We start from the raw sequence: 53,500 nt of genomic DNA, 5'->3' as shown, positions 1-53,500 counted from the left end.
ACGTCACCGGAGCCCACGAGCAGCTGGGTGGACAGGGGGCCCAGTTCGGCCGAGCCGCCGAGCGGCTCGACGCTGAGTGCGGGCAGGGCCGCGGAGCCGCCGAGGAGGTTGGTGGACAGCGGTGCCATCTCGGTGGAGCCGACGTCCCCGGACCCGGTCAGGAGCTGGGTGGACAGCGGTGCCATCTCGGTGGAGCCGACGTCACCGGAGCCCACGAGCAGCTGGGTGGACAGGGGGCCCAGTTCGGCCGAGCCGCCGAGCGGCTCGACGCTGAGGGCGGGCAGGGCCGCGGAGCCGCCGAGGAGGTTGGTGGACAGCGGGGCGAGTTCGGAGGACTCGAAGCCGGCGGAGCCGCCGAGGAGGTTGGTCGACAGCGGCGCCATCTCGTCCGAACCCACGTTGCCGGAGCCGGTGAGCAGGTCGGAGGACAGGGGCATCGTGCCGAGCGAGCCCTGGAGGGTGTCGGGAAGGTCTGCGGAGCCGCCGAGCGGTTCGAGGCTGAGTGCGGGGAGTTCGGAGGAGGCACCGGCGGAACCCGGCACCGTGGATGAACCCTCGAGGAGCGCGGACGAACCGGGCACCGTCGATGAGCCTTCGAGCAGCGCCGAGGAGCCGGGCAGCGTGGAGGAGCCGGGTACGGTCGACGAACCCTCGAGCGGGTTGAGATCAGCCGAACTCGGGATGACACCGGACGATCCTTCGCCCATCTCGCCGGCGGAGCCGATGATCGCGGCGGGCCCCTCGCCGATCGAGCCGGAGATCGGCGACAGGATGGGTCCGAGCACCGCCTCGAGGCTGGCGGCGGGGATCGCCTCGACACTCTGAGCGCTGGCTGTCCCCTGCGCGCCGGCGGTGGCTAACAGGACTGTCGCCGCGACGGCAGCGGTTCTGGTGGACTTGTTCATGGGAGGTCCTTTCGGTGGGAGCGATCCCCTCAGGCCACCGGTAGACCGTGTCTTCCCATGGCGCCGTGTGCTGACACACATAAGATTCCTCTAAGGCTGGCGCTCTGTCAACGGGTTCCTCTCAGGTTGTTACCGATGGGGCGGATGATGAACCAAATCTTAGAATCGCACGTGGAGGCCGCGTCCACCTCGTCAGTGGCGGCGCCATCCGCACTACTCGGTCAGGTTTGTAAAAGAAACGATAGCTAAGGAAACGGCAAGGGCCGGGGCCTCTCTCGTAGAGGCCCCGGCCGATGCGGGTGTGCGTGCGGTGAGTCAGTCGCGTGGTTCGCAGATCACCACCGGGATGACCCGGCTCGTGTTGGATTGATACGACGCGAAGTCCGAGTAGCGCTGGACGAGCTCGGGCCACAGTTCAGCCCGCTCCTGGGGGCTCGCCTCCCTCGCCGTCATCGTGCGGGACCTGCGCCCGACCTGGACCGTGACGTTCGGGTCGGCCAGAACATTTCTGTACCACTGCGGGTGGGACGGGAGCCCACCCTGCGAGGCCACCAGCAGCACGCGGTCACCGTCCGGAAGATGGAGCAACGGCACGGTCCGCGGCTCGCCGGTCTTCCGCCCCGTCGTCGTCACCAAGCAGACCGGAACCGGCGCGCGCAGCGCCGAACCCACCCGCCAGGACCCACCGACCCGTCCGCCGGACACGCGGTAGGTCCAGGTGTTGACCTTGGACATCACCTTGATCACGCCGACGACCCAGGGCTTGGACAGCCGCGGGTCGTCGACGCCCGTCTCCGGACGGGGTTCGGGACCGGTCACTTGTCGCCGGTCAGTGGAGCGCGGACGATCACGTGCTTCCCCGGGAAGAACGCTGCGAGCTCACGCCGGCACTCCTTGAGCGACTCCATGCCGAAGCCCTTCTTGCGCTCCTCGGGGCGGATCCAGATGGCCACGTCCACGTCGCCGTCGCCGGTCTGCTCGCCGAAGACCAGTCCGACCAGGGCGTCCCGGGCGGTGTCGACGGCGACGAACCACATCGCCGACTCGGCCTCCACCCGCTTGAGACCCTCGCTGCGTTCCTGCTCCGTACGTTCCTCATCCCACTCGCCGGCCGTGGCCGACGAGGTGTCGGACGACCGCGCGTGGAAGAGGGCCCGGTGGTCCTCGGAGTCCCGGAACGGCAGCAGCGCGAAGCCTCGTGAGTCGGTTCCGGGGTGGGCGGCGTCGTGGCCGATGAACGTCTCCAGCGGAGCCCTGAGGACCTCGCGGGCCTGGTCGGCGGACACTGCCAGCAGGCCCGCGATCGTCTCCACCGCATCGTCGGCGTCCTTGGCGGACGAGATGGCGGCCAAGACCTCGCGCCGCTTGCCGGACGCCGCCTCGATGACGTTGCTGCTCATGTCAGATCCTCTCGATGATGCTCGCCGAGGCCTGGGCGCCGCCCGCGCACATCGTGATGAGGGCGCGCTCGCCGTCCGTGCGCTCGAGCTCGTGCAGGGCAGTGGTGATGAGCCTAGCGCCGGTGCTGCCGACGGGATGACCGATCGCGATGGCGCCGCCGTTGACGTTGACCTTGTCCATATCCGGCCCGTGGACCTGCGCCCAGCTGAGCAGGACGGAGGCGAAGGCCTCGTTGCACTCGAAGAGGTCGAAGTCGGCGATGGACATCCCGGAGCGGTCGAGCACGCGCTGGGTGGCCTGTACGGGGCCGTCGAGGTGGTACTCGGGCTCGCCGCCGACCAGCGCCTGGTGGACGATCCGCGCGCGCGGCGTGAGCCCGTGTGCCCTGGCCACGTCCTCGTCCATGAGCAGGACGGCGGACGAGCCGTCGGACATCTGGCTGGAGGTTCCGGCGGTGTGGAGGCCGCCCTCGAGGACCGGCTTGAGTCCGGCGAGCGCCTCGGCGGTGGTCGCGCGCAGGCCCTGGTCGCGGGTGACCGTGAGGGTCTCGCCGGTGTAGGTGCCGTCCTTGAGGCGCTCGGGGGCCTCGACGGCAAAGGTCTCGCGATCGAACCGCCCCTCGTCCCACGCCCGCTGGGCGTTGGCCTGCGAGCGGACGCCCAGCTCCTCGAGCTGCTCGCGGGTGATGCCGCGGCGGTTCGCGATGCGGTCGGCCGCCGTGAACTGGTCGGGCAGGTCCACGGTCCAGTCGTCGGGGCGGGGCATGCCGTTGGACCCGTCGCCGACCGCCGCGCGCAGGGCGATCCAGCTCATCGACTCCACTCCGCACGAGATCCCGACGTCCATGGCGCCCGCGTGGATGAGGTTGGCGATGAAGTGAGTGGCCTGCTGGGCGGACGAGCACTGGCAGTCGATGGTCGTGCACGCCGTCTGCCAGGGCAGGCCGGAGGCCAGCCACGCGCCGCGGGTGACGTTGTTGCCCTGGGCCCCGGCCTGCGTGACGCAACCGCCCACCACCTGCTCGACGAGCGAGGCGTCGATCCCGGCGCGGCGGATGACCTCCTTCTGGGAGGCGCCCAACAGGTGTGCGGGATGGAGGCCCGACAGGGCGCCCCGAGCCTTGCCGATCGGCGTCCGTACGGCCTCGACGATGACGGGATTGCCCATGGTGGTCCTTCCAGAAGCCGGGCCTGACATTTCAGGTACCCCGGGGTGAACGTGTTCTAGTATGGTGAGTGGAACGTGTTCTAGATTACCGCTCAGTCGTCGGGTTCGCAGTATCCCGGGGTCGTCGGTCGCCGAGCACGAGTCGCCACCGACGCCGTCAAGGAGTACCAGTGCAGACAGTGACCATCCCCGCCGGTTTTGATTTCACGGACCCGGAACTCTACGAGAAGCGGCTCCCGCATCCCGAATGGGCCGAACTCCGCCGGTCCGAGCCGATCTGGTGGTGCGCCAACGAGCCCGGGGCCGACGGGTTCGACGACGACGGCTACTGGGTCGTCACCAAGCACGAGGACGTCAAGGAGATCTCGCGCCGTACCAACGAGGTGTTCTCCACTTTTGAGAACACGGCGATCCCGCGGTTCGCGCCGGGCACCGAGCGCGAGATCGTCGAGCTGACCCGCCTGCTGTTCATCAACCAGGACGGCGACGAGCACAAGAAGTACCGGCGCACCATCTCCAAGGGCTTCACCCCGCGCAACATCGAGAAGCTGCGCGAGAACCTGGCGGAGAAGGCGCGGAACATCGTGCAGACGGCCGCGGCCAAGGGAAGCGGCGACTTCATCACCGAGGTCGCCTCCGAGCTGCCGCTGCAGGCGATCGCCGAGCTCATCGGGATCCCGATGGAGGACCGCCACCAGATCTTCGAGTGGTCCAACCAGATGACCAGCTACGACGTCCCCGGCAAGGTCGAGGAGTCGCAGATTGCCAACGCGATGGTCCTGGACTACGCCCAGAAACTGGCCGTCAAGCGGGAGACCGACCCCCGCGACGACCTGGTGACCAAGCTGATCCAGGCCGACATCGACGGCGAGAAGCTCACCTCCGACGAGTTCGGCTGGTTTGTGGTCCTGCTGGCCGTCGCGGGCAACGAGACCACCCGCAACGCCACCACCCACGGGATGATCGCCTTCCTCGACAACCCCGAGCAGTGGGAGCTCTTCAAGAAGGATCGGCCCGAGACCGCCTACGACGAGATCCTCCGGTGGGCCTCGCCGATCTCCTCGTTCCAGCGCACCGCCACCGAGGACGTCGAGATCGGGGGCGTGACCATGAAGAAGGGCCAGCGCGCCGCCATCATGTACGGCTCGGCCAACTTCGACGAGGACGTCTTCTCCGACCCCTTCAGTTTCAACATCCTCCGCGACCCCAACCCGCACCTGAGCTTCGGCGGCAACGGCCCGCACTACTGCATCGGCGCCAACCTGGCCCGGCTGCAGATCGAGCTGATCTTCAACGCGATCGCCGACCACCTCCCGAACCTGGAGTCGCTGGGCGACGCCTCGCGCATCCGCTCCGGGTGGCTCAACGGCATCACCGAGTGGAACGTCGACTACAAGTGCCCGGTCATGCGCTGACCTGAGCTCGTCGCTCAGTCCGCTGGCTGTCCGCCCTACGGCCCCGACACCGCCTTCTCGCGAGGGCAGGGTCGGGGCTGTCGGCTTTTTCCTGCGCGACCTCGTCGTCGTCGCCCGTATCCGGCCCCGTCGATTCACCCGAACACCTTCGGCGGACCGAGGGAGCAGGCAAGGTGGAAGGCATGCTCGAGCACCGCTCCGTCGACCGCGACGGCGTCCACCTCCACTACGTCTGCGCAGAGCCCGGAGAGGCCGCGGGGGAGAGTCGTGGCACCGTCGTCCTCCTCCACGGCTTCCCGCACTTCTGGTTCACCTGGCACCGCATGATCCCCGCGCTCGCCGCCGCGGGATGGCGGGTCATCGCGCCCGACCTGCGGGGGATGGGCCGGTCTGACGCCCCTACGGACGTCGAGTCCTACGCTCCGCGGGAGGTCGTCGACGACGTGCTGGCCGTGTGCGACGACGCCGGCGCCGACAAGGTGGTGCTGGTGGGCTTCGACTTCGGAGCCGGCGTCGCCTACGACACCTGCCACCTCGAGCCGGGCCGGGTGCGCGCGGTGATCGGGATGGAGAACCCGTTCATGGGAACCGCCGGGTCGGTCTCGCCGCTGGAGGGTTCGGCGATGATGGCGGAGAAGCACTTCCTGCACCTGAACTACTTCGCGACACCCGGCGTGGCGGAAGCGGATCTGGCCGGCCGCGAGCGCGAATTCCTCACCCGCGTGTTCTGGGCGCTCTCGGCGGACTACCACTACCTCGACGTGTGGCAGCACCCCCCGGGTTCGACCTACCTCGAGGCGCTGCCCGAGGCGCCGCCGCTGCCGTGGGAGTGGCTCTCGGTGGAGGAGATGGACGTCTACGAGACCGAGTACGCGCGCACCGGGTTCGCCGGCCCGCTGCAGTGGTACCGCGCGATGGACGTGTCGTGGCGGGCCCGCAAGGGGTTCGAGCTCCAGACCAACCCCGTGCCCTACTACTTCCTCTACTCCGAGCACGATCCCGACCTCGAGGGCTTCCACGGCCGCGATCCGCTCTCCAAGCTGGGGCGATACCACGACGACGTGCGGATGGTGCGCGCGATCTCGTCGCCCGCGGGGCACTTGATGCACCTCGAGGCCACAGAGGACACGCATCGCGAGATCCTCGCGTGCCTTGCCGACATCGCGGCTCAACTCCCGCGGTAGCTCACCTCGTCGGGGCCCGACCGCCGCTGGCGTTCGCTGGCGTTCGCTGGCGCTCGCGCCCGGCCGCGTCTCCAGCACGCCCGTCGACTGCCCTAGCCTGGTTGGCGGACAGGCGCCCCGGTTTGGCGGACATTTCTCGCGTTTCAGGCTCGGTTCTCGCATATCGGGTCCGCCAGCTGCGAGGGGGTGTCCGCTAGCTGCGAGGACATGGCCGGCAAGCGGGGAGGGGGGCCCGCCAGCTGCCACGCGAGGGCTCGGTCAGGATGAAGTCAGGTGCGGAGATCTCGTCGGGCGCGGGTCAGGGCGCTCGCGATGTGGCCGATGACCTCTTCCGGGCGCATTCCCTTTGTCACACGGACGACCTGCCAGCCGAGGTCGGCCAGCCGAGGTCGGCCAGCCGAGCGGTGATCCGGAGGTCACGGCGCCACTGTTCCGGATCTCCGTGATGCCTGCCGTCGTAGAAGATCGCGACCTTCTCGCGGGCGTACGCCAGGTCGGCAACTGTGAGGAGATGTCCCGACGGTTCGAGTATCTCGAACTGTGAGACGGGCTGAGGCAGTGAAGAGCGCTCGATTCTGAGCCGGAGGAGGCTCTCCTGCGGAGAGTGCGCGTCCGCGTCGCAGGCGTCGAGCAGTCGAACCACCCGCGAGACCCCGTGTTGGCCGGGCATCCGCGTTGCTGCGTCGGCAACCGCGCGAACGCTGGTGTTGGTGGCGAAGCATACGGAGTCCACGATGCAGATCTTCCGATCAGCGCCAGTGGACCACCTTGCCACGTCGACCGCGGTTCGGGCCGGCGCGGTGATTCGTATCCCGCCGATCTCGCACACGTCCGCGGCCGGGATGGGTTGCCGCAACCTGCGCTCCCGAACCCCGGTCGGCACGCGGGGTTCGACTGAAGTGAAGACATCGGCGACGCCGCGGCCCTGCTCTGTCGAGTACCAGTGTTCCCCGTGGAGATACGCGGCGGACCACCCTCCGATCACCGCGTCTGCAGGTGCCCAGATGTCGACCGCGCGGATGAAATCCCACCTGCTCAGCTGTGCCCCCTTCGCGGCGTACACACCAGGGACGATCATTCTGAACGTCGATCGGAGCGCATATCTCGTCACGAGTCCGGTCTCGAGAGCCTGGCTTGCCGCGAATGGCTGCCCGCCTGCAACCGCATCCGCCAACGAGGCGGGGAGCGGGGTGGGAGGCCGGGTGTCTTGGAATCGCCGGTCGCGTCTCATGACGGCAATCCTGACCGGTCATCAAGCGTCGACCGGCCGGTGAAGACGTCCCTGTGGACAGGGATGACGACTATTCACAGGATCACGACGAGGTCAGTCCGCCTGGCTCAAGTGGCGGTCCGGCAGACCGGGCGGACCCGCTCCCCGAGTTGGCGGACATGCTTCCTCAGCTGGCGGGCAGGAGGCGCGAATATCGGCCCGGAATCGCACGAGAAGTCCGCCAACCGCGGGGGCATGTCCGCCAACCGCGGGGGCATGTCCGCCAACCGCGAGGGCGGGAGCAGGCGCGGGAGGGGAGCTATGAGCCCAGGCCGTACTTCTCGCCGAAGCGGGAGATGGCGTCGACCTTCTGCTCGGTGGTGCAGTCGAACCCGTGGCCCTCGATCATCCAGGGCATGACGATGATGTCGGTGACCCCGGCCTCGGCCAGCTCGGTGAAGCCGCGCGTGCCGAAGCGGTCCAAGCACACCACCTGGATGGCGAAGGGTTTGCCGTCGCCGCGGTCGGCGAGCGAGCGGCCGTCGGCTTCGAGCAGCTCGCCCAGGCGCCCCACGGTGGTGACGATCTCGTCGTAGTTCATCATCGCGCTGGTCCAGCCCTGGCCCACGCGCGCGGCCCGTTTGAGCGCGATCTCGGTGTGTCCGCCCACATAGAACGGCACCTGCTCGGTCGGGGCGGGAGTGAAGATCAGCTCGTCGAAGTCGAAGTGCTCGCCGTGGAACTCCATCCACTCGCCGCGCAGGGCCTGGCGCATGATGGCCAGGGACTCGTCGGTGCGCTTGCCGCGGCCCTTGAACGGGGCGCCGCACCACTCGAACTCGTTGGGGTCCCAGCCGATGCCCACGCCCAGGTCCAGCCGGTTGCCGGTCAGCGTGGCCACCGAGGCGACCTGACGGGTGAGCAGGAGCGGGTTACGCGGCCCGACCTTGAGCACCTGTGGGCAGAAGCGGATGGTCGAGGTGGCCCCGCCCATGGCGGCGGAGGCGATGAGCGGCTCGACCCACTGCGTGTCCTCGTTCCACATGCGGGAGCCGTCGGGGGTGTACGGGTAGTCCTTGTCCTGCCGCCGCGGGTGGAACAGCGAGTCGGGCAGCACGATCCGGTCGAAGCCGGCGGCCTCGGCTCCCCGGGCGATGTCGATGATCTGGTCGGCGGGGGAGAAGGAGATGGGGACGGAGAACTCGACGTCCACGACGCGGCTCATGGTCACCGGCCCTTTCCGGCGGCGCCGGCGATGGCGGCCCTGTCGTCGTCGGTGAGCGGACGCAGTCCCGAGGCCATGGCCACGTCCTGCTCCCAGAAGGCGCGGAGGCTGATCAGGCGACCGTCGGCGTCGACGCGGTAGTCCACGGCGATGTCGATCTCCATGATGCTGGAGCCCATGTGGGTGCGCATGGTGCCGATGCAGAGCAGTTCGTCGCCCACGGCGATCCCGCGGTCGAAGCGGAACTCGATGTGATCCGGGGTGGCCACGGCCTTCTCCCAGAATTCCAGGAGCCTCTCCGTGCCGGTGTGGCCGATGCCCTCGGCATCGAACATCGACGGACCCACGGGATCCTCGATGGTGCCCTCGGGATTCCATCCGGCGATCCAGGCGTCGCGGTCGCCGGCGTTGGTGGCGGCCCACGAGCGGCGAGCGGCGGCGAAGGCGGGACTGGCCAGGGCCGCGTCGCTCAGCTCCAGGGGGCGATACTGGCCGGTCTCGTCCAGGTATGGATTGCTCATGACTTGCGCTCCGTTCCCACGACCCACATGGAGAAGTACTGGGACCCGCCGCCGTAGGCGTGGCCGAGGGCCTTGCGCGCGTTCGGGATCTGGTGTTCGTCGGCGCGGCCCATCACCTGGCGGGCGGCCTCGGCGAAGCGCAGCATGCCGGAGGCGCCGATCGGGTTGGAGCACAGGACTCCGCCGGACGGGTTGACGGGCAGTGAGCCGTCGCGGGCGGTGGCGCCGGATTCGACCATCCGCCAGCCCTCGCCCTCGGCGCAGAAGCCCAGGTTCTCCAGCCACATGGGCTCGAACCAGGAGAACGGCACGTAGATCTCGGCCGCGTCGATCTCCTCGGCCGGGTTGGTGATCCCGGCCTCGGCCCACAGCGCGGCGGCGGCGTCGCGGCCGGCCTGCGGGCTGCGGTAGTTGCGGTACGCGAAGGTCCCGGGCTCGGTGCGCAGCGCGGTGGCGTGGATCCAGGCCACGTGGCGTCCGGCGGACTCGACGGCCTCGGCGGCCTCGGCGTCACCGATGACGATCGCGCAGGCGCCGTCGGAGGACGGGCAGGTCTCGTCGAAGCGGATGGGGTCCCACAGCATCTGGCCCTGCAGCACCTTGTCCACGGTGATGTCCGGCTGCTTGAGGTGGGCGTGCGGGTTGATCGAGCCGTTGAGCCGGTCCTTGACCGCGACCATCGCGCCCACGTGCTCCGGGGCGCCGGTGGCGCGGATGTAGGAGCGCACGTGCGGGGCGAAGTAGCCGCCGGCGCCGGCGCCGACGGGCGCGGTGAACGGCACGGGCAGGCTGAGCGCCCACATGGCGTTGGACTCGGACTGCTTCTCCCAGGCCACCGCCAGCACGCGACGGTAGCGGCCGGACTGGACGTGAGAGGCGGCCACGACGGCGGTGGAGCCGCCGACGGAGCCGGCGGTGTGGACGCGCAGGAGCGGCTTGCCGACCGCACCGAGGGCGTCGGCCATCATCAGCTCCGGCATCATCACGCCCTCGAAGAGGTCGGGGGCCTTGCCCACGATCACCGCGTCGATGTCGTCCCAGCCGACGCCCGCGTCGATCATCGCGGCGTCGATCGCCTCGCGGCAGAGCCCGGCCATGGAGACGTCGGTGCGCCGGGAGACGTGGTGGGTCTGGCCGGTGCCGAGAACGGCGGCGGGCAGTCCAGAGCTGTGGGCGCTCATGCGGGGCGTCCTTCCAGGAGGCAGATCAGGTTCTGCTGCAGCAGGTGTCCGCTGGTGGCGTGGGCGAGCGCGCGCTCGGCGCGGCCCTCCCAGATGCTGTGCGCGGCGTAGCCGATTCGTTCGAGGCCCGCGGAGAAGAGCGGGTCGGCGACCAGCGAGCCGCCGGACGGGGTGACGGCCACGCTGTCGTCGATCCCCAGTGCGCGGCGGAGGAGCAGTTCCTGGTGCGTGTACTGGGTGTGCAGCTCCGCCACCGTGACCCCGCCCAGGTCGGGGCGCGGGCCCGAGGACCGCGTCGCACGGACGGCGGCGGCGCGGGCGGAGGGGGAATCGGTGAGGTCGCGGGCACCGAACTCGGCCGAGTCGGCGATGTGCTCGATTCCGGTGACGTACGCCGGGGTGTCGACCAGCTCGCGGGCCCTCTTCCCGGAGGCGAGGATGATCGCGCCGGCGCCGTCGGTGACCGGCGGGCAGTCGTGACGGCGCAGCGGGTCGGCGGTGTACGGCTCGACCAGCAGGTCGCGCTCGTCGCGCCCGGTGGCGCGGGCGGCCACGGAAGCCATCTCGGCCTCCGACCAGCAGCCGGCGTCGATACCGGCGCGGGCCTGCAGCGCGGCCATGTGGTGCCGACCGGGCCACAACGGGGCCACGGTGTAGGGGTCCAGTTGGAGGGCCAGGGCCGAGTCGAGGTCGGTGCTCGCGGAGGCCTTGCCGAACCCGTAGACAAGGGCGGTGTCGGCCTGGCCGGAGGCGATCTTGAGGTAGGCCTCGAAGAACGCCCAGGCGGCGTCCATCTCCACGTGCGATTCGGAGATGGGGGGCACGGCGCCGATGGTGTCGACGGCGGAGATGAAGGAGAAGGCGCGGCCGGCGAGGTAATCGGAGGAGCCGGAGCACCAGAACTCGATGTCGGTACGGTCCAGTCCGGTCTGCCGATAGCACTCGGCAAAGACGGGGGCGAGCATCTCGACGCCGTTGGTGGTGCCGAAGGTGGACTCGGTGTGTCGGGCGTGGGCGAAACCGACGACGGCCACGTCCCGGGGTGCGGTGGGGGTCACGGGTGTCCTCTACAGGTTCTCGGCGTAGGTGTCGGGGTCGGCGTCGGGATCCCCGCTCGGCTCGAAGTGTGTGATGGCCTTCATCGAGGCCGGGCGATCCGCCTCGGGGGTCCACACCGCACGGACCCGCATGCCCATGCGCACCTCGGAGGCCTCGCAGCCCAGCACCAGGTGCTGGATGGGCACGTCGGCGCCGTCGAGCAGGATGTATGCGGTCACGTACGGCGGCTTGATCTCCTGGCCGGCGAACGGCACGTTGACGATGCCGAACGTGGTGACGGTGCCGACGTCGGCGACCTCCACGTACTCGCCCATGGCCACCCCGTCGGAGGGGCAGTAGTCGCGCGGCGGGACGTACACCTCGGGTCCGTTGGAGCGTCGGCGGCCGAGCATCCGGCCCTGCACGATCGCGCGGAGGAACTCGCTCTCGGCGGGTCCGGCGGTGTGGGTCACCGAGAGGCCGATCGGGGTGATGACCGAGGTGACGGGCTCGCCGCCGGAAGGCCGCGGGGCCTCGTCGTCGTCGCCCTGGTTGTTTCCGCCCCGGTCGTCACCGGCGGTGTCGGCGGGGACCACGCACGCGATGTCGTGGATGGTCCCGGTCCGCTCGGCCGCCCAGCGCAGGCGGACGCGCATCCCGGAGCTCACGGCGTCGGCGCTCAGAGACCCCGGGCCGTCGGCGGCCAGGGGCAGGAGGACGGCGGTGTCGGCGCCGTCGAACCGGACCAGGGCCCAGGCGAACGGCGAGTCGTGCTTGTGGACGCTGGTGGGTTGCCGAACCCAGGTCCAGACGACGACGACGCCTTCGATCCCGGTCCCGGAGCCCACCTCGACGAGGTCCGTCAGGGCCTCGCGGGTGTGGGGGTCGAACTCCACCGGCGGCAGGTGCACGGCGCCGCGGGAGTCGCGGACCCCCACGAGGCGGCCGTCGCGCAGTCCGGTGAAGAACGCGCCCAGGATCGGACCGGTGGATCGCGTGTAGTCGAAGGCCGGACTCAGGGAGGCGGAGAGAACGGCCTCGTCCGGCGGGGTGATATCGACAACGATTTCTCTGGATGTCACGCCGCAATTAGAACACGTTCCACCGAGGGGTGTGTGACTTTTCGTGGGCTCGGCACCGACTGCGGGAGGCGTGGGTCACACTGGGGCTCATGAAATTCGCCTTGCAACTCGGATACTGGGGTGCCCAGCCGCCCACCAACCACGCCGACCTCGTGGTGGCCGCGGACAAGGCGGGTTTCGACACCGTCTTCACCGCCGAGGCCTGGGGTTCGGACGCGTTCACCCCGCTGGCCTGGTACGGCTCGCTCACCGAGCGCATCCGCCTGTCCACGGCGGTCGTGCAGCTCTCCGCCCGGACGCCCACCGCCACCGCGATGAGCACCATGACCCTGGACCACCTCTCGGGTGGGCGCTTCTGTCTGGGCCTGGGCGTCTCGGGCCCGCAGGTGGTGGAGGGCTGGTACGGACAGCCGTTCGCCAAGCCGCTGGCGCGGACCCGCGAGTACATCGACATCATCCGCAGGGTCCTGCGCCGCGAGGCACCGGTGACCTCCGACGGGCCCGCCTACGCGCTGCCGTACCGGGGCTCAGACGCCTCCGGCCTGGGCAAGCCGCTCAAGTCGATCGTGCACCCGCTGCGCGAGGACGTGCCCATCTGGCTGGGCGCCGAGGGCCCCAAGAACGTCGCGCTGGCAGCCGAGATCGCGGACGGGTGGCTGGGATTCCTGGCCTCGCCGAGGTCCGCCGCCCAGTTCAACGCGTGGCTCGACGAGGGCTTCGCCCGCCCCGGCGCGCGCCGCACCCGTGAGGACTTCGAGGTGGCCTTCCTCTGCCAGCTCCACATCACCGACGACCGCCGTTCGGTGCTCGACACCTACAAGCCGGTGACCGCCCTCTACGCCGGTGGGATGGGAGCGGAGGACACCAACTTCCACGCGGAGGCGTTCCGACGGATGGGCTTCGCCGACGACGTCGCGCGCATCACCGAGCTGTTCCGTTCCGGGCGCAAGGACGAGGCCGCGGCGGCCGTACCGGACGCGATGGTCGAGGCCACCGCGATCATCGGCGACGAGGCGTCGGTTCGCGCGCAGATCGCCGAGTGGGAGGCGGCGGGCATCACCATGCTCGTCGTGACCGCGCGGTCGGTCGAGGAGATCGAGACCCTCGCGAGGCTCATTGACTGACCCGGCTCATTGACTGACCCGGCTCATCGACTGACCCGGCTCATCGGCCCAAACCCTGGACCTGGAACAGGAACACGTTCTAGCCTGGGTCCATGAGCGCACCCACACCCACCGTCCCCGCCGACGCCGGAGTCCTGGACCCCCGGACCGGGGAGCACGTCACCAGCGTCTACCGGATCGCCGAGGCCGAGCCGGATCGCGTCGCGGTGATCGAGGCCTCGGGTCGCCAGAAGACCTTCGGCGAGCTGGTCGACTCGGCGCACGGGTACGCCCGCGGCCTGCGGGAGCTCGGGCTGGGGGCCGGCGACGGCATCGTGCTGATGGCGCCCAACGGCATCGGCTTCCTCGAGGTCTACTTCGCGGCCCTGGAGATCGGCATCTACGTGGCGCCGGCCAACTGGCACCTCACGGGACCGGAGGTGGCCTACATCCTGGAGAACTCGGGGTCCACGGTGTTCGTGGCCGACGAGCGGTTCGCCGACGTGGCCACCGCCGCCGCGACGGAGGCCGGGCTCGACCCCGCCCGCTGCTACGCGATCGGCGATGTGCCCGGATTCCGGCCGCTCAGCGAGTTGGCGGTGCCGGTCGTGGACGGGCAGACCTTGCCGTCGTCACGGACCCTCGGGGCGCCGATGCTCTACACCTCCGGCACCACCGGACGCCCGAAGGGCGTACGCCGCCCCCTGACCGGCGCCTCGCCCGATCAGGTGACGGTGCCCAACTACTTCTTCTTCGCCGGCTTCGGCATCCAGGGCCCGGACAACGTCCACATCTGTGGCTCGCCGCTCTACCACACCGCAGTGCTCAACTTCGTGGCCATCTCCCTGAACCTCGGGCAGGCCGTGGTGCTCATGGACAAGTGGACGCCGGAGGAGATGCTGCGGCTCATCGACGCCCACGGCGTGACGCAGTCGCACATGGTGCCCACCCAGTTCTCGCGATTGCTCGAGCTGCCGGAGGACGTGCGCGCGAAGTACGACATGTCGAGCCTGCGCACGATCGTCCACGGCGCCGCGCCCTGCCCCCAGCACGTCAAGCAGGCGATGCTCGACTGGTGGGGCCCCGTGCTCACCGAGTACTACGCCGGCACCGAGGGCGGCGGCTGCACGATCACCGGCGAGGAGTGGCTGCGAAAGCCCGGCAGCGTGGGTCGCCCGTGGAAGACCACGACGCTCAAGATCCTCGACGACGACGGGCAGGAGCTGTCCGTCGGCCAGACCGGCAACGTGTACCTGCAGATGCACGGGTCCAGGTTCGAGTACCACCAGGACAGCGAGAAGACCGCCAAGACCTACGTCGGCGAGCTGTTCACCATGGGCGACATCGGGTACGTCGACGACGACGGCTACCTGTTCCTGTGTGACCGCAAGAACGACATGATCATCTCCGGCGGGGTGAACATCTACCCGGCCGAGATCGAGTCGGAGATGACCCGCCACGACGCGGTGCGGGATGTGGCCGTGTTCGGCATCCCGCACAAGGACTGGGGCGAGGAGGTCAAGGCCGTGATCGAGCTCGCCGAGGGCTTCACCGAGTCCGACGAGCTCAAGGCCGAGATCCTCACCGACCTGGCCGGGCGGCTGGCCAAGTTCAAGCTGCCGCGGTCGATCGACGTGGTGGACGAGCTGCCCCGGCAGGCCAACGGCAAGCTGGTCAAGCGCAAGCTCAAGGATCCGTACTGGGCGTAGCGGCCGGCCATGTGGGCACGGTCGGGAACGGTCAATAGCCGTTACCCGGCCGTGTCTTTTTGGTTCGCGACAGTGAAGGAATCTCTTACTGGATGCCGCCCACGCGACCCGGTAGGGGGCGCAACGCCGGGCAGAAATGCTGTGGCGCACCGATTGTGAGAGGGCGCTTACAATTAGTTAGACTTGCTAGAGAAATCCTTATAGTCTCTGGTAATGCGTTTGGACGCCCGTATATCTGCGACCGCCCGGAGGGCTGGTTCCGTCGCCCTGGTGGGCGTGACGGTCGCTGCTGCCGCGGGCTTCGCACGAGGTCTTCCGGACCCCGGGCTCATGGCCAACCTGAACAACACCTGTCTGCAGTTCTCGCAGGACGGGGGGACGATCTGGGGCGACGTCAGCGTGATCACGCTGGACGGCACCTTTGTCCCCGCGCCGGGTGGCGAATACCTCCAGGGTGACTTCCTGGCCCGGAACATCTGCGAGGCGACGGCCTCCCTCCAGGTGTACGCCGGCCGCTGGGACGTCTCAGCGGGAGCGTCAGGGACGTGGCGAACGGACCTGGGCGGGGTCGAGGGCGCCCCCGTGACGCTGACCGGCCCCGCCACGGAGGCGGACTGGGGTGTGCTGGTCGGCCAGACGGCGGCACCCCGGAACGAGCAGATCCCCGTGCGCCTGTTCCTCGGGATTCCCGCCGGCGAGACCATGCAGAGCTATTCGATCAATCCCGGGTGGGCGTTCTCCCTGGAGGAGACCGAACAGCCCGCCATCCCCAGCCCACCGTCGGCGCTGACGGCGCATCCGCAGTCGCCCACCACCAGCGATCGGGTGACGGTGTCCGGCACGGCGGAGCCGGACTCCACGGTCGAGGTCACGGTGGACGGTGTGGTCCGCTGCGCCACCACCGCCAGCCCGGCGGGGACCTTCTCCTGCGATGTCGGCACGCTCACCCGGGGAACGCACCAGCTCTCCGCTCGAGCCACCAACGTGGCCGGCACGTCCGATCCCGCAGCGGTCGTCCCGGTGACGGTGCGCGCCCCGAGCGCAGGCTGGGGTTCGCTGGGGGTTCTGCTCGGGCTGGGTGCGCTGGGCAGCCTCGCGGCGGACAGCCTCGGGAGCCTGAGCAGCCCCGGCAACCTCGACACCGGCCCGGGTGTGACCGGTCTGGGTAGTCCCGGACCGGGCACCGCACCCTCGGGTGGCGGCAGCGGCGCGGGCAGCAGTCCGGGTGGCCGGTCGGGGTCGGCGGGCAACGTCACGTCGGGCGGGAATTCCGCGGCCACGGCGGCGGGAACAGCGCCGGGAACGGCTCCGGACACCACCGGCGATCAGGGGAGCGGCCAGCCCGCCTCCGGGGCCGACGGTTCGGCGTCAGGCCGGAGTTCGGGTACCGGACAGCTCTCGGGTGAGGCCCTGGGGATCGCACCCCAGCCTCCGGGCGCCGGCGTCGGGACCGCTGGACCCGCGCCGTCGGGTGCGGCCGCTGGCGCCCCGGCAGGTCCCACCGCCGCGGACGGAACCGGCGCCGCGGCCAGAGGCGCCGGCCTCGGGGGCACGGGCAGCCTGGGCAGTTCCGGAAGCCTCAGCTCCGTGGATCGGCTGATCCACCTGGGCGGCCCGATCATCACGGTGGGCCCCGCGTGAGGTCCACCACACCACAGACTTCGATCCCCTGGTCAGTGACCCGAGGGATCGAGAGGCCGCAGTCGCGGCCACCTGCACGAGACCGCGCCGCGGCCGTGACCCCTTGAGGCGCCGCGCAAGCGGGGTCCAGTTCGAAGGAATCCATATGAAGAAGACGACCAAGGGTGCTCTCGCCGCGGGTGCGGCTGCTGTGCTCCTCGCCGGTGGCGCGGGCACGTACGCGGCGTGGACGGCGACGAGCCCGTCGCTTCCAGGTGGAACCGTCACCACCGGCCACCTCACCGTGACCCAGAAGGACGACACCACCACCGGCTGGACGTGGGTCGGAGGCGCGAAAGCCGGAGAGGCGGTGGCCACTACGGCCACCCTCGTCCCCGGTGACACGATCGCGTACACGGGGACCTACGTCCTGGGGATCGAGGGCACGAACCTGACGGCCAAGGTCGACGTGACCACGCCGGCTGGCACCGCGGTTCCCTCCGAGCTGACCTGGACTCCCACCAGTTCAGCGTCGCTTACCGGCCTGACCGAGTCTGTTGACGACGGCAGGGAGATCACGGCTGGCGGCACCCTGGCGTTCCCGGCCGCGGCCACGGCCACTATGGACGCCGACGTCACCATCGGCGACTTCCAGGTAGTCCTCAAGCAGACCGCTCCGGCTGCCGTAGACCCGACGCCGGTCACCACGACGACGGTCGTCACGCCTCCGGTCACGAACCCGTAAGGACGGTCTTGTGAAGTCCCCAGTCAAGTGGGCGCTCGTAGGGGCGTCGGTGGTACTGCTCGGGTTCACCTCCCTGCAGGTCACCGACGCCGCCTGGAGTGGCTCCAGGTCCTCGCCTGTCGACCCCGTCCGTACCGGTCATCTGCGGATCACCGGTGCCGGGAAGATGGCGCTGGACGTCTCGGGACTGACCAAGGCAAACTTGAACACCGGGGATCAGGTCCAGATCCCGCTGACGGTGTTCAACGACAGCACCATCCCGGTGAGCTACAAGCTCACCGGGGTGGCGGTGCTCGCAGGCACAACCCCGCCGGCACTCAACCTCCGCGTGGCCCGGGTCGCCTCCGCGAGTGCTTGTCCCACCACAGGGACGCTCGGCACGCAGGGCACGCAGATGTATCCCGGTGCGGTCACCGGTCCGACTAGCGACTCGATCACCAGTGCCGTCACTTCGGCCACGACGCTCGGTGTGGGCGCGACCGACGTCCTGTGTCTCACCACCACCGCGCCGACGGTGTCTCCGGGCAAGAGCGGCAATTACGTGTTCACGTTCCGGGCGGATCAGCAGTGAGGGCACAGACCATGGTCGCGACGGACGCCGAGCTCACGCCCGACGCGGCAGAGGACTCGGCGCAGACTCCGCCAGAGCGCGACGAGTCGGCCTCGCTGTGGTGGTGGGTGCGCACGATCGGGTCGTGGCTGCTGCTCCTCGTGCTCGGGTTCGTCCTGCTCGCGCTGGTCGTGGTGCCGCGGGTCAGCGGGGCGCAGCCCTACACGGTGCTCACCGGGTCGATGGAGCCGAGCATCGCTCCCGGCGCCCTCGTGGTGGTCCGACAGGTCCCCGCGGAGGAGCTCAACGCCGGCGACGTGATCACGTTCCAGCCGTACTCGGGCAACCCGGCGGTGGTCACCCACCGGATCACCGGCATCTACCAGGACATGTCCGGACAGACGCGCATCTACACCCAGGGCGACGCCAACAACACACCCGACGACTGGGCGCTGGTGCCCGAGCAGGTGCGCGGCACGCTGTGGTACTCGGTGCCGCAGCTCGGGCGGGTCAACGTGTTGCTGACCGGCGAGGCCCGCCCGATAGCCATCACGGTGGTGGCCGGCGGGCTGCTGGTCTACGCGGCGTGGATGGTCGGCAGCGGGCTGCGGGACCGGGGACGCGGGCGGAGAGCCGCCGACGCCGACGCCGCCGAGGCGGCCCCGTCCTCCCAAGACCAGCAGAAAGAAGCGGTCGATGCCAGGTCATGAGAACGGCTCCCGTCCAGGCTCCCGCCGGGGACGGTCCGGCTGGACCCGCGCGCGTGCCGCGCTGTCCCTGGGCATGGTGCTGGGGCTCGGCGCCGTGGGCACGATGGCCGCGTGGTCGGACACCGTCACGGCCCAGACGGGTTTGTTCAGCACCGGTTCGGTCGGGCTGTTGATCAACAACGCCTCTCCCACGTCCACCTTCGTCGCCGTCGACAACGTCACGCGCGGGCAGAGCCGGTCCGGGATGATCACTCTGAAGAACACCGGGAGCATCGGCCTCAAGTACGTCATGGACGTCACGGTCAAGGCGCTCACCACCGGCGACACCACGGCCGGGTTCGAGCGCGGCGATGCCGCGGTGCTGGGCAACAACCTCAAGCTCGACGTGTACGAGGGCGGGTCCAGTACCGGGACAACCTGCTCTTCCACCACCCAGCTCGTCACCCAGCAGCCCATGACCGCGGACGATGCCACTAGGTCCCTTCTGGCCGCCTATCGGAACGTCGCGCCGAACAACGGGACGGACAGCATCTGCGTCAAGGTCACGCTGGCCGCGGCCGCTCCCCGTGCATCGCGCATGGCGCAGGTCGGCGTCACCTTCACCGCGAAGGCGGAAATCCAGTGATTCGGCCATGAGCTCCCGGGACCGCTCGGACGGAGCCCGCGGTGGGACGGGACGCGGGCGGGAACTGGCCCTCAACCTCGGCGCCCTGGCCGGCCTGGTGTGCATCGTCGCCGCCGCCGTGTCGATGTTCTTCGGCGTCATGCCGCTGGTCTTCCGCTCCGGCTCGATGTCCCCCGAGATCCCGACCGGTGCCCTGGCGCTGGCCGTCCCGGTGGCGGCCGCCGATCTGGCCGCCGGGGACGTCGTCAGCGTGGTCACCCCCGGCGACGTCCGCATCACCCACCGCGTGACCGGGCTCGCCCCGGCGGGTGACGGCACCGTGGCCGTGACCCTGCGGGGGGACGCGAACGACGCGGACGATCCCGCGCCGTACCTCCTCCGCGAGGCGGACCGGGTGTTCTTCCACGTCGACGGGCTGGGATACCCGGTCGCGTGGCTGTCCAACCCGGTGGCGATCTTCCTCGGAGGGATGCTCGCCGGCGCGCTGTGCGTGATCGCGTTCGGGCGGGCCCGAGGGACCGACGACGAGGGGTACAGCCAGAACCACGACACCACAGACCCCGTCGACGCCGTCCATGAAGGCGTGACGGAGAGGACTCACCATGTATAGGTTCCATCGAATCCGCCGACGGGCGCTGTCCCTCCGCGGCGGGATCGCCCTCACCGGGGCGATCGCGGTGGCGTTGAGCGCCGCCCAGGGGGCGGGCACGCTGGCCGCGCCGGTGGTCCCCGAGCACTCAGCCAAACTCCCGATCGCGACAGCGAACTATTTTCCGACGCCACTGACTGCGTCAGTTACTTGTGAGACAAACGCACCTTGGTATGACTCGCTTACCGGCAGGCGAGCAGACATATCCTGGGCTGCGGTGCCCGGCGCTACGGGATACCGTCTGGAATTGGTTGCAGCTGCGTCCGGGCAAGTGTGGCGCACCGAAGACCTGCCAGCAGGGACACTGAGCAAGACAGAGATCGCGGACAGTGATAAGCAACGTCTCTACGCGCGCGTCCGGACAATCAATGGCTCGGTGGTTTCTTCCGGTTATCGATCAATGTCAGGGACGTTCGTGGCGAGATGGCTGACTTCACGTACCGAATGCGAATCGAACGCAAATCCGGGGAGTCTCGCGAACGCGGCTTGGGAAAACTCGCAAGACTGGTCACCCGGCGCTACAACCTTCAGGGCCGCACAGCCATTGGTGAATGATCCGCGCGCCATCACCGCGGAGGTGAATGGAACGGAAGGCGCTCTCGACAACGACGCTACCTTCGACAACGACGCGACCCTCGATGACGTCGCCGCCGAGGCTTCCGGGGCTGCTGCTCCGACCTCCAAGTCGACAACTTCCGCGCCGTCTGCGACCAGCACCTCCACGCTGGCGCCCCGGACTAGCGCCTCGGTATCTCCCACCAGTCCGCCGTCGGTGAAACCCATCACCTCGTTGTCGGCGACCTCTACCCCGGCGACGACCTCCGCGCCGTCGTCGTCCACGGCGAGTTCGACGGCGACCACCACAGCGACCACCGTCCCCGCGACCGCAACCCAGCTGGCTCTACCCGGCGGGGGAGAGGCGGAGCTTGTCGGCGGTACCACCCTGGTCGTCTCCGACGCGGCGGGTGCCGTATGCACAGCAAAGGTGCGCGCGGGCTCGACCCTGAAGGTGCGGGCGGGCGTGCTCGAGGTGACCGACGCTGTCGAGACCCGCGTCGTGGACCAGGAGACCTGCGAGCTCACCTGATGAATCCGCGCCGGGGGCGGTGATGTCAGTGCCCGGTGATGAGAAAGGCCCCCGCCGAATGGGCGGGGGCCTTTCTCAAGGTGGACCTGAACACCTGAGCACCCGAGACGTGGCGTGGGCCAGTGTGGCCGGTGGTGCTTGCGGGCAGCGTGGGGCGCGTGAAGTGCGGCGGGCAGCTGAACTTGGACGCCTGTCCTCAAATAGCTTTCCTTTAGGTAAACGAGTCTTTAGTGTTGGAAACAACACATTGAGCGTGTCGGACTTCACTCGGCTCCCGATCGCCGAGCGCGCCGATGGTGACCCTGGGAGGGTTCATGAGAAGTGGTTTGATGCGCCGGTCGCTCGCTGCGGCGAGTGCAACGGTGATGGCGGGAGCGGCGCTGGCTGTCGGCGGCTCCGGCGTGGCGTCGGCGACACCAGTGTCGGCGACGACCGTAGTGCCCGAGTCGGCTGGGGCCTCACAGTTCACGATTACTCGGACGGTGAGTGAGGGGTCGCCGACGTACGGCGATGTGGTCACGGTGACCACTAAGGTGAATCGCGACAATTGGTCTTATCTGCTGTACGAAGTCCGTGACTTCACCCCGGCATGTATGCAGTTTGTGCCCGGTTCCGCAGAGGCGAACAAGGGTGGCGACATATCTGCGACTTCCGAGCGTGTCCGATGGTCCGATGCGGGCGGTCGAATTGCTGAACCGTTTACGATGACGGCGAAGTACACCGTCTTGTGTGGCGCGGGCACTCAGGCCTCTGGAGGTACGTGGATTAAGCGGGCTCCCGCTGGCAATGCCGAACTAGGTAACAAGAACATGGGGCCCACCATCAACGTGCTGCGAAAAGGCACGTCGATCCTGTTCCACCAGCCGACCAATCCGCAGGTCGGCCAGAACATCACGCTGAATGTCGATACCACCAATATCGTGGACGGTTCGCAGATCGCCTTCACGGCCGATGGTCAGAACATCGGATCGGCCGCGGTCACCAACGGCAGGGCCTCGATTCCGTGGACGCCCAGCACCCCGGGAAGTAAGGCCATTCGTGCCACGTTCGCCCAAACCTCTACCCACGCCGGCTCGAACGCAGACCGACAGGTGTCGGTGGCCCAGGTCAACGTGAACTCATCCGTCTCCGTCGATGTTCCCGGTACCCCCACGGTCGGACAATCCACCCGAATCACGGCGAACGTCTCGCCAGCTGGCGCGGGAGGCTTCGTGGAGTTCCGCGCGAACAGCGCAATCATCGGAGAGGTTCCCGTCGGGACCGACGGCACCGCCGCGATCAATTGGATCCCTGCAGGGTCGGTGCTGACCACCATCGACGTTTCGTACTCCGGTCGGGAGGGCGTCAACCCGTCGACGGGTGTCGCGACGTCGTTCGCCGTCACTGCCGCCGACCCCGGAGATGAGGCGACCATCACCACCCTGGACGCCATCGACACCACGCCTGTGGGCCAAGCGATCACCCTCAACGCCACCGTGTCCCCGATCAACGCGACCGGTCGAGTCGACTTCTACGACGGTCAGGTACTGATCGGGACGGCAAGTGTCGTCAACGGCGTCGCCACGTACCAGTGGACCCCCGGCGCCGAGGGGTCTCGGACGATCCGAGCGGAATTCACCCCGAGCGGTGACTTCCTGGCATCCCAGGCAACGACGCAGGCGGTCATCACGCCGTCGCCTGTTGACGAAGAGCCTGAGCCCGAGCCGAACGTACCGACCGACCCGGGAATGGGGAGTCTCGGGTCGCTAACGGGGTTGTCCGGCAGCTGAGCGATAACTGGATGGCCCGGTGGCCCACCACGGCTAAGTGGTGGGCCACCGGCCGCCGACACGCAGACGCTGGGCCCGCCTTCCCACCAGGAGAGGCGGGCCCTCGTCGTCGTCGTCCCTCGCGCGCGAAAAGTAAGAACACGTTCTATCCTGGTCGTATGGCCACCACCCCCACCGCCCGCGACCTCACCCTCGCCCAGATCCTCGAGCGCCAGCAGCAGGCGTTCCTCGCCGACCCGCAGCCCAGCGCCAAGGTCCGCCGCGACCGGATCCAACGCCTCAAGCGCCTCGTCCTGGACAACGCCGCCGAGCTAGCCGAGGCGATCCGGGAGGACTACGGCTCGCGCCCCGAGACCCTCTCGATGCTCACGGACATCGCGTCGTCCATCCCGGACCTGGACCACCAGCGCGGCCACCTCAAGAAGTGGATGAAGCCGACGCGCATCTCCCGCATCCTGGACAAGGCCGGGTTCATCCAGCAGGTCCGCCACGATCCCAAGGGCGTCGTGGGGATCATGGGTCCGTGGAACTTCCCGCTGTACCTGACCATCGTGCCGGCCGGGTCGGCTCTCGCCGCGGGCAACCGGGTGATGATCCGCCCGTCGTCGACCACCGCCAGGACCACCGAGGTCCTGGCCCGCCTGGCGCCGCAGTACTTCGCCGTGGACGAGCTGGCCGTCGCCGGCCCCGAGCACGGCCGGGGCGCCGACTTCTCCAAGCTCGCCTTTGACCACCTGTTCTTCACCGGCTCGCCGGGCGTGGGCAAGTCCGTGGCCAGGGACGCCGCGGAGAACCTCACCCCGGTGACGCTGGAGCTCGGCGGCAAGAACCCCGTGATCGTGGACGTGAGCGCGGACATCGACCGGGCGGCCCGCAACGTCGCCTCCGCCCGCATGGTCAACGGCGGCCAGGTCTGCATGTGCCCGGACTACGTCTTTGTCCCCGAGGCCCAGCTCGACACGTTCTGCGACGCGGTCCTGGATCAGTGGCGCACCGCCATGCCGGCCATCGTCGGCAACCCCGAGTACACGGCCACGGTCAACACCTCCAACTACGAGCGGATCGTGGGTCTGGTCGACGACGCGGTGGCCAAGGGCGCGGTCAAGCGTGAGGCCGCGCCGGCGGGGGAGCGGCTCCCCGACGCGGTCACCCGCAAGATCGCACCCACCCTCCTCACCGGCGTCACGCCCGAGATGGAGATCGATTCCGACGAGGTCTTCGGCCCCGTCCTGACCGTCTACGGCTACTCGGGGCTCGACGAGGCGATCCGCTACGTCAGCGACCGCCCCAGCCCGCTGGTGCTGTACTGGTACGGGGAGAAGAACGACCGCTTCGAGGTGGTGGCCGACCGCACGCGCTCGGGCAACATCTACGGCAACGACTTCGGCATTGGCATGGTCTCCTCGGCCGTGCCGTTCGGCGGCGTGGGCAACTCGGGAATGGGCGGCTACCACGGGCACTACGGCTTCCGGACGTTCACGCACGAGCGGGCGGTGGCCATCCACACCCACTCGTTCTCCGCTGCGGAGATGATGGTCCCGCCGTTCGGCCCGGAGGGGAAGAAGCAGGCGTCCATGTACTTCAACGCGATGAAGCTGCGGACCCGTCTGGGTCTGTAGTCCCCGTCAACGCCGCTGCCCACCCTCGACGTCGAGGATGGGCAGCGGCGTTCGGCGATCAGGCCACGCGCGGCAGGCGCGTGGTCACTCTCCCCGGAACGCGGGCTTGCGCTTCTCGGCGAAGGCGCGCGGGCCCTCCTTGGCGTCGGCGGAGGCGAAGACGCGGCCGCCCACCTCGGCGTCGATCTTGAAGGCCTCCTCCTCGTGCAGGCCCTCGGTGCGACGGATGGTCTCGATCATCCCCTGCACCGCCATGGGCCCGTTCGCCGCGATGAGCTCGGCGATCTCGAGGGCTTTGTCCAGTGCGGAGCCGTCCTCGACCACGTGACCGATGAGCCCAAAGCGCTCGGCCTCCTCGGCGGTGAGGTGGCGCCCCGTCATGAGGACCTCCATCGCGACGGTGTACGGGATCTGGCGCACGAGCCGGACCGCGGACCCACCCAGGGGGTACAGCCCCCAGCGGGCCTCGGAGACGCCGAACTTCGCCGAGCGGCCGGCCACCCGGATGTCGGTGCCCTGCAGGATCTCGGTGCCGCCGGCGATGGCCGGGCCCTCGACCGCGGCGATGAGCGGCTTGCTCAGCCGGCGCCCCTTGAGCAGCGCGGGCAGGCGGGTCAGGTCCCAGCCGCCGCCGGCGAACTTGTCGCCAGGGGCGTCCTTGTTCATGGCCTTGAGGTCGGCGCCCGCGCAGAAGTACCCACCGGCCCCGGTGAGGATGCACGCCCGGATGTCCGGGTCGGAGTCCACGAGGTCCCAGGCGGCCTCCATGCCGCGCATCATCGGACCCGAGAGCGCGTTGCGCGCCTCGGGACGGTTCATGGTGACGATCAGGACGTGCCCCCGCCGCTCGGTGAGCAGGTGCTGGTCTTCGGGCGTCGCGACGCTGGTCATCGGGCCTCCATAAATTAGTTACACGGGTTCACGGCTTTCGCCCACGGGCGACGGTAACACGTTCTAGTTTGTCTGTATGGCGTACACCATCGGAGACCTTGTCGAGCACAGTGTGGACCGCGTACCGGACCGGGTCGTCCTGGTCCAGGGGGACCGGTCGTTCACTTTCCGGGAGCTGGAGGAGAGGGCCAACCGGCTCGCCCATCACCTGCGGTCGGTCGGCGTGGGCCCCGACGACAAGGTGGCGGTCTACAGCCGCAACACCATCGAGGCCGTGGAGGCGATGGTCGCGATCTTCAAGATCCGCGCCGTCATGGTCAACGTCAACTACCGCTACGTCTCCTCCGAGCTCGAGTACCTGCTCGACAACTCCGACTCCGTCGTGGTCATCCACGAGCGCCGCTACTCGGACGTGCTCTCCCAGGCCCTGCCCAAGACCCCGGGCGTGCGGCACTGCCTGGTGGTCGAGGACGGCACCGACGGCCCCGACCCGTCCGCGCCGGACGGTGTCTCCGTCGGCCACTACGACGACGCGTTGGCCGCGCAGTCGCCCGAGCGCAACTTCGGCGAGCGCTCGAACGACGACATCTACATGCTCTACACCGGCGGCACCACGGGCGCACCGAAGGGCGTGATGTGGCGTCAGGAGGACGTGTTCATGGTCCTCGGCGGCGGCATCGACTTCCTCACCGGCGAGCAGGTGGCCGACGAGTGGGAGCTGGCGAACAAGGCCGTCGACGGCGGCGTCCTGGTCCGGACCGCGCTGCCCCCACTCATCCACGGCGGCGCGCAGTGGGCGATCCTCATGGCGCTGTTCGCCGGGCACACCAGCGTGCTCATCCCGGAGTTCGACGCCGAGGCCGTCTGGCAGGCCGTGACCGACCACAAGATCAACCTCATGTTCATCACGGGGGACGCCATGGCGCGCCCGATGATCGAGGCCTGGGACCCGGAGAAGTACGACTCGTCGTCGTTGTTCTATCTCGGTTCCAGCGCGGCCCTGTTCTCGCCCTCGGTCAAGGACCAGTTCATCGACGCGTTCCCGAACGCCATGATCTCCGACTCCATCGGGTCCTCCGAGACCGGCTTCTCGGGCATCGCGCTGGCGGAGAAGGGCAAGACCCACACCGGCGGTCCGCGCGTGAAGATCGACGGCGAGACCACCGTGCTGGACGCCGACGGCAACGAGATCGAGCCCGGGTCCGAGGTGATCGGCAAGGTCGCGCGCACCGGCCACATCCCGGTGGGTTACTACAAGGACGAGGTCAAGACCGCGGCCACGTTCAAGACGTTCAACGGCAAGCGGTACTCCATCCCCGGTGACGACGCCCGGGTCGAGTCCGACGGCACCGTCACCATGCTCGGCCGCGGATCGGTGTCCATCAACACCGGCGGCGAGAAGGTGCACCCGGAGGAGGTCGAGGCCGCGCTCAAGACGCACCCCGACGTCTACGACGCGCTGGTGATCGGCATCCCCGACGAGCGGATGGGCCACAAGGTCGCCGCCGTGCTGCAGACCCGGGACGGCACGTGCCCGCCCATCGAGGAGCTCAACTCCCACGCCCGCAACGAGATCGCCCGCTACAAGTGCCCGCGCGCGCTGTGGGTCGAGCCGTCGGTCAAGCGCAATCCCGCGGGCAAGCCCGACTACCGGTGGGCCGCGGAGATCGCCGCTTCCCGCCCCGCAGACGACAGCCAGGAGATCAGCAAGTGAGCATCCACACCCCCCTAGCCGAGCAGTTCGGGATCGAGTACCCGGTCTTCGCGTTCACCCCGTCCAAAGCAGTCGCCGCAGCGGTCACCCGTGCCGGCGGCATGGGCGTCCTGGGTTGCGTCCGGTACAACGACGCCGCGGAGCTCGACGAGGTCCTGACCTGGATGGACGAGAACACCGACGGTAAGCCGTACGGCGTCGACATCGTCATGCCCAACAAGGTGCCCACCGAGGGCAGCACCACCGACATCGCCGCGATGATCCCCGAGGAGCACAAGGCCTTCGTCTCCCGGGTCCTCGACGACCTCGGCGTCCCGCCGCTCGGTGACGACGCCGAGCACAACGCCGGCGTGCTGGGCTGGCTGCACTCCGTGGCCGAGGCGCACGTGGAGATGTCGCTCAAGCACCGGCCGGTGCTGATCGCCAACGCGCTGGGCTCGCCGCCCAAGCACATCATCGATCTCGCCCACGACAACGGGATGAAGGTGGCCGCGCTCGCCGGCGCCACCAAGCACGCGCTGGCCCACGTGGAGAACGGCGTCGACATCGTGATCGCCCAGGGTGGCGAGGCGGGCGGCCACACCGGTGAGGTGGCCACGCTCGTGCTGGTGCCGGAGATCGTCGCCGCGCTGGATGGCCGCGCTCCCGTCCTGGCCGCCGGCGGGATCGGCGACGGCTCGCAGGTCGCCGCCGTGATCGGCATGGGTGCCGAGGGGGCGTGGATGGGTTCGCGGTGGCTCACCGCCGCCGAGTACGGCGACGACGGTGGTTCCAAGGCCATGCAGCAGGCCCTGGTCGCGGCCACCAGCGCCGACACCGTCCGCACCCGGATCTACTCCGGCAAGCCCGCCCGCCTGCTCAAGAGCAAGTGGACCGAGGCCTGGAACGCCGAGGGCGCCCCGAGCCCGCTCCCGATGCCGCTGCAGAACATCCTCGTCGCCGAGGCGCACCAGCGGATCAACGAGTCGCAGGACCCGGAGGTCGTGGCCATGCCCGCGGGACAGATCATCGGCTCGCTGCACGGGGTCGTCCCGGTGGCCGAGACCATGGCGCAGATCGTCACCGAGTACGAGGCCGCGGTCAAGCGGCTGAGCGGCACGCTGGGCTGAGTACCGCCCGGTTCCAACGCACGAGGCCCTCCCCGGCGACGCAGCCGGGGAGGGCCTCCTCGTATCAGGCCCCCAGGACGAACAGCAGCATGGCCGCCCAGTGGCAGGCGAACGCGACCACGGTGCAGGTGTGGAACACCTCGTGGAAGCCGAAGACCCCCGGGGACGGGTCGGGCCGCTTGAGGCCGTAGACCACCGCGCCGCCGGTGTAGGCCAGGCCGCCGATCAGCACCAGGATGACGGCGGCGAGGTTCACCTGGATGAGGTCGCCGGCAAACCACACCGCGGTCCAGCCCAGGCCGATGTACAGCAGGACGTACAACCACCGCGGCGCGGACAGCCAGAACAGGCGGAACGCGATCCCCAGCAGCGCCCCCGACCACACGAGCACCAGCAGGATCTTGGCTGTCGGGGCCTCGAGGGCGGCCACGGTCATCGGCGTGTAGGTGCCGGCGATGAGCAGGAAGATGTTGGAGTGGTCCAGTCGGCGCATCAGCGCCGTGGCCTTGGTGCCCCAGTTCAGCCGGTGGTACAGCGCCGAGATGCCGAACAACAGCGACGAGGTGGCCAGGAACACCGCGCACGCCCAGGTCAGCGCGGTGCCCTCCGCCAGCACCGTCAGCACCACGCCCAGCGCGATGGCCACCGGCAGGGTGCCGGCGTGGATCCAGCCCCGGAGCATCGGCTTGGGCGCGGCGGCGGGGATCCCGAAGTCGTCGTCGATGGGGGTGCCGTCACCGGTGTCGGCGTCAAGCGGTGTGGGGTTCAACGGCGCGGGGTCGAACGGTGCGGAGGTCACGCACCCGAATCTACCGAGGCGTCAGGCGGGGGTGAACGCCCCGTCACGGTCGGCCCGTGTCCACACCCTCATCCCGGCGGACTCGGTGCCCAGGCTGGTGAGGTCGCGGGCCCGGAACTTGAAGCTCGCCGTGCGGGGCAGTTCGGCGGTCACGCGCAGCAGCGAGGGCCACTGCTTGGGGCCGAGGTCGGGCTGGTCCCGCAGGAAGTCCACCAGGCCGCCGGCTACCGCCTCCGGCTCGGCGCCGTCGCGCAGGACCACCGCCGCGGCCACGGCATCGCCGATCGTGCCCGGGCCCCGCACCTCGTCCGCCGGCACGGCGTACACGCCCACCTCGGCCAGATCGGGATGCCGGCGCAGCACGCGCTCGATCGGGGCGGCGGCCAGGTTCTCCCCGTCCACGCGCATCCATCCGCCGGAGCGGCCGGCGAAGTAGACCCACCCCTCGTCGTCGACATAGGCCAGGTCACCGGAGTGGAACCGGCCACCGCGCATACGCTGCGCGTCGGCCTCCGGGTTGTTGTAGTAACCGGCGAACAAGCCCGGCCCGTCGGCGACCATCTCGCCGATCGCCTCGTGCGCGTTGAGCAGCACTCCCGAGGGGTCCAACCGCGCGCGCGGGCACTGCGCGCCGGTCTCCGGGTCGACGATCCGCACGCCCGGGGGCAGCGGGCCGAGCGCGGAGTCCGGGGTGTCCGGCGTGCGCGTGACCGAGACCCCGCCCTCGCTCGAGCCGAACCCGTCCACCACCGTGACGCCGAACCGGCGGGCGAACTCCCGCCGCACGTCTGCTGGCGCCTCGTTGCCGTAGACCACGCGCATCGGGTTGTCGGCGTCGTCGGGCCGCTCGGGCGTGGCGAGGATGTAGGACAGCGGCGCGCCCACGTAGTTGGCGAACGTGCAACCGTGGCGCCGCACGTCGCCGAGCCAGTTGGAGGCGGAGAAGCGCTGACGCAGGGCGATGGAGCAGCCGGAGAACAGGGCGATGGGCCAGGCCACCATGACGGCGTTGGAGTGGAAGAGCGGCATGGCGCTGTAGACGCAGTCGTCCGGGCCGATCCCGAACCGCTCGGCGAGCATCCGACCGGGCACCGAGATCTTGGACTGCGTGATCCGCACGGCCTTGGGGTCGCCGCTGGTGCCGGAGGTGAACACCAGCGCGACCAGGTCGTCCGGGCCCACCGGGACCTCGTCGACGTCCGGCAGCGCGGCGCCGGCGTGCCGCGCCAGCAGCTGCGACCACTCCGGGGAGTCCACGTCCACCACGGGGATATCGAGCTCGAGGCCGTCGAGCAGCGGAGCGTTGGCGGTATCGGTGAGGACGAGCGCGCAGTCGGCCAGCGCGACGTCGCGGCCCAGCGCCTCGCCGCGCCGGGTGGGGTTGAGCCCCGCCACGACCAGTTCCGAGCAGGCCGCCGCCGCGAGCAGGTGGAGGTACTCGGGAGTCCCGGCCAGGAGCAGGCCGACATGGGGCGTCGACGTTGAAGACGATGACGACGACGAGGGCAGCAGCTCCCGCAGCGCCGCGATCCGCACGGCCGCCGCCTGAACCGCCTCCGACCAGGGCGTGAGCTCGCCGCCTGACCAGATGCCGCGGTCGCGGACCGCGCTGTCATCAAGGGCGCCCAGGGCGTGGATCGCCGCGGCGACGGAGGTCGACGGTTCGGCGGCGACGTCCGCGATGGTCCGGACGGCCCCGCTCACGCCGAGTACTCCCAGGGATCGCCGTGCTCGGCCAGCACCTCGCCCAGGTCGAGCAGCTGGCGCGTGGCCCCGCCCAGGCGGAACTCCCCGGCCTTGGCGGCCAGGAAGTAGCGGTGGGCGGGCTCCGAGCGGTCCAGGCCGACCCCGCCGTGGACGTGCACGGCGGTGTGCGCGAGCCGGTGGCCGGCATCGCAGGCCCAGAAGTGGGCCGAGGCCACGGCCGCGTGCGCGGTGGGGCCGGGCTCGCCGCTACACGCGTCGAGCTCGTAGGCCGCCCGCAGCGTGCTGAGCCGGACGGCGTCAACGTCGATGGAGGCGTCGGCCAGGCGCGCGGCGACGGCCTGGAAGGAGCCGATCGGTCGGCCGAACTGGTGGCGGGTGCTCGCGTACGCGGCGGTGCGTTCGAGCGCGGCCTCGATCACGCCCCACTGGTACGCGGACAGGTGGACGCGGCGGCGCAGGGCGTCCAGTTCCAGCGTCTGGGCGGGGACCGGGCGGGCGTCCCCGAGTTCGCCCGAGACCAGACCAGCGCACGAGAAGTCCACGGGAACGGTGCGCTCGACCGTCATCGAGGCGCGTTCGGCCACCTGCAGCCCGTTCTCCGTGGGTACGACTACGACGTCGGCGATGGGCGCCCAGTCCACCTCTGCCGCGGGGCGGAGGTTCCCGTCCGCCACGGCCGCGATCTCGCGGCCCTCCGCCACGGCGGTCGCGCGCTCGGTCAGCCCTGCGGCCTCGAGCAGGGAGGCGGAGCGGATCGCGGGGGAGAGCGGGACGGGCGCGAGCACCCGGCCCAGCTCGCGCAGGACCAGGGCCTCGCCGACCACGCCCAGGCCGGCGCCGCCGAGCGACTCGGGGGCGAGGGCGGCGGGCACTCCGGCGCGGACCAGTTCGTCCCAGTAGCGGGCGTGGAAGCGGGCCGTGGAGCGGTCGGTGCCGCCGGTTTCGTTGCCTGGACCGAAGCGGGCGTCGAGCTCCCGCAGGGAGTCGTCGGTGACCAGCTGCTGGCCCATGTCCTTCACGAGGGCGGCGAGCTCACGGGTGCTGTCGTCTATGTGGAAGTCCATGTCAGCGCTCCTTCCGGGGCTGTGCGCTCGCCGGGGTGGCGGGGGCGGCGGGTGCGGTCCTGGGCGCCGGCGGCAGTCCGAGTCCGGCGGCGGCGATGATGTCGCGCTGGACCTCGTTGGTGCCGCCGCCGAAGGTGAGGATGAGCGCCGAGCGGTGCAGCCGCTCGATGCGCCCGTGCAGGGCGGCGGTGGGGGAGTGGGAGCGCTGGTATCCGCTCGAGCCCAGGACCTCCATGAGCAGCCGGTACGCCTCGGTCGCGGTCTCGGTGCCGTACACCTTTGTCGCCGACGCCGCGATGCGGGTCGGCGCGGCGGTGTCGGCGGAGACGATCTCCCAGTTGCGCAGCGCCAGGTATTCGGCCATGGCGTGCACGCGGGCCAGGTGTGTGCGCACCCACTCGCATGCGATCACGTTGCCGTCGCCGGGCAGACCGACGTCGGAGGCATTGGTCGAGCGCGCCCACTCCAGGACCAGCCGCAGTGAGGCCTGCAGCGGTCCGGCCGCGGTGAGGGCCACCCGCTCGTGGTTGAGCTGGTTGGTCATCAGCGGCCAGCCGCCGTGCTCGGGCCCGACCAGGTTGCTCGCGGGCACCACCACGTCCTGGTAGTAGGTGGCGCTGGTGTCCGGGCCGGCCATCGTGTGGACCGGGGTCCACGAGAACCCCTCGGCTTCGGTGGGGACCATGATCATGGAGATGCCCTTGTGGCGCTTGGCGTCCGGGTCGGTGCGGGCGGCCAGCCAGATCCAGTCCGCGTACGCCACCAGGGAGGTCCACATCTTCTGGCCGTTGATGCGGTAGACCTCCTGCCCCGCGTGCTCCCCGGTCCCGGCCTCCCGGACGGCCCGGGTCTTGAGCGAGGCCAGATCGGTACCCGATTCCGGCTCGGAGTACCCGATGCCGAAGTGCAGTTCGCCACGGCTGATCCGGGGCAGGAAGTAGCTCTTCTGTTCCTCGGAGCCGAAGGCCATGATCGTGGGCGCCACCGAGTTGATGGTGAGGAAGGGCACGGGGACCCCGGCGATCGCGGCCTCGTCGGTGAAGATCAACTGCTCCACCATCGGGCGGTTCTTCCCGCCGAACTCCTCCGGCCAGCCCAGCGTCAGCCAGCCGTCGCGGCCCATCTCGGCGACGATCTCGCGATACGCGTTGCCGTGGCCGTATTCCCCGGTGGTGGAGGTGAAGGCCTCGCGCCGCTCGGGGGTCATCAGCGCCGAGAAGTACTCGCGCAGCTCCCCGCGCAGCCGGTGCTGGTCGGTGGTGTAGGTGATGTCCATATGCCCTAAGCTCATCGTCTAGTGGAACACGTTCTAGTGTCGTGTCTCACATAGTATCGAACCACGCTCGCGGTCACTGGAGGTCGCGGGCCCGGCCAAGTGAGGACGGCTATGAGGATTGAAGTGGATCCCGACCGCTGCGAGGGACAGGCCGTGTGTGTTGGACTCGCCCCCAAGGTGTTTGAACTGAACGACGACGACGAGTACGTGCGGGTGATCGTCGACGACATCCCCGAGGAGCTGCAGAAACGCGCCCTCAAGGCTGTCGAGAAGTGCCCGATGGCCGCCCTCAAGGTCGCGGAGTGAGCGCGGGGATGGTGCGCAAGGATCTCGACGCCGACCTCTCGCTCGACGGCCGGGTGGCCGTGGTCACCGGCTCCGGCTCCGGTCTCGGTGCGGCGGAGGCCGTCGACCTGGCCCGCTCCGGCGCCGCCGCCGTGGTCATCAACGACATCCGGGCCGGCGAGGCCACGGATGCGGTGATTGCGGATATCGAGGCGGCCGGTGCCAAGGCGTCCCTCGTGGTGGGCGACGTCTCCGAGCGCGAGACCGCGGACGCGATGGTGGCCGAGGCGATCAGGCTCGGCGGACTCCACGTGGTGGTGAACAACGCCGGCATCACGCGCGACAAGATGCTGTTCAACCTCTCCGACGAGGACTTCGACGCGGTGGTGAAGGTGCACCTGCGCGGGCACTTCCTGCTCACGCGCAACGCGGCCGCCCACTGGCGCGGCGAGAGCAAGACGTCCGACTCCCCGGTCTACGGCCGGCTGATCAACACCTCGTCCGAGGCCGGGCTCTTCGGCCCTCCCGGGCAGGCGAACTACGGCGCGGCCAAGGCCGCGATCACCGCCCTCACGCTCTCGGCGTCCCGGGTCCTGTCGCGGATCGGGTGCACCGCCAACGCGATCGCCCCGCGCGGGCGCACGGGGATGACGGAGGCGGTGTTCGAGAACTGGGACGCCTCGCAGGGGCCGGACCCGCTGTCCCCGGACCGGGTCGCCGACCTCGTGTCCTACCTGGGTTCGCCCGCCGCTGCCGGCGTCACCGGGCAGTTGTTCGTGGTATACGGCGGAATGGTGGCGCTGGTCGAGGCGCCCGTGGTCGAGAAGCGGTTCGACGCCGAGGGAGGCGTCTGGGACCGCCGGGCATTCGCCGATGTGGTGTCCGAGCACTGGTCAGATCGGCCCGGGGACAAGTCCTTCTCGGCCACGGAGATCATGAAGCTCTGACGGCCGGGCGCGGATCCGGCGGGTTCTGATGTGTAACAAACCGGTGTCCACGTATCGATGCCCCATCAGTGTTACATTCCCGACACCCGCCCAGGGGCACCGCTCGGGGGTATCCGGTTGCGCTTGCTAATAAGAACGTGTTCTAGCTAGGGTGTAAGCGGGATCACACCAAAATGGTCACTTGTTCAAGGCACGTGCTAGCAGGGGCTGGATACAGCAGAGGGGGACACCATGGCGAAGGTTCTCGACGCGCCACTCAGGGGTGTCGGCGATTTTGTCGCGATGAGTCTCGACACCTTCGTCTCGTTCCCATCCATCGTGCGGCAGGGCCGCGAGTTCGTCGAACAGTCCTGGTTCATCGCCCGCGTCTCCATGATGGCCACCATCCTGGTGGCGATCCCGTTCACCGTCCTGGTGAGTTTCACGCTCAACATCCTGCTGAGGGAGATCGGCGCGGCCGACCTCTCCGGCGCGGGTGCGGCGCTCGGCGCGGTCACCCAGGTCGGCCCGATGGTGACGGTCCTCATCGTCGCCGGGGCGGGCGCCACCGCCATCTGCGCAGATCTCGGGGCGCGGACCATCCGCGAGGAGATCGACGCGATGGAGGTCCTGGGCATCGATCCGGTCAAGCGACTGGTCGTCCCCCGGGTCGCCGCGTCCACCTTCGTGGCGCTGCTGCTCAACGGCCTCGTGTGCACCATCGGCATCCTCGGTGGCTTCCTGTTCTCCGTCCTCCTGCAGGGCGTCAACCCCGGCGCGTTCGTGGACGGCATCACGCTGCTCACCGGTCTGGGCGAGCTCGTCCTGGCGCAGATCAAGGCCGGGATGTTCGGCATGCTCGCCGGACTGGTGGCCTGCTACAAGGGCCTCTACGTCCGGGGCGGGCCGAAAGAGGTCGGCAGCGCGGTCAACGAGACGGTCGTCTTCGCGTTCATGGCCCTGTTCGTGGTCAACACCGTTCTGACCGCGGTCGGCGTCAAGGTCCTGGGGGCGTGAGGTGACCGTCATCGAGACCACCCGGTTCCCGCGACTGTCCCGGGCCCGGCACAACACCGTCGGTCGTGTCGACGACTTCGGCGCCATCGCGCTGTTCTTCTGGCGCGCCATCATGGCAACGCCCCGCGCGCTGACCCAGTACCGCAAGGAGACGCTCCGGCTCATCGCCGAGATCGCCATGGGCACCGGTGCGCTGGCGATGATCGGCGGGACCGTCGTGATCGTCGGGTTCCTCACCCTGGCCACCGGCGGCGTGATCGCCGTCCAGGGCTTCTCCTCGCTGACCGACGTGGGCGTCGAGGCGCTGACCGGCTTCTTCGCGGCGTTCATCAACGTGCGCATCGCCGCCCCGGTGATCGCCGGGATCGGCCTGGCGGCCACCATCGGCGCCGGCGCCACAGCGCAGCTGGGCGCGATGCGCGTCTCCGAGGAGATCGATGCGCTCGAGGTCATGGCGATCGACTCGATCACCTACCTGGTCTCGACCCGCATCGTCGCCGGGATGATCGCGGTGGTCCCGCTGTACTCCCTGGCCGTCATCGCCTCCTTCCTGGCCAGCCGGTTCGCGACCGTGGAGATCTACGGACAGTCCGGCGGCGTGTACGACCACTACTTCTCGACGTTCCTCATGCCCACGGACATCCTGTGGTCCTTCGTCCAGGCCATCGCCATGGCCATCACGATCATGCTCATCCACACCTATTACGGCTACAACGCTGCTGGCGGACCCGCGGGCGTCGGAGCGGCGGTCGGCAACGCCGTCCGTACCTCGCTCATCGCCGTGGTGACCGTGACCCTTCTCGTCTCTCTCGCCATCTACGGCGGAGACGGCAACTTCAACCTGTCGGGATAGGAGGCGGACATGGCGAGAACTGTGAGTCAGAGTGACACGGGGCCCCGGCGCATCGCGGCCGCGGTACTGGCACTCTTCATCGTGGCGGTGATCGCGCTCTCCCTCCTGATGTTCGGACGCGCCTTCGACAGCCGGGTGCCCCTCACCGTGCGCAGCGATCGCGCGGGACTGGTCATGGAGGCCGACGCCAAGGTGCGCTCGCGCGGCGTCGAGATCGGCAACGTCACCGAGATCCGCCAGGAGTTCGACGGGGCGACCATCGAGATCGAGGTCGACCCGGCCGCGCTCGAGGCGATCCCGGCCAACGCTCCGGTGACGATCGGATCCAATACGGTGTTCGGTGCCAAGTCGGTCGACTTCGAGTCGCCGGCCCGGCCGGACCCGATTCCACTCGCCGCGGGGGCGGTGGTCGCGACCTCCAACGTCACGTCCGAGGTCAACACGCTGTTCCAGGACCTCAACGACCTGCTGGTCGCGATCGAGCCGGAGAAGCTCAACGCCACCCTCGGCGCGGTCTCCGGGGCGGTCGACGGCCGCGGCGAACAGGTGGGTCGCACGATCACCGACCTCAACGAGTACCTGCAGGAGATCAACCCGCAGATCGAGACGCTCCAGCGGGACCTGGCTAAGGGCTCGCGGGTGGCCAACCTCTACGCCGACGCCACACCCGACATCATGCGGCTGCTCGACTCCGGCACGGACGTCGGCGCCAACGTGGTCAACAACCAGGCCCGGTTCGAGCAACTCCTCGCCTCGGCGATCGGCACGGGGGAGACCGGGAAGCGCCTCCTGTCCGAGAACGGCAACGAGCTCGTCAAGTCCCTGTCGGACATGCGGGCCTCGACCAGCCTCCTCGCGGAGTACTCGCCCATGCTCACCTGCCTGATCGTCGGCCTGAACCAGGGCGCCGAGGGCGCCACGTCGGCCTTCGGCGGCAAGGACCAGCCCGGACTGGTGTTCAAGGCCGGTTTCCAGCAGGGCGCCCGTGCATACGAGTACCCCAAGGACCTGCCCAAGGTCAACGCCAGTACCGGCCCGAACTGCTACGGGCTCCCATTCCCAGACCCGGCCGTCCACGCCCCGTTCGTCGTCACGGATACCGGTTCGAACCCAGTGGAGGGCATGCCCGACGTGTTCACCTCACGCCCCGCCCCGCTGTTCGGCCCGCTGCGGGCGACCGAACCCGGTAAGCCCGCGCCTCCGACCCTGCTGCAGGTCATGCTCGGCATGGACGGGGGGACCCCGTGACCGCCGGGCGCTCGGGAGCGCGGACCGCGCGCATGACCCTGCTCAAGCTGTCGGTGTTCACCGCGGTGATGGCGTTGGTCCTGACCGGCCTGATCGTGGTCTTCAGTGAGTACCGCTCGGGTGACACCGAGAAGTACAACGCGGTGTTCACGGACGTCTCGGGCCTGGAGTCCGGGGACAAGGTGCGCATCGCCGGCGTCGAGGTGGGCAGGGTCGACAAGATCTACCCGGCGTTGGTGTCCTCGCTGATCACCGCCATCAACGGGGCCAAGGACACCGGCGAGATCAAGGTGGACTTCAACCTGCAGATCAACGAGACGCCGCCGTGCACGACGGGGTTCCTCAACGCCGAGGACCGCCGCTCTCCGGCGGACCTGTCGGTCCCACCCCTGATGAACGGCATCTACTGCAAGGTGCCGGCGGACTCTCAGACCGTGGTCCGAGGGGCACGCAACCTCCCGTGCATGGAGTACCCGGGCCGCCGTGCGGCCTCACCTGCCGAATGTGCGGCGAACAACTACGTCCCGGAGGGGACCAACCCGCCCGACACGAGCGAGGTCGGCCCTCCCGGGGACAACCCGAACGCGTACAACGTGGTCCCGTCGTCCACTGACGGTGAGCCGGAGATCCGGACCTCGGCCGCCATGTACCAACCCGCGACGGGCGAGTACCTCGGCGCCGACGGCAAGACGTATCGTCAGCTGAACCTCGGGGCCGCGAGCAAGTTGTCCGCGGACGCCGACCTGGCCGACATCCTGACGAATGGAGTGACCTAAGTGCCACAGCCTGACGACACCCCAGCCGGCAGCGGGCGGGCCTGGCTGATCGTCGCGTCCGTGGCCGCGGCCCTCTCGCTGATCGCAGCGATCGTCGCGACCGGGCTCTGGGCCAGCGAACGGGGCGAGGCCTCGTCGATCCGCGCCGACCGGGCGTCGGCCAGCGAGCTGGACACGTCCTACCGGGACTACGCCACCGACGTGATGACCCGGCTGATGACGATCCGCCAGGAGACCCTGACCCAGGACGTGGACCAGATCGTGGACATGATCGAGGGCGACTTCTCCGAGCAGTTCACCCCGCGTCGCGACTCCTACGAGGAGGTCGTCAAGACCACTGCCGTGGTCGCCGACGGCGTGGTGTCCGCCGCCGCGGTCGAGACCTCCGGCCCCGAGCGAGCAGAGGTAGTCATGGCGATCGACCAGACCATCGGAAATCCCAAGTCCAAGGAGGACCAGGACCGGCAGTACCGCGTGCGGGTGACGGTCAACCGGCACGACGACGGCCAGATGAAGGTCTCGGGGGTGAACTTCATCCCATGAGCGATTCAGACAAGCCCGACATCCGCTCCGCCCGCCGCGCCCAGCGAGAGGCCGAGCGCGCTGCTCGCGCCCAACGCAAGGCCGACGCCGCCCGTGAACGCGCCCTCGTGGCCGCCCGCGCCGGCGGACTGTTCGAGGGCATGGAGGCCATGCCCCGCACAGCCACAGCGGACGCGCGAGCCGACACGGCGGATGCGGGAGAAGACACGTCCGACGCGCGAGCCGCCTCGGCCGACGGGCGAGCCGACACCGCCGCAGCGCCGACCGCGGCCGGGGAGCCGAGCGGCGCCGGGCGGATCTCCCTCGCGAAGGCGAAGCCCTCCCGCGAACCGATCGATCCGGCGCGTCGGCGGAAGCTCACCGCGGCCCTGGCCGCAGCGTCCGCGGTCCTCGTCGTCGTCGCCGGTCTGGCCTCGTGGCAGTACGTCGAGGCCCGCGACGCCACCGCCGCCGAGCAGCTCGTCGCGGACGCACCGCGCGCCGCCACCGATGCGGCCCGCGAGATCGCGACCCAGATGTTCACCTACGACCACCGGACGGTCGACGGGGACCTGGCGGCGGTCCGGGAGCGGCTCACCGACCCCGCGCTGACCGAGTTCGTGGAGCAGTCCATGCCGACCGTCGCGTCTGCGGCCAAGCAGCAGGAGGCCAGCGTCTACGCCACCGTGGCCGCCGCGGCGCCGCAGGAGGTCGTGGACTCCGACCACGTCACGGTCCTGATCATGCTCAACCGGATGGTGTCGACCAAGGAGGCGCCCGAGGCGGCCAGCTCCGCCTCGCGGCTCAGCCTGTCGATGGTGCAGGTCGACGGAACATGGAAGCTCGGGGAACTCACGGCGCTGTGAGTCGGGGGCGCTGAGCCTCAGTCGTCGTCCGAGGTGGCGTCGAGGGTCTCGAAGAACCGGCGTGCCCATACGTGGACGTCGTTGCCCAGGACCTGGCGGCGCAGCGACCGCATCCGCCGTCGCCGGTCCTCGGCGGGATCGGTGGCGGCGGCCATGATCGCGTCCTTGACGCCGTCGAGGTCGTGCGGGTTGCACAGGTAGGCCTGGCGGAGCTCTGCGGCGGCGCCGGCGAATTCGCTCAGGACCAGCGCCCCGTCGCCGTCCGAGCACGCGGCCACGTACTCCTTGGCCACGAGGTTCATGCCGTCGCGCACCGGGGTGACCAACATGACGTCGGCCGCCACGTAGAACGCGGTTAGTTCCTCCTTGGGAACGGGCCGGTGAATGTAGGTGACGACGGGGTGTCCGATGTCGCCGAAGCGACCGTTGATCCGGCCCACGGACTCCTCGATCCGGGAGCGCATGATCTGGTACTGCTCCACGCGCTCGCGGCTGGGGGTGGCCAGCTGCAGCAGGGTGACGTCGGCGGTCTCGAGTCGACCTTCCTCGAACAGTTCCTCGAGGGCGACCAGCCGGACGTCGATGCCCTTGGTGTAGTCGAGGCGGTCGACGCCCAGCAGGAGGATCTCGGGGGAGCCGAGTTCGGTGCGGAGGCGCGCGGCGCGGGCGAGGGTCTCGCGGGTGCGGGAGGCGGCATCGATCGCCGCGGAGTCGATGGAGATGGGGAACGCGCCCACCCGGACCTTGCGGTCGCCCACCCGGATCTCGGAGGCCCGCCCCCGGGTGGAGCGCAGCCGCACCGAGGGGTAGCCGCCGAGCCGGTGCGCCAGGATGCGGAAGTTGTCCGCGCCGCCGGGCAGGTGGAAACCCACCAGGTCGGCACCCAGCATCCCCTCGACGATCTCCGAACGCCACGGCAGCTGGATGAACAGCTCGACGGGGGGGAACGGGATGTGGAGGAAGAACCCGATGGTCAGATCGGGACGCATCTCGCGCAGGAGCCGGGGGACCAGGAGCAGCTGGTAGTCCTGCACCCAGACGGTGGCGTCACGGGCGGAGGCCGCGGCGGTGGCCTCGGCGAATCGCCGGTTGATCGCGACGTAGGCGTTCCACCACTCGCGGTGGTACTCGGGCGGCACCACCACGTCGTGGAAGAGCGGCCACAGGGTGCCGTTGGAGAAGCCCTCGTAGTACAGCTCCACGTCCTCGGCCGACAGCCTGACCGAGTGCAGGCGGATGCCGTCGGCGTCGAACGGGTCGGGATCGGCGTCCGCGACGCCCGGCCACCCGACCCAGGCGCCGTGATTGGCCTTGAGGATGGATTCGAGCGCGGTCACCAGGCCGCCGGGGCTGGCCTCCCAGCGCTCGGTGCCGTCCTTGCCACGGACGAGGTCGACGGGCAGGCGGTTGGCGACGACGACGAAGTCGGCCCCCTCGTCGGGTGGCGTCTGCTCGGTCGCGCCCGTCATCCCCGTCCCCCTCTACCGTTACCGCGGTGCCGTCACTCTTCGTCGTCCGGGTCGATCTTCTCGGGGCCGATCCCGAGCATCTCCAGGAGCATCAGGCACTCGTCGGCGTCGGCGGCGTAGGACGCCACGATCCTCTGTGCCTGGTAGACGGTCTCGGCGGCGACGGACTCGAGATCGACGTCGAGCTCGGGCTCATTGCTTGTCGCAGCGGCGGATGCCATGTGTGTCCTCCAGTGGTCGGTGTCGGACGACGGGCCCGCAGGGGCCACATCGTCCGCGTTCATTCTACGTCACTGGTCGGCGGCGGCGGACCTGCGCAGATTTCGGGTGACCCACTCGCCAAAGACGATGCCCGCGGCCAGTGCCACCGCGATCGCCAGCGCCTGGAACATGAGACCGAGGCCGATGCCGGTCTGGTCGCTCGTCAGGGCCGACAGTCCCCGATACACCGACAGGCCCGGGAGCAGCGGGGTGATGCCCGCGACGGTCACCACGAGCGGCGGGACCGTCGCGATGCGGGCGAGGATGCCGCCGAAGAGGCCCATTGCGCACGCCGCCAGAGCCGAGCCCACCACCACACCGAGGCCGGTGGACATGACGCTCTGGTAGATCAACATGCCCATCGCGCCGACGCCCGCTCCCAGCATCGTCGCGCGGACGGTGGCGTAGCTCGCCACCGCGAACCCGGCGGACCCGACGCCGGCGGCGAGCACGGCCACGTGCAACGGGGCGTTCCCGGCGATCGACGGGTCGATCGGCGGAGGCGACATCCCGAGACGGGCGAACAACGCGAGCGCGATGGTGATGCCGCCGAGGATCCCGCCGGTGAGGATCATCGTCTCGACGCCGCGGCCCGCCGAGGTCACCGGGAAACCGGTGATGGCGTCCTCGATCGCGCCGACGAGGGTGAGCCCGGCCAGGAGCACGATGATCCCCGCGGCGACCAGTTGGGACGGCTGGATCTCGATGAAGTGGTCCTGCAGCACGATGTAGGCCGCCAGCGCCCAGCCCGCGGCGATCGCGCCCCCGGCCACCTGCTGGAAGAAGGTGGGCAGGCGGTGTAGATCGAGGTAGCGGTTGGTGTACATCAGCGCGAAGGTCGAGACCATCGAGATCAGCCCGGCCAGTGGGCTGCCACCCACCTGGATGACGACCGCGCAGCCGAGCATCGCCCAGCCCAGGACCGCGACGCGGAACGAGTGCGGGTGCGGGGAGGCCACGATCTGTTCGACCTCGGCCGTCGCCTCCTCGACCGTGAGTTGTCGACGCACGATGAGGTCGATGAGCCGGGCCACGCGGGTCATCCGGGTCATGTCGACGGTGCGGTAGTTGACCACCCGGATGACCGAGATGGGGGGCCGGCCCCGGCGACGGTTCACCCCGATGGTCAGCGAGGTGAAGGTGACCTCGACCGTGGCGCCCGGCAGGCCGAAAGCGGCGGCGACGGATTCGCTCTGGGCCACGGTGTCCGCGGCGCCTTCCCCGGACGAGAGGAGGATGCCGGCGATCTCGAGTGCCAGATTGAGCACATCGGTCACGGCCGCGTCGTCGTCGAGGTTGACCGGCGCCATGGGCGACAGTGGCGGCTCGACCGCCAGGTCCATAGTGGACTTGCGCAGGCCCAGCCACGCCAGGGGGCGGGTGTACGGTGCCGGTGCGTCGCGGTTCTCCACGGTGCACACCGTAGTCAAGAGCTCTGACGGCCTGCCGGTTAGGATGTGAGCCGGATCCCGGTCGAGCCGGGACCCTGCTGGAGTGGCGCAATTGGTAGCGCACCCGACTTGTAATCGGGCGGTTGAGGGTTCAAGTCCCTTCTCCAGCTCTCTCGCCCCGGGATGGCGCGTTCGTCCCGGTATGCGGGCGTCCGTCACGGGCGCCCGCGGACCATTCGTCGGGATTGTCCACGCGCCCTCGGAAGGCGCGTCATATGTACGAACGACACATGTTTAGTTTTCTCAGCTTCGTATGTATGGTGTCCCGGATGTCGAGCGAATTCGAGGACAGTAGGGGAGGGGACGCGGATTCCGCGCGTCGAGTGGCCCTCGCGTGGATGGAAGCCGTCACGTCCTGCGACGAGGCGACCGCGTTGGCTCTGTCCTCGCCGTCGATCGTCTACACGAACGGCGGGCACCTCCGCTCTTACGAAGGGCACGACGGTGTCCGCGACATCATCGAAGATTTCGCGCGCTTGTCCGGATTCCTGAACTCGAGGGTCCAGGCCGTGCTGGCGGAACCCGGAATCGTCGCCATCAGGCGCGTGGAGAAGTACACATTGCCCGAAGGTGGCGTGGAGATCCCGGCCTGCTCGTTCGTCGAGGTGCAGGACGGGGTGGTCACTCGCTGGTCGGACTACAAGGACATGCATCCGATGAACCAGTTTTCAGCGTGATTACCAACGGGGGCGGACACGATGGACCAGAACGGACGACGTAGAGAATCCGGTGACGTGGCCAGGGAGCTGATCGAGGCGGCGTTCCGTGGGGACGTGGCCGCCGCGACCGCCCTGTGCGCTCCCGACGTGGTGCTGCGGATCGAGGGGATCCAAGAGGTGTTCGGCCACGACGGCGTCGCCCAGGTGATCGAGTTCAACGGACAGGTCTCCAGCGATGTCCGGGTGGAGATCCATCGGATCCTGTCCTCGGGCGACACCGCTGCCATCAATCGGACGACGTATCTCACCATCGGCGGGCAGCGCATCGAGCTCGGGGTCGGCTCCTTCTTCACGGTGCGCGATGGCCTGGTGTGCGAGTGGAGCGACTACCAGGACATGGTGGAGGTCACCCGAGCGCTCGGCCACTGACCGCGCGGGGCTCGTCCACTTGCTTCGCGGTCAGTCGGCGGGGACGAACTCGCCGTAGCCGAGCTCGCGCAGCGACCGCCGGAGCGTGACGGCGGCCGCGTCGGACTCCTCCGCCGGGGTGTCGGGGTTCGCGAGGGACAGATCGAATCCGGACATGTCGTTGGCCGGGAAGACGTGGATATGGGTGTGCGGCACCTCGAATCCCGCGATGAGATATCCGGCGCGAACCGCGCCGAAGCCCTCGAGCACGGCCTTGCCGACGGCCTGGGCGACCACGTTGAGCCGTGTCAGAAGTTCCGGCTCCAGGTCGGTCCAGCGGTCGATCTCCGCCCGCGGGACGACGAGAGTGTGCCCAGCCGCGACGGGCGCGATGGTGAGGAACGCGACCACGTCGGGGTCCTCCCAGACTATTCTTCCCGGCAATTCACCGGCGATTATCTTGCTGAATACCGTCGACATGTGTCCAGTCTACGGAACTCGGGTGCCCGGCTGACGCAGATGTGCGGTTGCTAATGGTGTAATGATGTGTGCGCCGATTCGAAAAGTGAACGGCATCCCGGTCCCCCAGAATGGCGAAGGAGCTTCGACATGGTCGAGCTATCAGTACCGACGGCGGCGGGAACGGTGAAGAAGAAGGCTTATCACCACGGAGACCTCCGGAACGCGATCATCCTCGAGGCCACCGCCCGCGCGCGGACACACGGCGAGAAGGCGATCGTCCTGCGGGAGATCGCCCCGGTGATCGGCGTCTCCGCGACCGCCGCGTACCGGCACTTCGCCAACCGGCAGCAGCTCGTCGAGGAGGTCTCGGCTCAGGGCTTCGTCGCGATGAGCGAGCAGATCAGCGTGCCCCGCGTCACGGGCGCCGACGACGCACCGGTGCTCGCGGCCTATGTGGACCTGCGCAACGCGGGCGTCGCTCTGGTGCAGTTCGCCGCCGCGGAGCCGGCGTGGGCACGGATGATGATGGAGACGACGGGCTCCTCGCTGAACGTGGCGGAGCATGCCTGGGCCGCTTGTCAGCCCTTCCAGGACATCATCGATTACGGCGTCGAGGCGGGCACGTTCCGGGCCGGGACGCGGATAAGGGAGCAGCGCGTGCTGTGGGCCGGGCTCGACGGTCTCTGTGCCAACGCGATGTTCGGTCTCTTCCCCGCGGAGGCGCCGGAAGCCGACCGCGTGACGGCGCGCACCATCGACCTGTGCATGACGGACCTCCTCACCGAGGAGGGTCTGCGCGTCCGCGATGAGGCGTCTCTGCCGAACGGGATCATCACCGACCTGCCCAGGTGACCGCGGGCTCTCCCAGGGGCGGCGCTACTGTGGTCGATGTGCGCATTCTCGTGATCGGTTCCGGTGCCCGTGAGCACGCCCTCCTCGTCGCCCTCGCTGCGGATCCCGCGGTGACCGAGCTGCACGCCGCACCGGGGAATCCCGGCATGGTGCAGGCCACGTGTCACGGGATCGCGGTGACGGACCCGGCCGCCGTCACGTCTCTCGCCCGCAGGCTCGAGGCGGACCTGGTGGTGATCGGGCCCGAGGTGCCGCTGGTCGCGGGAGTCGGCGACGCCCTCCGCGCTGCTGGCATCCCGGTCTTCGGCCCCTCTGCGGAGGCCGCCCGCATCGAGGGGTCCAAGGCCTTTGCCAAGGACGTCATGGCCGCTGCCGGCGTGCGGACGGCGCGGGCCGAGATCGTCGACTCGCCGGCCGATCTCGACGAGGCGCTCGACCGCTTCGGCCCCACCTGGGTGGTCAAGGACGACGGACTCGCCGCGGGCAAGGGCGTCGTGGTGACTCCTGATCGCTCGGTCGCCCACGCTCACGCGCTGGCCTGTCTGGACGACGGCCACCCGGTGCTCCTCGAGTCCTTCCTCGACGGGCCCGAGGTCTCGCTGTTCTGCCTGGTCGACGGTGAGACCGTCGTGCCGCTCCTGCCGGCGCAGGACCACAAGCGCGTCGGGGAGGGCGACCGCGGGCCCAACACCGGCGGGATGGGCGCCTACACGCCGCTGCCGTGGCTGCCGGAGGGGATGGTCGAGCGGATCGTCCGCGATGTGTGTGAGCCCGTCGCCCGCGAGATGGTCGCCCGCGGCTGTGGATTCTCCGGTCTCCTCTACGCCGGGTTGGCGATCACCGCGTCGGGACCCGAGGTCGTGGAGTTCAACTGCCGGTTCGGCGACCCCGAGACCCAGGCGGTGCTCGCGCTGCTCGAATCGCCGCTCGGGGAGACCCTGCACGCGGTGGCCACGGGCCGTCTCGCCGAGCTCCCGCCGCTGGTGTGGCGTGACGGCGCTGCCGTGACCGTGGTGCTGGCCGCCGAGAACTACCCGTCCACCCCGCGGCGCGGCGACCTCATCGGGGGCGCCGAGCAGCCGGGGGTGTTCCATGCGGGGACCGCGACGGACTCCGAGGGGCGTCTGGTGTCGGCCGGGGGCCGGGTCCTGTCGGTCGTCGGAACCGGTCCCGACCTGGCGGCCGCTCGTGCGGAGGCCTACCGGATCCTCGACGGCGTCGAGCTGGGCGGCGGTCACTTCCGCCGGGACATCGGTCAGGCGGCCGAGGACGGGCTCATCAGCATCCCCAGCTGACCCCCGCCCCGACCCGCCCTGCCCCGGGCACCCCACCGTGACGACGACGAGGGCGTCACCACGGCCGGACCTCAGCGGTTGTAGAGAGCCATCCGGGGCACCTGCGCCACCAGCCAGGGGCTGAACGCGAACGGCGCCGCGTCGACGGCCGCCCGGACATCCTCGGGCCGGGCCCAGTAGTGGGCGCAGACCTCGTCGGCCCGCGGCGCGAGATCGGCGCGGATCCGGGCGGTGAACACCGGGCAGATCTCGTTCTCCACGATGCCCGAGTCGTCGACGGCCCGGTAGCGGAAGTCCGGCACCGCCGGCTCGATCCCGTCCACGCGGGTCCCGAGCTCCTGCTCGGCCCGCCGCACGATCGCCTCGGTCGGGTCCTCGCCGGGGCCGGGGTGACCGCAGACCGAGTTGGTCCACACCCCGGCCCAGGTGAGCTTGTCCAGCGCCCGCCGCGTCAGCAGGACGCGGCCCTCGTCGTCCAGGATGTGGCACGAGAACGCGAGGTGGAGCGGGGTGTCTGTGGTGTGGACGGTGGCCTTGTCGGCGGTGCCGGTGGGGCGGCCGGTCTCGTCGAGGAGGACGACGAGCTCAGCCGCGGGGGCATCGGTGTGCGATGACATGGTGTCCACCCTAGGCAATGTCTCCCCTCCCGGCGTACGGCCGCGACCGGCCGGTTCGGTCGGCCGCGACCGGCCGGGCTCAGTTGGTCAGGTCCCGGGCGATCACCAGGCGCTGGATCTGGTTGGTGCCCTCGAAGATCTGGGTGATCTTGGCCTCGCGCATGTACCGCTCGACCGGGAACTCCCGCGTGTAGCCCACGCCGCCGAGCACCTGCACGGCGTCCGTCGTCACCTTCATCGCGGCGTCGGTGGCGATGAGCTTGGCGATCGAGGCCTGACGCGAGTACGGGCGGCCGGCGTCCCGGCGACGGGCGGCGTCGAGGTAGGTGGCGCGGGCGGAGGCCACGGCCGCGGCCATGTCCGCCAGGAGGAAGCCCAGGCCCTGATGGCCGATGATGGTCTTGCCGAACGCCTCCCGCTCGTTGGCGTAGGCCACGGCGTCGTCGAGCGCGCGCTGGGCGATGCCGGTGGCCACCGCCGCGATCCCGAGCCGGCCCGAGTCCAGGGCGGAGAACGCGATGCGCAGGCCCTCGCCCTCGGCGCCCAGGAGGCGGCCGGCATCGACCCGCGCGCCCTCGTAGGCGGCGGTGGTGGTGGGCACACCGTTGAGGCCCATCTTCTCCTCGGGCTTACCGAAATGCAGGTTCTCGGTGTCGCGGGGGATGAGCAGGCACGAGATGCCCCGCGACCCCTCGCCGGTGCGGACGAAGGTGTTGTAGACGTCGGCGATGCCACCGTGGGTGATCCACGACTTGGTGCCGGTGACCACGTACTCTGCGCCCGGGCCGTCGCCCTCACGGACCGCACGGCACCTCAACGCCGCGGCGTCCGACCCCGCCTGCGGCTCGGAGAGCGAGTACGCGCCGATCTGCTCGCCCGCGAGCATCCCGGGCAGCCACTCCGCCTTCTGCTCGTCGGTGCCCGCGGTGGCCAGCGGGAAGCAGGACAGGCCGTGGACGCTCGTCGCCACGGCCACCGCGGCCCAGCGGGCTCCGAGCTCCTCCAGCACCTGCAGGTACACCTCGTAGGGCTGCTCGCCGCCGCCGAACTCCTCCGGGTAGGGCAGGCCCAACAGCCCGACCTCACCCAACTGGGCGAAGAGCCCCTCGGGATAGGTGTGGTTCCGCTCGTGCTCGGCGGCGATCGGCTCGAGCAGCTTGTCCGCGACCGAACGCGTCATGTCGAGGAGCTCGTACGCCTCGTCGCTGGGGAGCAGTCGGTCCACGGCCATGGTGTCCTCCGGGTTCGTGCGGGAATAACGCGGATCTCCCATTAGAGTGCACGGACCCCGGGGCGCCATGCCAGCCCCGAGAGCGGGGGTGCCCGTCGGTGGGTGGTGCGGGCGAGGTTCCTGCACCAGAATCGTCAGATATGACCCAGAACCCCGCGCCCGTCCACGCGCCCCTGTCCCCGGAGCAGCTGCTGGCGATCTACGACATCCCGGGCGCGAGCGCGGCGGAGTTCCTCTGCGACCGACACGATCCTGACGCCGTGGCCTTCACCGTCGTCGATCCCGATCTGAGCGGGCGCGACATCACCTACGGCGAGCTGAAGGTCGGGAGCGAGAAGGCGGCGGCGGCGCTCGCCGACCTGGGAGTCGGTCAGGGTGACCGGGTGGCCACGCTCATGTCCAAGTCGGCCGATCTGGTCTTCACGCTCGTGGGCATCTGGCGGCTCGGGGCCGTGCACATGCCGCTGTTCACGGCGTTCGCGTGGCCGGCCATCGAGATGCGCCTCAGCGGTGGCGACGCCAAGGTGGTCGTCACGGACGCCGATCAGCGCGGGAAGCTCGAGAGCGTGGCGGTGCCCGTCGTCGTCGCCGGACTGGCCGACTGCCCCGAGGCCAGGGAGGGCGACCTCGACCTCGCCACGATCTCGGGCGCCCAGGAGCCCGGGCGCCCCGCCGCGGTCACCGGGCCCGACGCCGGCATGGTCATGCTCTTCACCTCCGGTACCACCGGCACCCCCAAGGGCGTCGTGGTGCCCGTCCGGGCGCTCGCCGCGTTCCACCAGTACATCGAGACCGGCCTGGACGTGCGCGCGGACGACGTGTTCTGGAACAGCGCCGACCCCGGCTGGGCCTACGGCCTCTACTACGGAATCCTCGGCCCGCTGGCCGTGGGCCGCCGCAGCCTGCTGCTACACGCCCGCTACACCCCGGAGCTGGCGTTCGCCGTCCTGCAGTACTACGGCGTGACCAACTTCGCGGCCGCGCCGACGGTCTACCGCACGATGCGCGCCAAGCGGGACATCGCCCCGGCCATCACGCTGCGCCGGGCCTCCGCCGCCGGTGAGCCGCTCACCCCCGAGGTGATCGAGTGGTCGATCGCGCAGTTCGGGGTCGAGGTCCGCGACCAGTACGGCCAGACCGAGCACGGCATGTTCATCATCAACCCGTGGCACGACTCGCTGCGCGAGGAGGTCCGCCCGGGCTCGATGGGCGTGCCGCTGCCGGGGTGGGCCTGCACCGTGCTCGCCGCCGACGCCGACGAGACCGCGCCGGCCGGTGAGCTGGGCCGCGTGGCGATCGACGTCCCCGCCAGCCCGCTCATGTGGTTCACGGGATACCACCAGGCGCCGGAGAAGACGGCCGAGCGCTTCAGCCAGGACGGCCGCTGGTACTACACCGGTGACGCGGCCAAGCTCGACGCCGACGGGCACTTCTACTTCTCCAGCCGCGACGACGACGTGATCATCATGTCCGGCTACCGCATCGGGCCCTTCGACGTGGAGTCCGTCCTGGCCAAGCACCCGGACGTCCTGGAGTCCGCGATCATCGGCGTCCCCGACGAACTCGCCGGTGAGGTCCTCGAGGCGTACGTGGTCCTCCGTGACGGGGTGGAGGGCGACGACGACAAGGCGGTCGAGCTCCAGAAGTGGGTCAAGACCGAGTTCGCGGCCCACGCCTTCCCCCGGCGGATCCACTTCGTCCGGGAGCTGCCCAAGACGCCGTCGGGCAAGATCCAGCGCTTCCTCCTCCGCAAGGAGCGCGCGGCCCAGAGCTGACGGGCGCCCCAGAGCTGACGGCTGGCCCAGAGCTGACGGGCGCCCCAGAACTCAGGCGGACAACGTAGGTGCCCACCAGCGGCGCCGGGGGGCTTATCCTCGCCGGATGACGCTCGTTGCCGGTGCCCGTGCCCTCGCGTCGGCGATCCTCGTCGTCGTCCCCCTGGTCGCGGTGGCCGTGGCGGTGCCGGCCGCCGCCAACCCGGTGATCTCCTCGATCGCGCCGGACCCGTCCATCCAGAAGGGGCCGGACGGCGCGTACCACGTCTACGCCTCCTCCGACGACTGGGCGGACGGTGCTGGGCGGCGGCTTATCCCGCATTTCCGGTCCTTCGACCTGGTGGAGTGGGAGTACGTGGGGGACGCCTTCGGCTCCCGGCCTGCCTGGGCGCCGGCGAGTTCGTTCCTCTGGGCGCCCGACGTCCACGTCACCGGGTCCGGCGCGGTCATGTACTACTCGACCGGTGGCCAGACGCCCTGTATCGGAATGGCTACCGCCCCGGGCATCGAGGGCCCGTGGGCCCACGGCGCCGAGCCGATCGTGTGCTTCGGTGACTACCGCGGCGCGAACCTCGACCCCATGGACCCCGAGGTCGTGTTCCGCACCGGTCAGGCCCCCGTGATGGTCATGGGCAACTTCGAGGGGATCCACGCGGTGCCGATGAATGCGGCCGGCACGGAACTGGAGGGCGACCCCGTCCTGCTGGCCGGCACCGGGGTGGAGGCGCCGGCAGTGGTGAGCAGGGCGGGCAAGACCCACCTGTTCACCAGCGCCGGCCTGTGTTGCAACGGCGAGGTCTCGCAGTACCGCGTGCTGGGCGGCCGCGCCGACACCCTGATGGGCCCGTACCGCGACCGGCTGGACCGGCCGCTGGTACAGCCGCAGGGGCCGGGCGTCCCCCTGCCCGGGGACGTGATCCTCGAGGGCGACGACGACTGGGTGGGCCCGGGCCACGTCGACGTCGTCACCGACGACCAACAGCAGGACTGGATGCTCTACCATGCCTCGCCCCGGGGAAGCGCCGTCCTGCCCAACGGCGTGCAGCGCCGTTACATGATGCTCGACCGCCTGAACTGGGTCGAAGTGCCGGACAGGGACGGTCGGTGGCCGGTCGTCGGTGATGGCAGCGGCACCCCGTCCTCGGTGCGACCGGCCGACCCGTACGTCGAACTGCCGGTGCGGCTCACCGCGGTGGGTGAGGCGGCGCTGCGGCCGGACGGTGAGGGAGAGGTGGTCGACGCCTCGGTGCGGATCGACTCCACCGGCATCGCCTACTCCGGCGAGGTGCGGGCCACCCTCACCGGGCCGGACAAACGTCGCGTCGACCTGCCGGTCGTCGTCGAGGGAGCGGATGCGCCGAGCGTGCCGGTCGCCGTCGGGGCCGGAGGATCCGTGACCCGCGCGCTCACCCTGCGGCCGGCGGCGCCGCTCGCGCCGGGCAGGTACGAACTCGTGGTGTCCGTCCGCACCACCGTCGGCGGCGCCGCGCAGGAACTGGCGGTGTTCGGCCTCGAGGTCGCGCCGGACGGCTCGCTCTCGCTGGGCTCCGGAGCGCTCGGATCGGCACCGCTGGGATCACTCGGAGGCTGAGCGGATGCCCCGGGCCGGGAACGGGCCTACGGTGATCCCACAGCACCCCGGTGGGCGGCGCCGGGGTCGGTGACCGGTGACGGAGAGTGCGATGGAAACCGAGGAGCCAGACCGGCCCGAGAACCGCAGGATCGTGATGGCCCCGCACCTGCGGGGCCTGGAACCGGACCCGAACCGGGGCGTCGAAGTCAGACACAGGTCCCCGGGGGAACTCGACGAGGCGGTGCCGCGCAACGAGTTCCTGCGCAAGGTGGTGGGAACCGTCGCGGGGCTCGCCGCGGCCGTACTGGTGTACGTGCTCATGCCGGGGGACCTCGAGCACAACGCCCGTCTCACCGCGGCCGTCGCCGTCCTGCTGGGCATCTGGTGGATGACCGAGTGCATCCCGATCCCCGCGACCGCGCTCGTCCCGTTGATCGTCTTCCCGGTGCTCGGTGACGGGATCTCCGTCGACGACGTGGGCGGGCAATACGGCAACAACATCATTTTTCTGTTCATGGGCGGCTTCCTCATCGCGATCGCCATGCAGCGCTGGAACCTGCACCGGCGGATCGCGCTGCTCACCGTGCGGGCGATGGGGACCAGGTCGACCCGGGTGGTGGCGGGGTTCATGATCGCCACCGCCTTCCTGAGCATGTGGGTGTCCAACACGGCCACCGCCGTGATGATGCTCCCGATCGGCGTCTCGGTGCTCATGCTCGCCTCCGAACTGGGAACCGGATCCCGCGGCGGTGCGGACGGGGACGGCGGCGAGGAGGCGTCCGGGATGCCCGAGATGGACGCCTCGGCAGACCCGAGGTCGGACGCGGTCAAGGAGGCGGTGATCCGGTCCAACTTCGGCACCGCGCTCATGCTCGGCATCGCGTACGCGGCGTCGGTCGGGTCGCTGGCCACGATCATCGGGACCCCGCCCAACACCCTGCTCGCCGGGTACCTCAGCGCCGAGCACGACATCCAGCTGGGCTTCGGGCAGTGGATGTTGGTCGGATTGCCGCTGGCGACGGTCATGCTGGTGATCACCTGGTTCCTGCTCACCAAGGTGCTGTTCAAGCCGGAGATCGAGCGGATTCCCGGTGGGCGGGCGCTGTTCGACGACGAGCTGGCCAAACTCGGGCCGGTGTCCTCGGGCGAGACGCGCGTGCTGGCCGTCTTCGTGGCCGCCGGTGTCTCCTGGGTCGCGGTGCCGCTGCTGTTCGAAACCCGGCCCATCTCGGACGCCGGTATCGCCCTGCTCGCGGGTCTGCTGCTGTTCCTGCTGCCCGCTGGTACCGCACGAGGGGTCCGGTTGTTGACGTGGGACGCCGCACTGGGCCTGCCCTGGGGTGTGCTCCTGCTGTTCGGGGGCGGCCTCGCGCTGTCCGCCCAGTTCTCCGGCTCGGGGCTGACCGACTGGATCGGCGAGCAGGCGAGTGCTCTCGGGGCGCTGCCGGTCATCCTGCTGGTCGCGGTCGCAGCGGCGGGGATCATCTTCCTCACCGAGTTGACCAGCAACACGGCCACGGCGGCCACGTTCCTGCCGGTCGCCGGCGGGGTCGCGCTGGGGCTCGAGGTCGACCCGATGCTGCTGGCGGTCCCGGTGGCGCTGGCCGCCACCTGCGCGTTCATGCTCCCGGTGGCGACCCCGCCCAACGCGATCGCCTACGGCTCCGGGTACGTGACCATCGGCCAGATGATCCGCGGGGGACTGTGGCTCAACATCATCGGGCTCGTCCTGATCACGCTGGTCACCATGACCCTCCTGGTGTGGGTCTTCGGGCTCACCGTCTGAGGCGGGCGGGCCCGCGCCGGCAGATCAGGCGCCGTCGAGCGACGTCCCGGACGGCCAGCGGCCGGTTATCAGCTCGGTCATCTCGTCCACCCA

At 69.8% G+C, this 53,500-nt stretch carries 52 protein-coding genes and 1 tRNA gene (1 of these 53 running past the window's edge); 30 read left to right on the top strand and 23 right to left on the bottom strand.

Translation table 11 applies throughout. The features are described from left to right. From R4P08_RS14730 to R4P08_RS14715, 4 genes are all read right to left on the bottom strand, one after another. Nucleotides 1-905, bottom strand: a 905-nt coding sequence (locus R4P08_RS14730) for a hypothetical protein (RefSeq protein WP_317814643.1), incomplete at its 3' end; no start/stop codon positions are given. Nucleotides 906-1,220: 315 nt separating this feature from the next. Next, nucleotides 1,221-1,640 (bottom strand): nitroreductase family deazaflavin-dependent oxidoreductase, encoded by a 420-nt coding sequence (locus R4P08_RS14725; RefSeq protein ID WP_317814690.1) that lies wholly within the window; start codon nt 1,638-1,640, stop codon nt 1,221-1,223. An 80-nt stretch (nt 1,641-1,720) separates the two neighbouring features. After that, entirely contained in the window at nt 1,721-2,305 is a 585-nt protein-coding gene (locus R4P08_RS14720) for an N-acetyltransferase (RefSeq protein ID WP_317814642.1), read from the bottom strand. Nucleotide 2,306: 1 nt separating this feature from the next. Next, a complete protein-coding gene (locus R4P08_RS14715; RefSeq protein ID WP_317814641.1) occupies nt 2,307-3,473 on the bottom strand; it encodes a steroid 3-ketoacyl-CoA thiolase in 1,167 nt (388 codons plus the stop codon). Between the two features lie 170 nt (nt 3,474-3,643). On the opposite strand from R4P08_RS14715, the gene R4P08_RS14710 reads away from it, so the two are divergent. Together R4P08_RS14710 and R4P08_RS14705 are read left to right on the top strand one after the other, a co-directional pair. Continuing rightward, nucleotides 3,644-4,888, top strand: coding sequence for a cytochrome P450 (locus R4P08_RS14710; RefSeq protein WP_317814640.1), 1,245 nt, complete (start codon nt 3,644-3,646; stop codon nt 4,886-4,888). Between the two features lie 182 nt (nt 4,889-5,070). Next, on the top strand, nt 5,071-6,072 hold the full coding sequence (locus R4P08_RS14705; RefSeq protein WP_317814639.1) for an alpha/beta hydrolase: 1,002 nt from the start codon (nt 5,071-5,073) through the stop codon (nt 6,070-6,072). 349 nt (nt 6,073-6,421) lie between these two features. Here the strand turns inward: R4P08_RS14705 and R4P08_RS14700 are convergent, their stop codons facing one another. The 6 genes from R4P08_RS14700 to R4P08_RS14675 form a co-directional block, all read right to left on the bottom strand. Continuing rightward, nucleotides 6,422-7,183: a hypothetical protein gene (locus R4P08_RS14700; RefSeq protein WP_317814638.1), complete on the bottom strand. Its 762-nt coding sequence runs from the start codon at nt 7,181-7,183 to the stop codon at nt 6,422-6,424. A gap of 418 nt (nt 7,184-7,601) precedes the next feature. Next, a complete protein-coding gene (locus tag R4P08_RS14695; RefSeq protein WP_317814637.1) occupies nt 7,602-8,507 on the bottom strand; it encodes a TIGR03619 family F420-dependent LLM class oxidoreductase in 906 nt (301 codons plus the stop codon). Between the two features lie 2 nt (nt 8,508-8,509). After that, entirely contained in the window at nt 8,510-9,028 is a 519-nt protein-coding gene (locus R4P08_RS14690) for a nuclear transport factor 2 family protein (RefSeq protein ID WP_317814636.1), read from the bottom strand. Beyond that, nucleotides 9,025-10,209, bottom strand: a complete 1,185-nt coding sequence (locus tag R4P08_RS14685) for a thiolase domain-containing protein (protein ID WP_317814635.1) — start codon at nt 10,207-10,209, stop codon at nt 9,025-9,027. The genes R4P08_RS14690 and R4P08_RS14685 overlap by 4 nt, the downstream gene beginning before the upstream one ends. Further along, nucleotides 10,206-11,267 carry a thiolase domain-containing protein gene (locus R4P08_RS14680; RefSeq protein ID WP_317814634.1) on the bottom strand — a complete coding sequence of 354 codons (1,062 nt, stop codon included), beginning with the start codon at nt 11,265-11,267 and terminating at the stop codon, nt 10,206-10,208. The genes R4P08_RS14685 and R4P08_RS14680 overlap by 4 nt, the downstream gene beginning before the upstream one ends. 9 nt (nt 11,268-11,276) lie before the next feature. Continuing rightward, entirely contained in the window at nt 11,277-12,329 is a 1,053-nt protein-coding gene (locus R4P08_RS14675) for a Zn-ribbon domain-containing OB-fold protein (protein ID WP_317814633.1), read from the bottom strand. A gap of 89 nt (nt 12,330-12,418) precedes the next feature. Here R4P08_RS14675 and R4P08_RS14670 point away from each other — a divergent pair, with 89 nt between their 5' ends. The 8 genes from R4P08_RS14670 to R4P08_RS14635 all read left to right on the top strand — a co-directional run bounded on the left by R4P08_RS14670 (nt 12,419) and on the right by R4P08_RS14635 (nt 20,001). Further along, a complete protein-coding gene (locus R4P08_RS14670; protein ID WP_317814632.1) occupies nt 12,419-13,453 on the top strand; it encodes an LLM class F420-dependent oxidoreductase in 1,035 nt (344 codons plus the stop codon). A gap of 92 nt (nt 13,454-13,545) precedes the next feature. Continuing rightward, nucleotides 13,546-15,141, top strand: a complete 1,596-nt coding sequence (locus R4P08_RS14665) for an acyl-CoA synthetase (protein ID WP_317814631.1) — start codon at nt 13,546-13,548, stop codon at nt 15,139-15,141. A gap of 213 nt (nt 15,142-15,354) precedes the next feature. After that, nucleotides 15,355-16,782, top strand: coding sequence for an Ig-like domain-containing protein (locus tag R4P08_RS14660; protein ID WP_317814630.1), 1,428 nt, complete (start codon nt 15,355-15,357; stop codon nt 16,780-16,782). 145 nt (nt 16,783-16,927) lie between these two features. Next, nucleotides 16,928-17,506: an alternate-type signal peptide domain-containing protein gene (locus tag R4P08_RS14655; RefSeq protein ID WP_317814629.1), complete on the top strand. Its 579-nt coding sequence runs from the start codon at nt 16,928-16,930 to the stop codon at nt 17,504-17,506. A 10-nt stretch (nt 17,507-17,516) separates the two neighbouring features. Continuing rightward, nucleotides 17,517-18,077, top strand: a complete 561-nt coding sequence (locus R4P08_RS14650; protein ID WP_317814628.1) for a hypothetical protein — start codon at nt 17,517-17,519, stop codon at nt 18,075-18,077. Further along, the gene (locus tag R4P08_RS14645; RefSeq protein WP_317814627.1) at nt 18,074-18,766 is read left to right on the top strand and encodes a signal peptidase I; all 693 of its coding nucleotides are present in this window, start codon (nt 18,074-18,076) and stop codon (nt 18,764-18,766) included. Before R4P08_RS14650 ends, R4P08_RS14645 begins: the two co-directional genes overlap by 4 nt. Continuing rightward, entirely contained in the window at nt 18,753-19,391 is a 639-nt protein-coding gene (locus R4P08_RS14640; protein ID WP_317814626.1) for a TasA family protein, read from the top strand. The genes R4P08_RS14645 and R4P08_RS14640 overlap by 14 nt, the downstream gene beginning before the upstream one ends. A gap of 7 nt (nt 19,392-19,398) precedes the next feature. Beyond that, nucleotides 19,399-20,001: a signal peptidase I gene (locus tag R4P08_RS14635; RefSeq protein WP_317814625.1), complete on the top strand. Its 603-nt coding sequence runs from the start codon at nt 19,399-19,401 to the stop codon at nt 19,999-20,001. 429 nt (nt 20,002-20,430) lie between these two features. Here R4P08_RS14635 and R4P08_RS14630 read toward each other — a convergent pair whose 3' ends face one another. Next, nucleotides 20,431-20,904 carry a hypothetical protein gene (locus R4P08_RS14630; protein ID WP_317814624.1) on the bottom strand — a complete coding sequence of 158 codons (474 nt, stop codon included), beginning with the start codon at nt 20,902-20,904 and terminating at the stop codon, nt 20,431-20,433. A 744-nt stretch (nt 20,905-21,648) separates the two neighbouring features. Between R4P08_RS14630 and R4P08_RS14625 the strand changes: the two genes are divergently transcribed. Further along, on the top strand, nt 21,649-22,896 hold the full coding sequence (locus tag R4P08_RS14625) for an Ig-like domain-containing protein (protein ID WP_317814623.1): 1,248 nt from the start codon (nt 21,649-21,651) through the stop codon (nt 22,894-22,896). Between the two features lie 158 nt (nt 22,897-23,054). Next, a complete protein-coding gene (locus R4P08_RS14620; RefSeq protein WP_317814622.1) occupies nt 23,055-24,515 on the top strand; it encodes an aldehyde dehydrogenase family protein in 1,461 nt (486 codons plus the stop codon). Between the two features lie 84 nt (nt 24,516-24,599). Here the strand turns inward: R4P08_RS14620 and R4P08_RS14615 are convergent, their stop codons facing one another. Beyond that, a complete protein-coding gene (locus R4P08_RS14615) occupies nt 24,600-25,406 on the bottom strand; it encodes a crotonase/enoyl-CoA hydratase family protein (RefSeq protein ID WP_317814621.1) in 807 nt (268 codons plus the stop codon). Between the two features lie 76 nt (nt 25,407-25,482). On the opposite strand from R4P08_RS14615, the gene R4P08_RS14610 reads away from it, so the two are divergent. Both R4P08_RS14610 and R4P08_RS14605 read left to right on the top strand, forming a co-directional pair. After that, nucleotides 25,483-27,120 (top strand): acyl-CoA synthetase, encoded by a 1,638-nt coding sequence (locus tag R4P08_RS14610; protein ID WP_317814620.1) that lies wholly within the window; start codon nt 25,483-25,485, stop codon nt 27,118-27,120. A 2-nt stretch (nt 27,121-27,122) separates the two neighbouring features. Continuing rightward, nucleotides 27,123-28,229, top strand: coding sequence for a nitronate monooxygenase family protein (locus R4P08_RS14605; RefSeq protein WP_317814689.1), 1,107 nt, complete (start codon nt 27,123-27,125; stop codon nt 28,227-28,229). Nucleotides 28,230-28,293: 64 nt separating this feature from the next. Here the strand turns inward: R4P08_RS14605 and trhA are convergent, their stop codons facing one another. The 4 genes from trhA to R4P08_RS14585 are packed head-to-tail and all read right to left on the bottom strand — an operon-like array spanning nt 28,294 to nt 33,075. After that, nucleotides 28,294-29,028 carry a PAQR family membrane homeostasis protein TrhA gene (gene trhA, locus R4P08_RS14600; protein WP_317814619.1) on the bottom strand — a complete coding sequence of 245 codons (735 nt, stop codon included), beginning with the start codon at nt 29,026-29,028 and terminating at the stop codon, nt 28,294-28,296. A 21-nt stretch (nt 29,029-29,049) separates the two neighbouring features. Then, the gene (locus R4P08_RS14595) at nt 29,050-30,732 is read right to left on the bottom strand and encodes an AMP-binding protein (RefSeq protein WP_317814618.1); all 1,683 of its coding nucleotides are present in this window, start codon (nt 30,730-30,732) and stop codon (nt 29,050-29,052) included. Further along, nucleotides 30,729-31,799, bottom strand: a complete 1,071-nt coding sequence (locus R4P08_RS14590) for an acyl-CoA dehydrogenase family protein (RefSeq protein ID WP_317814617.1) — start codon at nt 31,797-31,799, stop codon at nt 30,729-30,731. Before R4P08_RS14590 ends, R4P08_RS14595 begins: the two co-directional genes overlap by 4 nt. Nucleotide 31,800: 1 nt before the next feature. Next, nucleotides 31,801-33,075: an acyl-CoA dehydrogenase family protein gene (locus tag R4P08_RS14585; RefSeq protein WP_317814616.1), complete on the bottom strand. Its 1,275-nt coding sequence runs from the start codon at nt 33,073-33,075 to the stop codon at nt 31,801-31,803. Between the two features lie 111 nt (nt 33,076-33,186). Here R4P08_RS14585 and R4P08_RS14580 point away from each other — a divergent pair, with 111 nt between their 5' ends. The 8 genes from R4P08_RS14580 (at nt 33,187) to R4P08_RS14545 (ending at nt 39,568) form a co-directional block, all read left to right on the top strand. After that, nucleotides 33,187-33,381: a ferredoxin gene (locus tag R4P08_RS14580; protein WP_317814615.1), complete on the top strand. Its 195-nt coding sequence runs from the start codon at nt 33,187-33,189 to the stop codon at nt 33,379-33,381. 8 nt (nt 33,382-33,389) lie between these two features. Beyond that, nucleotides 33,390-34,307 (top strand): 3-oxoacyl-ACP reductase, encoded by a 918-nt coding sequence (locus R4P08_RS14575; protein ID WP_317814688.1) that lies wholly within the window; start codon nt 33,390-33,392, stop codon nt 34,305-34,307. A gap of 231 nt (nt 34,308-34,538) precedes the next feature. Next, nucleotides 34,539-35,303, top strand: a complete 765-nt coding sequence (locus R4P08_RS14570) for an ABC transporter permease (RefSeq protein ID WP_317814614.1) — start codon at nt 34,539-34,541, stop codon at nt 35,301-35,303. Between the two features lie 10 nt (nt 35,304-35,313). Next, the gene (locus R4P08_RS14565; RefSeq protein ID WP_411741215.1) at nt 35,314-36,156 is read left to right on the top strand and encodes an MlaE family ABC transporter permease; all 843 of its coding nucleotides are present in this window, start codon (nt 35,314-35,316) and stop codon (nt 36,154-36,156) included. A 9-nt stretch (nt 36,157-36,165) separates the two neighbouring features. Next, a complete protein-coding gene (locus tag R4P08_RS14560) occupies nt 36,166-37,404 on the top strand; it encodes an MCE family protein (RefSeq protein WP_317814613.1) in 1,239 nt (412 codons plus the stop codon). Between the two features lie 32 nt (nt 37,405-37,436). Beyond that, complete coding sequence (locus tag R4P08_RS14555; protein WP_317814612.1) at nt 37,437-38,180, top strand: MlaD family protein; 744 nt, start codon at nt 37,437-37,439, stop codon at nt 38,178-38,180. Further along, on the top strand, nt 38,181-38,723 hold the full coding sequence (locus R4P08_RS14550; protein WP_317814611.1) for a hypothetical protein: 543 nt from the start codon (nt 38,181-38,183) through the stop codon (nt 38,721-38,723). Beyond that, a complete protein-coding gene (locus R4P08_RS14545; protein ID WP_317814610.1) occupies nt 38,720-39,568 on the top strand; it encodes a hypothetical protein in 849 nt (282 codons plus the stop codon). The genes R4P08_RS14550 and R4P08_RS14545 overlap by 4 nt, the downstream gene beginning before the upstream one ends. Before the next feature lie 17 nt (nt 39,569-39,585). Here the strand turns inward: R4P08_RS14545 and R4P08_RS14540 are convergent, their stop codons facing one another. From R4P08_RS14540 to R4P08_RS14530, 3 genes are all read right to left on the bottom strand, one after another. Beyond that, entirely contained in the window at nt 39,586-41,037 is a 1,452-nt protein-coding gene (locus R4P08_RS14540) for a trehalose-6-phosphate synthase (protein ID WP_317814609.1), read from the bottom strand. A 32-nt stretch (nt 41,038-41,069) separates the two neighbouring features. Next, a complete protein-coding gene (locus R4P08_RS14535; RefSeq protein ID WP_317814608.1) occupies nt 41,070-41,258 on the bottom strand; it encodes a hypothetical protein in 189 nt (62 codons plus the stop codon). A 69-nt stretch (nt 41,259-41,327) separates the two neighbouring features. Then, complete coding sequence (locus R4P08_RS14530) at nt 41,328-42,710, bottom strand: threonine/serine exporter ThrE family protein (protein WP_317814607.1); 1,383 nt, start codon at nt 42,708-42,710, stop codon at nt 41,328-41,330. 76 nt (nt 42,711-42,786) lie between these two features. Here R4P08_RS14530 and R4P08_RS14525 point away from each other — a divergent pair. From R4P08_RS14525 to R4P08_RS14515, 3 genes are all read left to right on the top strand, one after another. Then, a tRNA-Thr gene (locus R4P08_RS14525) sits at nt 42,787-42,859 on the top strand. A gap of 159 nt (nt 42,860-43,018) precedes the next feature. Beyond that, the gene (locus R4P08_RS14520; protein WP_317814606.1) at nt 43,019-43,426 is read left to right on the top strand and encodes a nuclear transport factor 2 family protein; all 408 of its coding nucleotides are present in this window, start codon (nt 43,019-43,021) and stop codon (nt 43,424-43,426) included. Nucleotides 43,427-43,447: 21 nt separating this feature from the next. Then, nucleotides 43,448-43,837: a nuclear transport factor 2 family protein gene (locus R4P08_RS14515; protein WP_317814605.1), complete on the top strand. Its 390-nt coding sequence runs from the start codon at nt 43,448-43,450 to the stop codon at nt 43,835-43,837. A gap of 30 nt (nt 43,838-43,867) precedes the next feature. On the opposite strand, the gene R4P08_RS14510 is transcribed toward R4P08_RS14515, so the two are convergent. Next, nucleotides 43,868-44,296, bottom strand: coding sequence for an HIT family protein (locus R4P08_RS14510; protein ID WP_317814604.1), 429 nt, complete (start codon nt 44,294-44,296; stop codon nt 43,868-43,870). 129 nt (nt 44,297-44,425) lie between these two features. Between R4P08_RS14510 and R4P08_RS14505 the strand changes: the two genes are divergently transcribed. After that, nucleotides 44,426-45,130: a TetR/AcrR family transcriptional regulator gene (locus R4P08_RS14505; protein ID WP_317814603.1), complete on the top strand. Its 705-nt coding sequence runs from the start codon at nt 44,426-44,428 to the stop codon at nt 45,128-45,130. 38 nt (nt 45,131-45,168) lie between these two features. Then, nucleotides 45,169-46,425, top strand: a complete 1,257-nt coding sequence (purD, locus tag R4P08_RS14500; RefSeq protein WP_317814602.1) for a phosphoribosylamine--glycine ligase — start codon at nt 45,169-45,171, stop codon at nt 46,423-46,425. Between the two features lie 71 nt (nt 46,426-46,496). On the opposite strand, the gene idi is transcribed toward purD, so the two are convergent. Further along, a complete protein-coding gene (gene idi / locus R4P08_RS14495; RefSeq protein ID WP_317814601.1) occupies nt 46,497-47,042 on the bottom strand; it encodes an isopentenyl-diphosphate Delta-isomerase in 546 nt (181 codons plus the stop codon). 79 nt (nt 47,043-47,121) lie between these two features. Continuing rightward, nucleotides 47,122-48,273, bottom strand: coding sequence for an acyl-CoA dehydrogenase family protein (locus R4P08_RS14490; RefSeq protein ID WP_317814600.1), 1,152 nt, complete (start codon nt 48,271-48,273; stop codon nt 47,122-47,124). 140 nt (nt 48,274-48,413) lie between these two features. Here R4P08_RS14490 and R4P08_RS14485 point away from each other — a divergent pair, with 140 nt between their 5' ends. The 3 genes from R4P08_RS14485 (at nt 48,414) to R4P08_RS14475 (ending at nt 53,407) form a co-directional block, all read left to right on the top strand. Further along, nucleotides 48,414-50,048 (top strand): AMP-binding protein, encoded by a 1,635-nt coding sequence (locus R4P08_RS14485; RefSeq protein WP_317814599.1) that lies wholly within the window; start codon nt 48,414-48,416, stop codon nt 50,046-50,048. 106 nt (nt 50,049-50,154) lie between these two features. Next, nucleotides 50,155-51,639: a family 43 glycosylhydrolase gene (locus R4P08_RS14480; RefSeq protein ID WP_317814598.1), complete on the top strand. Its 1,485-nt coding sequence runs from the start codon at nt 50,155-50,157 to the stop codon at nt 51,637-51,639. A gap of 91 nt (nt 51,640-51,730) precedes the next feature. Next, nucleotides 51,731-53,407, top strand: a complete 1,677-nt coding sequence (locus R4P08_RS14475; protein WP_317814597.1) for a DASS family sodium-coupled anion symporter — start codon at nt 51,731-51,733, stop codon at nt 53,405-53,407. A 24-nt stretch (nt 53,408-53,431) separates the two neighbouring features. On the opposite strand, the gene R4P08_RS14470 is transcribed toward R4P08_RS14475, so the two are convergent. Then, nucleotides 53,432-53,500, bottom strand: the end of a protein-coding gene (locus tag R4P08_RS14470) for a TetR-like C-terminal domain-containing protein (RefSeq protein WP_317814596.1). 576 nt of this gene lie beyond the right edge of the window; the window shows 69 of its 645 coding nt (coding positions 577-645); its start codon lies beyond the right edge, outside the window — the gene reads right to left on this strand; it ends in the stop codon at nt 53,432-53,434.

Source organism: Rhodococcus sp. IEGM 1408, from assembly GCF_033142235.1.
In the GTDB taxonomy this organism is placed as follows: Bacteria; Actinomycetota; Actinomycetes; order Mycobacteriales; family Mycobacteriaceae; genus Dietzia.
This window is presented reverse-complemented; position numbering and strand designations above follow the sequence as displayed.

Excerpts from the sequence above, each read along its gene's own strand:
- R4P08_RS14705 (WP_317814639.1), top strand. The coding sequence starts at position 5,071 with ATGCTCGAGCACCGCTCCGTCGACCGCGACGGCGTCCACCTCCACTAC.
- R4P08_RS14585 (WP_317814616.1), bottom strand. The coding sequence starts at position 33,075 with ATGGACATCACCTACACCACCGACCAGCACCGGCTGCGCGGGGAGCTG.
- R4P08_RS14725 (WP_317814690.1), bottom strand. The coding sequence starts at position 1,640 with ATGTCCAAGGTCAACACCTGGACCTACCGCGTGTCCGGCGGACGGGTC.
- R4P08_RS14535 (WP_317814608.1), bottom strand. The coding sequence starts at position 41,258 with ATGGCATCCGCCGCTGCGACAAGCAATGAGCCCGAGCTCGACGTCGAT.
- R4P08_RS14505 (WP_317814603.1), top strand. The coding sequence starts at position 44,426 with ATGGTCGAGCTATCAGTACCGACGGCGGCGGGAACGGTGAAGAAGAAG.
- R4P08_RS14655 (WP_317814629.1), top strand. The coding sequence starts at position 16,928 with ATGAAGAAGACGACCAAGGGTGCTCTCGCCGCGGGTGCGGCTGCTGTG.
- R4P08_RS14570 (WP_317814614.1), top strand. The coding sequence starts at position 34,539 with ATGGCGAAGGTTCTCGACGCGCCACTCAGGGGTGTCGGCGATTTTGTC.
- R4P08_RS14715 (WP_317814641.1), bottom strand. The coding sequence starts at position 3,473 with ATGGGCAATCCCGTCATCGTCGAGGCCGTACGGACGCCGATCGGCAAG.
- R4P08_RS14615 (WP_317814621.1), bottom strand. The coding sequence starts at position 25,406 with ATGACCAGCGTCGCGACGCCCGAAGACCAGCACCTGCTCACCGAGCGG.
- R4P08_RS14555 (WP_317814612.1), top strand. The coding sequence starts at position 37,437 with ATGACCCTGCTCAAGCTGTCGGTGTTCACCGCGGTGATGGCGTTGGTC.
- R4P08_RS14515 (WP_317814605.1), top strand. The coding sequence starts at position 43,448 with ATGGACCAGAACGGACGACGTAGAGAATCCGGTGACGTGGCCAGGGAG.
- R4P08_RS14520 (WP_317814606.1), top strand. The coding sequence starts at position 43,019 with ATGTCGAGCGAATTCGAGGACAGTAGGGGAGGGGACGCGGATTCCGCG.
- R4P08_RS14620 (WP_317814622.1), top strand. The coding sequence starts at position 23,055 with ATGGCCACCACCCCCACCGCCCGCGACCTCACCCTCGCCCAGATCCTC.
- R4P08_RS14670 (WP_317814632.1), top strand. The coding sequence starts at position 12,419 with ATGAAATTCGCCTTGCAACTCGGATACTGGGGTGCCCAGCCGCCCACC.
- R4P08_RS14690 (WP_317814636.1), bottom strand. The coding sequence starts at position 9,028 with ATGAGCAATCCATACCTGGACGAGACCGGCCAGTATCGCCCCCTGGAG.
- R4P08_RS14540 (WP_317814609.1), bottom strand. The coding sequence starts at position 41,037 with ATGACGGGCGCGACCGAGCAGACGCCACCCGACGAGGGGGCCGACTTC.
- R4P08_RS14685 (WP_317814635.1), bottom strand. The coding sequence starts at position 10,209 with ATGAGCGCCCACAGCTCTGGACTGCCCGCCGCCGTTCTCGGCACCGGC.
- R4P08_RS14480 (WP_317814598.1), top strand. The coding sequence starts at position 50,155 with ATGACGCTCGTTGCCGGTGCCCGTGCCCTCGCGTCGGCGATCCTCGTC.
- R4P08_RS14485 (WP_317814599.1), top strand. The coding sequence starts at position 48,414 with ATGACCCAGAACCCCGCGCCCGTCCACGCGCCCCTGTCCCCGGAGCAG.
- R4P08_RS14510 (WP_317814604.1), bottom strand. The coding sequence starts at position 44,296 with ATGTCGACGGTATTCAGCAAGATAATCGCCGGTGAATTGCCGGGAAGA.
- R4P08_RS14640 (WP_317814626.1), top strand. The coding sequence starts at position 18,753 with ATGCCAGGTCATGAGAACGGCTCCCGTCCAGGCTCCCGCCGGGGACGG.
- R4P08_RS14635 (WP_317814625.1), top strand. The coding sequence starts at position 19,399 with ATGAGCTCCCGGGACCGCTCGGACGGAGCCCGCGGTGGGACGGGACGC.
- R4P08_RS14590 (WP_317814617.1), bottom strand. The coding sequence starts at position 31,799 with ATGGACTTCCACATAGACGACAGCACCCGTGAGCTCGCCGCCCTCGTG.
- R4P08_RS14610 (WP_317814620.1), top strand. The coding sequence starts at position 25,483 with ATGGCGTACACCATCGGAGACCTTGTCGAGCACAGTGTGGACCGCGTA.
- R4P08_RS14575 (WP_317814688.1), top strand. The coding sequence starts at position 33,390 with ATGGTGCGCAAGGATCTCGACGCCGACCTCTCGCTCGACGGCCGGGTG.
- R4P08_RS14560 (WP_317814613.1), top strand. The coding sequence starts at position 36,166 with ATGGCGAGAACTGTGAGTCAGAGTGACACGGGGCCCCGGCGCATCGCG.
- idi (WP_317814601.1), bottom strand. The coding sequence starts at position 47,042 with ATGTCATCGCACACCGATGCCCCCGCGGCTGAGCTCGTCGTCCTCCTC.
- R4P08_RS14475 (WP_317814597.1), top strand. The coding sequence starts at position 51,731 with ATGGAAACCGAGGAGCCAGACCGGCCCGAGAACCGCAGGATCGTGATG.
- R4P08_RS14545 (WP_317814610.1), top strand. The coding sequence starts at position 38,720 with ATGAGCGATTCAGACAAGCCCGACATCCGCTCCGCCCGCCGCGCCCAG.
- R4P08_RS14695 (WP_317814637.1), bottom strand. The coding sequence starts at position 8,507 with ATGAGCCGCGTCGTGGACGTCGAGTTCTCCGTCCCCATCTCCTTCTCC.
- R4P08_RS14490 (WP_317814600.1), bottom strand. The coding sequence starts at position 48,273 with ATGGCCGTGGACCGACTGCTCCCCAGCGACGAGGCGTACGAGCTCCTC.
- R4P08_RS14660 (WP_317814630.1), top strand. The coding sequence starts at position 15,355 with ATGCGTTTGGACGCCCGTATATCTGCGACCGCCCGGAGGGCTGGTTCC.
- R4P08_RS14665 (WP_317814631.1), top strand. The coding sequence starts at position 13,546 with ATGAGCGCACCCACACCCACCGTCCCCGCCGACGCCGGAGTCCTGGAC.
- R4P08_RS14720 (WP_317814642.1), bottom strand. The coding sequence starts at position 2,305 with ATGAGCAGCAACGTCATCGAGGCGGCGTCCGGCAAGCGGCGCGAGGTC.
- R4P08_RS14580 (WP_317814615.1), top strand. The coding sequence starts at position 33,187 with ATGAGGATTGAAGTGGATCCCGACCGCTGCGAGGGACAGGCCGTGTGT.